Source organism: Streptococcus sp. 343_SSPC, from assembly GCF_001072385.1.
Classification (GTDB): domain Bacteria; phylum Bacillota; class Bacilli; order Lactobacillales; family Streptococcaceae; genus Streptococcus.
Genome location: NZ_JVKU01000003.1, coordinates 1 through 57,671, shown reverse-complemented (window position 1 = coordinate 57,671; position 57,671 = coordinate 1). Strand labels below are relative to the sequence as shown.

Here is a 57,671-nt window from a genome sequence, read left to right as displayed (position 1 = left end):
GAACATATCAAAAGTTCTTATCCATTAGCTTTTGAGATTGGTTCCAAGATTTATGATGTAATTTCTAGGGAGACCGGGGTTGACTTGTACAAGAGTGAACGGGTCTATCTGGTCTTACACATTCAACGCTTATTGTAACAACTTTTAAATATTAAGAAATTCAAATTGGAGGAATTGGTCATGACCAAAGAAGAAATGACATTACTAGGTTTCGAAATCGTTGCGTATGCAGGGGATGCTCGCTCTAAACTCTTGGAAGCCCTTAAGGCGGCTGAAAAGGGTGAATTCGCTCAGGCTGAAAGCTTGGTAGAAGAAGCAGGAAGCTGTATCGCAGAGGCTCACAAATCTCAAACAACTATGCTAGCGCAAGAAGCAGCAGGAGAAGACCTCCCCTACAGCATTACCATGATGCATGGGCAGGACCACTTAATGACAACAATCCTATTAAAAGATGTGATTCATCATCTCATTGAACTATACAAAAGAGGAGTAAAATAATGCATAAATTAATTGAATTGATTGAGAAAGGAAAACCTTTCTTCGAGAAGATTTCTCGTAATAAATATTTGCGTGCCATCCGTGATGGGTTTATCGCAGGGATGCCAGTCATCTTATTCTCATCTATCTTTATCTTGATTGCCTATGTTCCAAATGCGTGGGGCTTCCATTGGTCAAAAGAAATTGAGAATTTCTTGATGACACCTTATAGCTATTCGATGGGAATTCTGGCTTTCTTCGTAGGTGGAACCACAGCCAAAGCTTTGACAGATTCTGTCAACCGTGATTTACCTGCAACAAACCAGATCAACTTCTTGTCAACCATGTTGGCATCTATGGTTGGTTTCCTTCTAATGGCAGCTGAACCTGCTAAGGAAGGTGGTTTTCTGACTGCTTTCATGGGAACAAAAGGTCTTTTGACAGCCTTTATCGCAGCCTTTGTCACTGTTAATGTTTATAAGGTCTGCGTGAAAAATAATGTGACTATTCGCATGCCAGACGAAGTTCCACCAAATATCTCTCAAGTATTTAAAGACTTGATCCCATTCACTGTATCTGTTGTTCTCCTTTATGGACTTGAATTGATTGTGAAGGGAAGTCTGGGTGTAACAGTAGCTGAATCTATTGGTACTCTCCTTGCACCTCTCTTCTCAGCAGCAGATGGCTATCTTGGAATCACGCTTATTTTTGGTGCGTATGCTTTCTTCTGGTTTGTGGGAATCCACGGCCCTTCTATCGTAGAGCCTGCGATTGCAGCGATCACTTACGCAAATATCGATGCCAACTTGGCTCTGTCTCAAGCTGGTCAACATGCAGATAAGGTTATTACTTCTGGTACTCAAATGTTTATCGTTACCATGGGTGGAACTGGAGCAACCTTGATTGTTCCCTTCCTATTCATGTGGTTGTGTAAATCAGAACGGAACCGTGCAATCGGACGTGCTTCTGTTGTTCCTACATTCTTCGGTGTAAACGAACCAATCTTGTTTGGTGCACCTATCGTATTGAATCCGATCTTCTTTATTCCATTCATTTTTGCACCAATTGCCAACGTTTGGATCTTCAAATTCTTTGTTGATACCTTGGGAATGAACTCCTTCACGGCTAACCTTCCATGGGTTACTCCTGGACCTTTGGGGATTGTCCTTGGTACAAACTTCCAAGTTCTCTCCTTCATCCTTGCAGCTCTTCTAGTAGTAGTAGACGTGGTTATTTACTACCCATTTGTGAAGGTTTACGATGAGCAAATTCTTGAAGAAGAGCGCTCTGGTAAAGCAAATGATGATTTGAAAGAAAAAGTCGCTGCAAACTTTAACACTGCTAAAGCAGACGCTATTCTTGAAAAAGCAGGTGTTGAAGATGCACCAGCTGAAAATACCATTACTGAAGAAACAAACGTCCTCGTTCTTTGTGCGGGTGGAGGAACAAGTGGTCTTCTTGCCAATGCTTTGAATAAAGCCGCAGAAGAGTATAAAGTTCCAGTTAAAGCGGCAGCCGGTGGCTACGGTGCTCACCGTGAAATGTTGCCAGAATTTGACCTTGTTATCTTGGCGCCTCAGGTTGCTTCCAACTTCGAAGACATGAAGGCTGAAACAGATAAATTGGGTATCAAATTGGCGAAGACAGAAGGTGCTCAGTACATTAAATTGACACGCGATGGACAAGGTGCTCTAGCCTTTGTTCAAGCGCAGTTTGAAGAATAAGAACTAAAAAGTGAGATGGAGATGGATGGCTCACTAGCTCCTCTCCTCTCACTTTTCATTTGATCCAAATAAGAAATAGGTGAAAAAATGACAAAAACACTTCCTAAAGATTTTATATTTGGTGGTGCCACAGCTGCCTACCAGGCAGAAGGAGCTACTCATACAGACGGCAAAGGTCCTGTTGCTTGGGACAAATACTTAGCTGATAATTATTGGTATACAGCAGAACCTGCTAGTGATTTCTACCATAAGTATCCAGTAGATCTTCAATTAGCTGAAGAATACGGTGTCAATGGTATTCGGATTTCCATTGCTTGGTCACGTATTTTCCCAACTGGTTATGGTGAAGTAAATCCGAAAGGGGTAGAATTCTATCATAAGTTATTTGCAGAATGTCATGAACGCCATGTAGAACCTTTCGTTACTCTTCATCACTTTGATACTCCTGAAGCTCTTCACTCAAATGGAGACTTCTTAAATCGTGAAAATATCGAACACTTCGTAGATTATGCTGCCTTCTGTTTTGAAGAATTCCCAGAAGTCAACTATTGGACAACCTTTAATGAAATTGGCCCAATCGGTGATGGTCAATACTTAGTAGGAAAATTCCCTCCAGGGATTCAGTATGACCTTGCCAAAGTTTTCCAATCACACCACAATATGATGGTTTCGCATGCCCGAGCTGTGAAATTGTATAAAGACAAAGGGTATGAAGGTGAAATTGGAGTTGTGCACGCTCTTCCAACTAAGTATCCGTTGGATCCAGAAAATCCAGCAGACGTTCGGGCGGCTGAATTGGAAGATATCATCCATAACAAGTTTATTCTAGATGCAACCTACCTTGGACACTATTCCGATAAAACCATGGAAGGCGTAAACCACATCCTTTCAGTTAATGGTGGTGAGTTGGATCTTCGAGACGAAGACTTTGTGGCACTTGAAGCAGCTAAAGACCTGAATGACTTCCTTGGAATTAACTACTACATGAGTGATTGGATGGAAGCATTTGATGGTGAAACTGAAATCATCCATAACGGTAAAGGGGAAAAAGGAAGCTCTAAGTACCAAATTAAAGGTGTTGGTCGTCGTGTAGCTCCTGACTATGTACCTCGCACTGACTGGGACTGGATCATTTATCCTCAAGGGCTATATGATCAGATCATGCGTGTGAAGGCGGATTATCCAAACTATAAGAAAATCTACATCACCGAAAACGGGCTGGGATACAAAGATGAGTTTGTGGACAATACGGTTTATGACGATGGCCGGATTGATTATGTGAAACAACACTTGGAAGTATTGTCTGATGCGATTGCGGATGGAGCCAATGTCAAAGGTTACTTCATCTGGTCCCTCATGGATGTCTTCTCTTGGTCTAATGGTTACGAAAAACGCTATGGTCTCTTCTATGTAGACTTTGAAACGCAAGAACGCTATCCAAAGAAATCGGCTCATTGGTACAAGAAAGTAGCAGAAAGCCAAGTGATTGAATAAAGAAATAAACATGTAAGAAGGCTTATCCGTAAGGGTAGGTCTTTTTTTGTTCTCTTATTTGGAAAAGTGTTTATTGTAAACAAAACAATTTACTCATTTCTAGTAATAATTTTTAGTTTGAAGGGCCAATATAGTTTTTACATGATATAATTAAATTGTTGAGTTAATATTAGGAGATTATGATGGAAATTGATAATCGGAGTATTCGTCTAGGAGATGAATTAAAGAAAGAAATAAAGCCTGGAAGCAAGGTGAAGATTGCTGCTGCAACTTTTTCGATGTTTGCCTTTCAACAGTTAAAGGAAGAACTTGAAACGATCGAGGAGTTGAAATTTATCTTTACAAATCCAACCTTTGTGACTGATGAGACGAGAGTTGGATATCGTGAATATACGATCCCTAAAAAAGAACGAGAGCAGTCTATTTTTGGTGGACGTTATGAGCTGAAGTTAATGAATGAATTAACTCAAAAAGCGATCGCTAGAGAATGTGCTGAATGGATTAGGAAAAAGGCTCGTTTTAAATCTATCAACATTGAAACCGATGAGATGCCAAATGGTATGCGGATAGAAACGGATGATGATACTGTTGCTGTGGATCGCCTTAAAAACTTTGATCGAAAGGAATTGGGCTATGATTCTTCTTTGTTCAAAACGACACGGAATATCTACCATGCTCCATTGAGTTTATCCTATCTAGATGAATTTGAAAGTTTCTGGCAAAATGATGAGTATTTTCGGGATGTGACAGAAGAGTTCTTGGAAACTCTCAATTTAGCTCATAAAGAACATTCCCCTGAATTTCTCTACTATGTCATGCTCTATAACCTCTTTAGTGAATTTCTTGAGGATATCAATGATGATTATACCCCAAATGAACAGGTAGGCTATAAAAATACCAAGTTGTGGAATCTTCTTTACGATTTCCAACAAGATGCAGTAAAATCAATCATTTCAAAACTTGAAAAGTATAACGGCTGTATCTTAGCAGATTCGGTGGGGTTAGGAAAAACTTTTACAGCTTTAGCGGTTATGACTTACTATGCCTATCGTGGAAAACGGATTTTGGTCTTGTGTCCGAAAAAGTTAGAAAATAACTGGAACATGTACCGACATGACTATGTCAATAATCCTATCTATGATCGACATCTCATTTATGATGTTTTATATCATACAGATTTAAGTCGAGATAAAGGGACTTCGAATGGTATTGACCTTGCCTTAAATAAATGGGAGAATTATGACTTAGTGGTTATTGATGAGTCTCATAATTTCCGTAATGGTGGATCCAGTGAAAGTGATCAAGCGGAGGGACGTGAAAATCGTTACAGCCGATTAATGAATCGAATTATCAAATCGGGTGTTCCTACTAAGGTACTGATGTTATCAGCTACTCCAGTTAATAATCGATTTAATGATCTAAAAAATCAAATCGCTTTAGCCTATGAAGGGGATGTAGAGCAGATAGATGGAAAATTAGATACACAGTCGTCCATTAATGATATTTTTCGGAATGCCCAGTTAGCCTATAATAAATGGGCAGACTTACCAGCTGAAGAGCGAACGACAGATAAACTATTATCGACCTTAGACTTTGATTTCTTTAAAGTTCTGGATAGTGTGACGATTGCTCGTAGTCGTAAACACATCCGAGAATTTTATGATCGAAAAGTGATTGGAGATTTTCCAGAACGTCTGAAACCAAGAAACTTTGAACCTGATTTGACAGTGTCGGATCTAGATGTGACCTATAAAAAGTTATACCAGTTGTTAGATCAGTTACAGTTAACCATTTACCAACCTTCACTTTATATCTATCCCTCAAAGCGTGAGAAATACGAAATAACATTGGCAGGGAATAAAGCCAACCTTACTCAACTGGGTCGTGAGTCGGGGATGAAAAAGCTGATGATGATCAATCTGCTTAAACGCTTAGAAAGTTCTGTTGCAGCTTTTCGTTATACCTTGATCGATGTCGTTAAATCGTATGTAGATGAGACTTTAAAAGCTATTTCAACATATGAGGAAACTGGTTTAGATGCTTTATCTGGAGTGCCTGTCTTAAATGAAGATGATTTCGATATAGAAGATAGCAACTTGGATGTCTTTATCGGGAAGAAGAATAGAATTGCTTTGAAAGATATGGATTATCGCACTTGGAAATTAGAGTTAGAGAAAGATCAAGCAATTTTGCTGGAATTAGAAGAACTGATCGATCAAATCACTCCTGTCGAAGATAAAAAATTGCAAGCACTTTATCAGCTGATTGACGAAAAAATGACTCATCCAATCAATGAAGGCAACAAAAAACTCATTATCTTTTCTGCCTTTGCGACGACCACTAATTATCTCTATAAACATATTAGCCAATATGTACTAGATAAATACGGACTTCATACAGCACAAATTTCTGGTACAAAAGGATTTGAAACAACGCTAAAAACGAACCATCGAGACCTCAATTCACTTTTGACGTATTTTCACCACAATCAAAAGATAGGAATCTCCTATTTCCAGATGATCAAAGAGAGATTGATGTTTTGATTGCAACAGATGTCATCTCTGAAGGACAAAACCTGCAGGACGCTGACATGATGGTCAATTATGATATCCATTGGAATCCTGTTCGGATCATTCAACGCTTTGGCCGCGTGGATCGAATTGGTAGCAAAAATAAGTTTATTCAGCTTGTAAACTTTTGGCCAAATATCGAGTTAGATGAATACATCGATCTTAAATCTCGTGTTGAATCACGTATGAAAATATCTGTTCTCACATCTACAGCAGATGATAATGTTCTTTCTAGTGAAGAGATAGAAGACAATAACTACCGTAAGAAACAACTAGAGCGTCTTAGAAATGAAGTTGTCGACTTAGAAGAGATGAGTGAAGGGATTTCCATTATGGATCTAGGATTGGAAGACTATCGAATGGATCTTCTGAAGTATCTCGAAAGCCATCCTGAATTGGAAAAAGTACCAAAAGGACTGCAAGCTATCTTGTCAGTTGAGAATAAGGAAGCAGAAGGAGCAATCTTTGTTTTAAAAAATAAAGACGAACTTAGAGGTAAGAATCAGAAGAATCAACTTCATCCATATTATATTCTCTATGTAAATAGTGCAGGTGAATTAGTAGTTTCTCCGGAAGAGAGCAAAAAGATTTTGGATCTATTGGGAAGTCTATGCCGTGGCAAGACGCAACCATTGCAATCTCTAGTGAATCAGTATAACCGTCAAACAAAAGACGGGAAAGAGATGTCTGGATATTCCAAGCTACTACAACAGGCTATTGAGCAACTGATGGAACAAGAACAACTGTCTACTATGGATGCACTCTTCAATTTTGGAATGGTTAATTTGATGAATACCAGTATTGAGGGGATGGATGACTTTGAACTGATTTGTTTCTTTGCCCTGCTAAAAGGAGAGAGTTATGATACAGTTTCCTGATTATACTTGTTTGCCAACTCCTCATGTGCTCTACAGACCCCATAAGAAGGGCAATCGTGATTTCTTTGATAACCTAGCTCTGACAAAACAGGAAAAGCAAGAACTACGAGATCAGATTCAACTCATTCAAATCACCCATCAAATAGACTCGCAAACGACAAATATTCCTGAGGGAAATACCGTTAAGCAGATCATGGTCTTAGAAATTCACCTCAATCAGCAAGAGTTCACTACCAGTTTGCTAGAAAAACTAGATGAACGACTTGGTCTTTATACAGTCTTTGTTTTTAAATTTTCTTCAGAAAAGGATGAACTCTTGATTCATTACAAGGAAGCTCTGCCACAAGAAAAAGATGGAAGACATTTCAAAATTGTCCGTCGTTTCCGTACACAAGAGGATTGCCAGATCCAATTTGAAGGCAATGACTTAGACCAAGTCTATGAAATGCTGATTAAAGAAACAGGGAAAGACCAGCTTCAAAGTAAGTTGGGAGATAACTTGAAAGAGTCGGTTGAGCTGACGGAACAACTAGAAAAACTGGAGAAGCAAGCTCAACGTCTTAAGAAACAAATGTATACAGAAAAATCGATGAGAAAGCAGATGGAAGTAAAGAAAGACTACCAGGCAGTTCTTAAACAGATTCAAGAATTAAAATAGGGATTACTTGTATACCATAGACAAGTATACAGAAACCATTATAAGAAAGGTTACATATGACTACAGAACAATACAAAGGCGAACATACCGGCCTCGATCTTTTAAAAGTAGGCTCCAAAGATGTTTTCACAGATAATATTTCAAAAATTGGTCAACTCTTTCCAGAAGTCTTAACAGAAAAAAGAGATGAACACGGAAGACTTCGCCCTGCAATTGACTTTGAGAAGCTAAAACAGTTTTTATCAGAAGAAATTGTGGATGGGCGAGAGTCCTATGAATTTACCTGGGTTGGAAAGCGCGAAGCCATCGCAGAAGCTGGACGACCAACGACTAAAACCTTGCGACCAGACCTTGATGAGAGTGTTGTCTTTGATAAGAGTGAAAATATTTTCATAACTGGGGATAACCTAGAAGTCTTGAAAATCTTACAAGAGTCCTACCTAGGAAAAATCGATATGATCTATATCGATCCACCCTATAATACAGGGAAAGACTTTGTATACTCTGATAAGTTCCAAAAAACAGATGAAGAGTTGAAAGAAGAAATGGAGCTCTTGGATGAAGAAGGACGCCAGGTTGTCGGTCTCACTAAAAATGAAAAGAGTTCGGCTCGTTACCACTCAGACTGGCTCAATATGATGTATCCACGTCTCCGTCTAGCGCGCAATCTCCTCAAGGATTCGGGTGTCATCTTTATCTCTATCGACGATAATGAACAAGCGAACCTAAAAGTCATGTGTGACGAGATATTTGGGGAGGAGAACTTTTTAGCTAATATTGTTTGGGAGAAAGTGCATACTCGTAAAAACTCAGCTAAATATTTTTCAACGAGCCATGAGCATATAATAGCAATTGCTAAGCATAAGGAAAATTGGGATAGAGTATTATTACCTCGAGAGGGAGAGAGTGCATATAAAAATCCTGATAATCATCCAAAAGGTCCATGGAAACTGGATCCAATTACAGCTCATAATCAGTACAATGCTGACTATAAGATTACCAAGCCAAATGGTATCGTTTTATCAAGACCAAAAGATAGATACTGGGCTTTTAGTGAAGAAACAATAAAGGAAAAAATAGCAAATAATGAGATATACTGGGGAGATGGTGATAGTTATCCAATGATAAAGAGGTTTCTATCAGACGCACAGGATGGTTTAGTTCCAACTACAATCTTTAGCAGAAAATTTGCAGGAGATACATCATCTTCTAAGAAACAATTAGATGAGCTAATGGATAACAAGGGGATATTCGATTATTCAAAACCGGCTTTATTAATTAAACGATTGTTGCAAATTTCTACTAGAGAACATTCGTTAATTCTAGATTTCTTCGGTGGCTCTGGAACCACAGCTGACGCAGTCGTGCAACTGAATGCGGAAGATGGGGGAAATCGTAAGTTTATCTTGTGTACTTTAGATGAGGAAGTAGCTGATAAGTCTGCTGCCAAAGAAGCGGGCTATGAAACCATTGACCAAATTTCACGTGAGCGGATTCGTCGTGTTGCTGCTAAGATTCAGGAAGAACACCCAGAGTTGGTTGGCAAGCAGGACTTTGGATTTAAGGCTTACAAACTAGACTCTTCTAATTTTAAAGATGTTTCTGCTCGACCAGATCAGTTTATCCAAGGGGAGCTTTTTGATAGTGTATCCAATATCAAAGAAAATCGTACTGGACTTGATTTGCTCTTCCAAGTTATGTTGACATGGGGGATGGAATTGTCCTTAGCGATTGATTTGAAGAAAGTAGCAGGAACAGAAGTCTTTGATGTAGATCAGGGTTCCCTTATGGCCTGCTTTGAAGATGATATATCGGAAGAAGTCATCCGACACATTGCTCAAGCACAACCACTCCGTGCGGTTTTCCGTGATAGCTCATTTGCCAATTCAGCAGATAAAATAAATGTTAGTGAAATCTTCAAAGAATTATCACCTAATACGAAAGTGAAGGTAGTGTAGGATATGAGTGAACACAAAGTAAAACATTTAGAGATGATACAAGCTATCATTGAACGGATGGGTAAGAATTCTTTTGTCGTTAAAGGATGGTCGTTCACTTCCATAGGTGCCTTATTTGCATTTTGGTTTAGTAATACTAGCATGTGGTATATACTTCTTTTAATTTTGTTTGTAACTATATTGTTTTGGTTTCATGATGCTTATTACTTGCTATTAGAACGACAATATAGACGTTTATACGATGAAGTAAGATTAAGTGATAAAGAAACAGATTTTAGAATGACTCCAAAAAGAGAAGAGGGAGATCTTCTGATAACACTTTTTCGTCCAATTTTAAAGTATACCTATGGTTTAATAGTTATTTCTACATTGATTCTTATAGTTGTTGTTAGATAAGTGAGGAAATTATGAAAAGACAAGTATTTTTTAGCTTCCATTATAGCAATGATAACTGGCGAGCATCTCAAGTTAGAAATATGGGTATAGTATCAGGTGATTCTACTTTTTCTGATAATGATTGGGAAGAAGTAAAATTAAAATCTGATGCAATGATAAAATTATGGATAGATAGTCAAATGGCAAAGCGTTCATGTGTGGTTGTTTTGATTGGTGAAAAAACTGCTGGACGTAAATGGATCAACTATGAAATTGAAAAAGCGATTGAGTTGAATAAAGGAATCGTAGGAATATATATTCATAATTTAAAGGATAGATTTGGAAACCAAAGTAATCAGGGAAGAAATCCATTTGATGATTTTGCATTATCTCGAACTGGCAAATCGTTATCAAGTTATGTCCGTTGCTATAATTCTCCATTCTCTACTTCAAAGTATGTTTATGAAGATATTCAAAGTAAAATGGAAGAATTAATAGAGTACGCTATTGCACATAAACCATCTACATGGTAGCTAAGATTATTAGTAATAAACTAAATAGGAAATATCAAAGGGATATATTAATTAAGATTCATGATATTTGAAATAATTTAATTAAGTGATTGTACTTTATAATTACTGGAAAAAGATAAGAATTGAAGAAAATAAATTATGAAACTACAATTTAAAGAACAACAATTTCAATTGGATGCGGTTAGTGCTATTGCAGATTTATTTCAAGGCCAGACCAAACAAACTGGAATCAAATATATGGCTGATCCAGGTCGTCAAAAGTCAGATGAGGTGGATTTGGTATTGGATGCCTATCGAAATGCTCCGATTCAATTGGACCAGGAAGCTATTCGAAGAAATGTTCATGCCGTACAAACTCGTTTTGGATTACGACCTTCTGAAAGCCTTTCGGTCGATATGGTTGCAGGTCGTTCAGCCTACAATTTCTCTATAGAAATGGAGACAGGGACGGGGAAAACCTATACCTATATCCGTACTATTATGGAGTTAAATAAACGCTATGGCTGGCTCAAGTTTGTCATTGTTGTTCCAAGTGTCGCCATACGTGAGGGAGTTCTTAAGTCTTTAGAAATCATGAAAACTCATTTTCAGGATGAGTATGGGAAACAGCCGAGATATTTTGTTTATGATTCTTCACGTTTAGGAGATTTGGATAGTTTTGCTAACTCATCGGACCTCCAAATCATGGTCATCAACTCCCAAGCTTTTAATGCCAAAGGGAAAGATGCCAGACGGATCCATGCAGAGCAGGAAAGTTTTCGCTGGCGTCGTCCAATTGACGTATTAGCAGCCATGAACCCAATCATGATTATTGACGAGCCCCAGTCTGTTGAAGGCAAGCAGACCAAAGAACGACTAAAAGACTTTAAGCCTCTCTTTACTCTTCGCTACTCAGCTACTCATAAAGAAAAGCATGATATGGTTTATCGATTGGATGCAATGGATGCCTATAATCAAAAATTGGTTAAGAAGATTGCGGTGAAGGCTATCGAACAAGCTGGAGCTACTGGGACGCAAGGATATCTGTATTTACAAGAAATTCTTCCTCAGAAATCCGGTTCTCCAAAAGCTAAGATTGAGTTCGAGGTAAGAACTCAGTCGGGCGTGAAACGTAAAACAAGAATCGTTGAAGACCCTTTTGATCTATATGCTGAATCGGGTAATCTATCTTCTTATCAAGGCATGACGTTGAGTCAATTTAATGCAAGAGACAATAAAATCCAGGTCGGTGCGACGCAGGAATTATATGTTGGAGAGGTCATGGGTGAAGTGGATGAGTCTAGCATGCGAAGAATTCAAATTCGTGAGACCATTAAGAGTCACCTAGAGAAGGAAAGTAGACTATATAGTCGTGGAATCAAGGTGCTTTCTTTATTCTTCATTGATGAGGTTGCAAAATATAAGCAATATGATGCTCAAAATGATCCTCACAATGGGGAGTATGCTCAAATCTTTGAAGAAGAGTATGAAAGTCAAGTTAGACAGTTAATACAGAATCAAGAACCTTCTTCTTATTATCGTTATTTGGAATCTCATCTTGATGGCAATGCAGTTCATGCGGGTTACTTTTCAGTCGATAAGGTGAAGAAGTCAGATAAGACGATTTTTGTGGATTACAAATCTGCTAGTGAAAAGAAAAGCAATTCATCAAACGATAAAGATGCCTATGATTTGATCATGAAAGATAAGGAACGTTTGTTGAGTTTCGAGGAACCAGTACGCTTTCTATTCTCGCATTCAGCCTTAAAAGAAGGTTGGGATAATCCCAATGTATTTCAAATCTGTACTCTCAAGCAGTCTTCTGCAGAGACTCGGAAACGACAAGAAATTGGCCGTGGGATGCGTTTAGCAGTGGATCAAGATGGTGTACGTCAAGATTTGGAACTTTTAAAGAGTGAAGTCCATGAGATCAACAAATTGACTATCATTGCAAATGAAAGCTATGATCAATTTGCGCGTGGGCTACAAGCAGAGTTGAAAGAGTTGTTAGCTGATCGCCCTGTAAAAGTTGATGTTGCCTTATTTGAAAATAAAGTAATCGAAAACGAAGCAGGAGAAAAGATCAGGATTACTAAAGAACAAGCAGAGTCCATTCAGTATGATTTGATTAGTCAGGGTTATATTGATAAGAAAGGTCAACTGACTGCAAATTATTTTACTGCCAAGGAAAATAATCAATTGAACTTATCAGATACACTTCCGGGATATGAGAAACAAGTTGTTGAAGTCCTAGAAAGTATTTACCAACCTGGAAAATATGAGATTGAAAATGCAAACAATACAACGGTACAGTTCTCTAATGAAGTGAATAAAGAAAATATTGCTCGAAAAGAATTCTTGTCACTTTGGAATCAGATTAATCGTAAAACAGCTTATCAAGTTACTTTTGATGATACTGAGCTAATAGAGCAGTCTGTTGCTTATATTAATGAGAAGCTAGTGGTCAGTCAACCAGTGTACAATATTACCCAAGCCAGTGCAGATCAAATGACAAAAGAAGGTTTGAAACTAGATGTGGGAGAAAATGCTCGTTCTCAGGAGTATGTCGAAAATAGTCAAATTACAACTCAGTATGATTTGTTAGGAGAAGTAGCAGATCATACAGGTCTAACTCGTAAGGTAGTAGCAGAAATTTTGAGTAAGATTCAAGTTGATAAGTTTGAAAAGTTTAAACAAAACCCAGAAGAATTTATTTTAAAAATATCGAAGTTGATTAATGAGCAAAAGGCAGCTCAAATCATCAAGCATATTCAATACAATATTTTAGAAGATGAATATGGTATGGATTTATTCTATGATAATGCAGAAACTGCGAAACTTTCAGATGAACATTTACTAGAATCGAAAAAAGGTATTTATAACTTTGTAAAGGTTGATTCAGATATCGAGCGTAAGTTTAAAGAATCCTTGGAACAGTATGAAGATGTTCGTGTGTATGTGAAACTACCTGGAAAATTTCGTATTTCTACACCTCTTGGTGATTACAACCCTGACTGGGCAATAGCCTTTCGTGAAGGAAGTGTGAAACATATTTACTTTGTGGCAGAGACTAAAGGATCGATGTCTAGTCTTCAGTTGAAACAATCTGAAAAAGAAAAGATAGAGTGTGCAAAAGTGCATTTTAGAGCATTAATTGAAGCTGGACTGATTAGTGATCAATATATTTATGGCGTTGTTTCTAGTTATGAAGAATTACTAGGACTCGTTAAATGATGGATAACGTTTTAATACAGCAAGGTCCCATGTGGATCTTGTTTTTTGTTTGGGAAAGGTTGCTTCTAGGGGTTAATTTTTGTACAATATGCCTATGAAAAAATTCAAACTGTGGAGCTGGATCGTTTGTGGCTTTCTCCTGCTCTTTTTAGGTGCTACATTTGTTTTTCATCAATTCAGTTTACGAAATGAAAGTAAGCTTCTCACACCCATTGGTAAACAAGTTACAGTCAATGGACATCGAATGAATGTCTCGATTACTGGAGAAGGGCCTGAAACAATCGTGTTACTTTCAGGTGCTGGCATCGCTTCCCCTATCCTAGACTTTAAGAATCTATCAGATCTTCTATCCAAAAAATACAAAGTAGTCGTCGTAGAGCGAGCGGGATATGGTTTTAGTGAAGATAGTGATCGTTCAAGAGATGTGATGGAGGTCCTTTCTGAGACCCGTCAAGCTTTGGCGCAAGCCCATGTTTCAGGTCCTTATGTGATTATTTCGCATTCTATGGCTAGTTTAGAGAGTCTTGCTTGGCAAGAGAAATATCCGAATGAAGTGAAGGCTTTGATTGGTCTGGATTGGGCCTTGCCAGCGAGTTATGAAGATTTAAAAGAACACCCAACTCTCATAACCTTAGCCTATTGGACGAGTAAGATTGGCCTGCTCCGTTATTTCCCAGAGTCCTTTTATATAAAAAATCCAACTCTGACTGAAACTGAACGACAACAATATAAATTACTAGCATATAAGCAGTTGATGTCACAAGCCATGCTTCATGAATCCCGTTTGGCAAAGGAAAATGCCAAGAAAGTTCCATCTAGCATTAATCCGAAAATTCCAGCCTTACTCCTGGTTTCTAACAGTGAAGGCACGACCTTTAGCCAATCAGAGTGGCAACGTTATGCAGAGAGATTTGCAAGCGACCAGTCTAATGTTCAAGTCGACTATATAGATGCGCCTCACGACCTCTATCATTATCAAAGCGATGCTATTGTTTCTCGTATTAAAGAATTTTTAGAGAATAATTGAGGGCTTAAAAATCCATTGAGACTGATGATAATAATTAAATGCTGAAGGATTAACAGTAGAATCGTTAATTTTCTCGATTAAAAAAATTCTTTTTCTTAACAATAAGCCTGCCCCTAAGGGCAGGTTTTTTGGTGTCTTAAGGAAACTATTTAACAGAATTTTTGATTAAAAGTTTCATTTTAAGAGAGAAATCTCTAATTTCATAATCTATAAGCAAACGCTTGCATTCCTTTTTTTATTGGATTATAATAGGTTGGTATAAAGCCTTCTGTAATAATATTGAGTAAGTGTAGAAAGTAAGGATTTAGAATATTTGTAGTCAAAAATACAATGTTGCTTCTTACGATAGGGAGATAGATATGGCAATGATAGAAGTGCAACATCTTCAGAAAAATTTTGTGAAGACAGTTAAGGAGCCGGGGTTAAAGGGAGCCTTGCGCTCCTTTATTCATCCTGAAAAGCAGACATTTGAAGCGGTCAAGGATTTAACTTTTGAAGTTCCAAAAGGGCAGATTTTAGGATTTATCGGGGCAAATGGTGCTGGGAAGTCAACCACCATCAAAATGCTGACAGGAATTTTGAAGCCCACATCTGGCTTTTGTCGGATTAACGGCAAGATTCCCCAGGATAATCGCCAAGATTATGTCAAGGATATTGGAGTCGTTTTCGGACAACGCACCCAGCTATGGTGGGATTTGGCTCTGCAAGAGACCTACACGGTCTTGAAAGAGATCTATGATGTACCGGACTCGCTTTTCCATAAGCGCATGGACTTTTTGAATGAAGTTTTGGATTTGAAGGAATTTATCAAGGATCCTGTGCGGACTCTTTCACTAGGTCAACGGATGCGGGCGGATATTGCGGCTTCCTTGCTTCACAATCCCAAAGTTCTCTTTTTAGATGAGCCGACTATTGGTTTGGATGTGTCGGTCAAGGACAACATTCGTCGGGCCATTACTCAGATTAATCAGGAGGAAGAGACAACTATTCTCTTGACTACTCATGATTTGAGTGATATTGAGCAACTCTGTGATCGGATTTTTATGATTGATAAGGGGCAAGAGATTTTTGATGGAACGGTTAGCCAGCTCAAGGAGACCTTTGGAAAGATGAAGACTCTCTCCTTTGACCTGACGCCAGGTCAAAATCATCTAGTCTCTCATTATGAGGGCTTGCCTGATATGTCCATTGATAGACAAGGAAATACTCTCAATATTGAATTCGATAGTTCCCACTACCAGTCGGCTAATATTATCAAGCAAACCTTATCTGATTTTGAAGTTCGTGATTTGAAGATGGTAGATACAGATATTGAAGATATTATCCGTCGCTTCTATCGAAAGGAGCTCTAAGATGGTCAAATTGTGGAGACGTTATAAACCCTTTATCAATGCAGGGATTCAGGAGTTGATTAGCTATCGAGTCAACTTTATTCTTTATCGGATTGGTGATGTCATGGGGGCTTTTGTCGCTTTCTATCTCTGGAAGGCTGTCTTTGACTCCTCCCAGGAGCCTTTGATTCAGGGCTTCAGTATGGCGGATATCACCCTCTACATCATCATGAGTTTTGTGACCAATCTTTTGACCAGGTCTGATAGCTCCTTTACGATTGGTGATGAGGTAAAAGATGGCTCTATTATCATGCGCTTGCTGAGACCAGTCCATTTTTCGACCTCTTATCTTTTCACCGAGCTTGGTTCCAAGTGGTTGATTTTTATCTCTGTTGGACTGCCATTTTTAAGTGTCATTGTTTTGATGAAAATCTTATCTGGTCAAGGGATTGTAGAAGTGCTGGGATTAACTGTCCTTTATCTCTTTAGCTTGACTCTGGCTTATCTGATTAACTTTTTCTTTAATATCTGTTTTGGTTTTTCAGCCTTTGTGTTTAAAAATTTATGGGGTTCCAATCTACTCAAGACTTCAATAGTGGCCTTTATGTCTGGCAGTTTGATTCCCTTGACGTTTTTTCCAAAGGTGGTTTCAGATATTCTCTCCTTCTTGCCATTTTCATACTTGATTTACACTCCGGTTATGATCATTGTTGGGAAATACGATGCCAGTCAGATTCTTCAAGCACTTTTGCTTCAGCTTTTCTGGCTTATAGTGATGGTGGGCTTGTCTCAGTTGATTTGGAAACGAGTCCAGTCATTTATCACCATTCAGGGAGGTTAGTATGAAAAAATATCAACGCATGCATCTGATTTTTATTAGACAATACATCAAGCAAATCATGGAATACAAAGTTGATTTTGTGGTTGGTGTGTTGGGAGTCTTTCTGACTCAAGGCCTAAACCTCTTGTTTCTCAATGTACTCTTTCAACACATCCCCTCGCTAGAAGGTTGGACCTTTCAAGAGATTGCCTTTATCTATGGATTTTCCTTAATTCCAAAGGGATTAGATCACCTCTTTTTTGACAATCTCTGGGCACTAGGTCAACGCTTAGTTCGAAAAGGGGAGTTTGACAAGTATCTGACTCGTCCTATCAATCCTCTCTTTCACATCCTCGTTGAGACCTTTCAGATTGATGCCTTGGGTGAGCTATTGGTAGGTGGCATTCTATTGGGAACAACAGTGACTAGCATTGCTTGGACTCTTCCCAAATTCCTGCTTTTCCTAGTTTGTATTCCTTTTGCGACCTTGATTTATACTTCCTTGAAAATTGCTACAGCTAGCATCGCTTTTTGGACCAAGCAGTCAGGTGCCATGATTTACATTTTCTATATGTTTAATGATTTTGCCAAGTACCCGATTTCCATTTACAATTCGCTCCTTCGTTGGTTAATTAGCTTTATTGTACCTTTCGCCTTTACGGCCTACTATCCTGCCAGCTATTTCTTGCAGGGCAAGGATGGACTCTTTAATATTGGTGGTTTGCTTCTGATTTCTATTATCTTCTTTTGCATCTCTCTGAAACTCTGGGATAGGGGATTAGATGCATACGAAAGTGCAGGTTCGTAAGAGCTAAAGTAAGACTAAAATCAAGAAAGGAACTTATGATGCTTGTTATTAAAGAAGTTAAGGATGAAAAGCAAAAAATGGCAGTTGTCGCTGAGGTTTTAAAGGATTTGCCAGAATGGTTTGGAATACCAGAAAGCACGCAAGCCTACATTGAAGGAGCTAAGGATTTACGAGTTTGGGCTGCTTATCAAGAAAGTGATGTAGTAGGGTTTATAAGCTTATCATATTCGAGTGAAGATTGTGCAGAGATTGATTGTCTAGGCGTGAAAAAATCATTCCAAGGTCAAGGAATTGGAAGGGAATTAATTACGACTATAGAAAGAGAAGCAGTCAAACAAGTGGACTACCTACAGGTCAAAACAGTCGCAGAAGGTTCAAATAAAGATTATGACCGAACAAATGTCTTTTATCGCAGTCTTGGTTTTAAAAAATTAGAGATTTTTCCTCAACTATGGGATCTTAAAAATCCTTGTCAGATTTTGATTAAAAAGATCAACTAAAATCCCTTGACATCCGTTCTTAGAGTGCTATACTATAGGGGTAATCGCCGAATTAGCTCAGTTGGTAGAGCAACGCACTCGTAACGCGTAGGTCACAGGTTCGATCCCTGCATTCGGCATCAAATGATACAAGAAAAAGCCTATTGTGACGGGCTTTTTTTGATGTCGAATCACTTTTTGTACCAAAATTTGTACCAAATGATTATAAAAATTTTCAAACTCATCTTTGGTTTTCTCGATTGACATAGACTTTAATTGTTTTATGAAGGAGAGGGCCTATCCCCTAAATATGAATAGTTCATCTGGCTCATTCATGTTCATATGACCAGATAGTCCGATAATTTGACCACTTATCCAGATTTCCTTGTCACACTTGCCTCTATTTGTTATAGTAGGTTTATCAAAAGAAGCCAGTCTTCTGATAACATTACAAAAAGAGGTAGTATCATGAAAAAATTAATTGGGTTTGGATTTATCCTTGCAGCTATTGCCGTCATCACCTTTAGTATGATTGGATATCCGAAAATAGATGCCAATCTTTGGCCCTTGGTTCCAGTTGTCTTGTTTGCTTTCTTTACTCTTGAAAATGCACTTAAGAAAGACTACAAGTCCAGCTTGATTTGTGCCATCATTGGTTTCATCATTGCCAATGCCATCTATGACCTTCTTCCGATTTCAAATGGGGTCGTGATTACTGCGGGTGTCTTGGCTTGTCTTGGTCTCGGTTTTCTCTTTCCAGACGCACCAAAAGAAAAATAATGCTTCCAATTTTATTAGTTCCAGGGGCTTGGTATGAAGAGATTTCTTTAGACCAAGTCCTTTTTAGCTGTCTGAAAGAACCACTTAGGGGCTGAAAAGAACCACTTACCGAAAAGGTCTTGTAAGATTTCGAACACCTGTTATAATGTTACTAACAAAGGTTAAGAAAGGAGTCCTATGAAAGTTCGTATCGAATTAGATCCGCAGATGGATGAGCCAGAAATGATCATTCGGGCTCCTCGATTGACGGAAGATGTCGCCCGCTTGCAACAGTTGATCTTGGAGCAAAAAATGACGCCCTTGACCTTTTACAAGGATCGAAGCGAGTACTTTGTAGATGTCTCAGAAATTCTCTTCTTTGAGACAGATGGTGAAAAGATCTATGGACATACAAAAGAAGAGGCTTATGAGGTCCGTCAAAAACTCTACGAATTGGAAGAGCTCTTGCCGATTGCTTTCTGTCGCATCTCCAAGTCGACCATCGTCAATACCAAGCAGATTTATTCCATCGAAAAATCTTTTTCGGGAACCAGTACAGTAAACTTTTATCAAACCCATAAGCAGGTACACGTGTCCCGACACTATTATCAACTCTTAAAAGAACGGTTAAAGGAAATGAGGTAACAAAATGAAAAATAAACTAATTGGGATTTTCTTAATCCTCCTAGCAGCTTTGGTGCTCTTACAAGGCTATTTTGTAAAATGGGAGATCAGTATCTGGACGCTGGCTTGGGTTGTCTTGCTCGCAGTCCTTTCCCTCTCTAGTTTCTTGAAGCGCCACTTTGGTTGGGGCTTCCTATATGGGATTTTGGGCCTTTTCTCCCTTAACGGCCAATACCATTTTCTTCCAGTATCCAATTCAGTGGTCATCTTTTCTTCTATTTTAGCGGTGATCGGTCTCAATATTCTCTTCAAGCCTTCCAAAAAAGCAAAAGCGACTTGGAACTCCTACTCAGCAGGAACATCTTCTCAAACTGCTGGCAATGACATCGATGTTTCCTTCTCTACAGTGACCAAGTATTTGAATGACCAGAATTTTACGGGTGGGAGTGCGGATGTGAGTTTGGGAGAAGCTTCTATCTATTTTGACAATTGCCGGATCGAAGGGCCGTCAGCCCAGTTTGCGGTGGATGTCTCCCTTGGAAGTTTGAGTCTCTATGTCCCGAGTGACTGGCGGGTTCATGTCAATGTAGAAAGTTCTCTGTCAGCTATCCAACACCAGGAAAATCCTAGCAATTTAACCAGCAAAGACTTTTACATTGTCGGAGAGGTCTCACTGGGGAACCTAGAAATCATCTATGTAGGTGAGAATTCCTTTTCATAAGCCGATCTAAGAAAAACTTATTCAAAGGTCTTGCCAAGAGAAAGTTTTTTTGGTAATATAGTACGGTATGTGGTGCTAGCACATCCGTAATATTAGATCTAATAGGAGGCAAAACAGAATGGCTAAAGTATGTTATTTTACTGGTCGTAAGACTGTATCAGGAAACAACCGTTCACACGCGATGAACCAAACCAAACGTGCCGTAAAACCAAACCTTCAAAAAGTAACTGTCCTTATCGATGGTAAACCTAAAAAAGTTTGGGCTTCAGCTCGTGCATTGAAATCTGGTAAAGTAGAACGCGTTTAATAAAGAAAGAAGGCTGGGCATAAAGTGTCCAGCCTTCGCTTTTTGATAGGAATAGTAGTATGACGCAGTGGTTGATTGGAACTACTCATGTTTGAAACATTCGTACTTCCTAATCAACTGCGCGGGGGTGGGAAAATTGAAAAGGTTTGGGGAACCTTTTCAACTTTTTTTATTTTACAGAGTTCTTTCCCACTCCCTTTTCTTTTTCTTCATTTTTCCTCTTTTTGGACATTTGTATCAACCGATAGGAGAAAGGTGTATCCCTTTTACACGCGCCCTCTTTTATGGTAAAATAGAATATAAAATACTTTTGAGGTAGAAATTATGACAGTAAAAATCAATACAAAAGATGGTCAAATTGAATTGACCGATGATGTCATCGCAACTGTTGTAGGCGGTGCAGCCACTGAAATTTTTGGAGTGGTTGGGATGGCCAGCAAAAACGCGATTAAAGATAATTTCCAAGCTCTCTTAGGTAAGGAAAACTACTCTAAGGGTGTCGTTGTGAAAACAGCGGAAGCAGGAAGTATTGCGGTTGATGTTTACACTGTTTTGAGCTATGGTACAAAGATTAGCGAAGTCTCAAAAAATATTCAAGAGCGTGTCAAATTCAGTTTAGAAAATCAACTTGGAATCACAACGGATACAGTCAACGTCTATATCCAAAACATTAAAATTGTGGGAGAATAATCGTGTCTAAAATTACAACTAGTTTATTTCAAGAAATGGTCCAAGCAGGGGCTACTCGCTTAAATAAACAAGCCGAGTATGTCAATTCATTGAACGTTTTTCCTGTACCAGATGGTGATACTGGAACCAACATGGGGATGACCATTGAAAATGGTGCAAAAGAAGTAGCCGATCGCTCTGCTTCAACTGTTGGTGAAGCAGCAAATATCTTTGCGAAGGGGCTTTTGATGGGAGCGCGTGGAAACTCAGGAGTTATTACTTCTCAGTTGTTCCGCGGATTTTCTCAAAGCGTCAAAGACAAGGATGAATTGGATGGGGCAGCTCTTGCGGCAGCCTTCCAAGCAGGGGTTGAAGTAGCCTATAAAGCGGTTATGAAGCCTGTTGAAGGGACCATTTTGACCGTTTCTCGCGGTGCTGCCATCGGTGCCAAGAAAAAAGTAGAATCAACCAATGATGCAGTAGAAGTCATGCGTGCAGCCCTTGAAGGAGCTAAAACAGCCCTTGCCAAAACACCAGATATGCTTCCAGTATTGAAGGAAGTCGGTGTGGTGGACTCTGGTGGTCAAGGTTTAGTCTTCATCTATGAAGGGTTCCTATCAGCTTTGACAGGAGAATTCATCGCTTCTGAAGAATTTGTTGCGACTCCAGCAACCATGTCAGAAATGATCAACGCAGAGCACCACAAGTCCGTAGCGGGCCATGTGGCAACTGAAGATATCACCTTTGGTTACTGTACAGAAATCATGGTCGCTTTGAAGCAAGGTCCAACCTATGTCAAAGACTTTGACTACGACGAATTCCGTAACTATTTGAACAATCTTGGGGATTCTCTATTAGTCGTCAACGATGATGAAATCGTCAAAGTCCATGTCCATACTGAAGATCCAGGTCTTGTTATGCAAGAAGGATTGAAATATGGTAGCTTGGTCAAAGTAAAAGTTGACAACATGCGCAACCAGCACGAAGCACAAGTTGAAAAAGAAGAACGTCAAGCGAAACCAGCTGAAGCAAAAGAATATGCGATTATTGCAGTCGTTGCGGGTGACGGTTTAGCGGATATCTTCAAAGCGCAAGGAGTGGATTACATCATCTCTGGTGGTCAAACTATGAACCCTTCAACAGAAGACTTTGTCAAAGCTGTTGAAGGGTTGAATGCGCGCAACATCATTATCTTGCCAAACAACAAGAACATCTTGATGGCGGCTCAATCTGCAGCAGAAGTCATTGAGCAACCAGCAGCAGTCGTAGAGACGAAGACCATCCCTCAAGGATTGACCAGTCTTCTTGCCTTTGATGAGAGCAAGTCGATCGAAGAAAACTACGAACGCATGAGCGCTTCATTGGAAGATGTTGTTTCAGGTAGTGTGACGACAGCCGTTCGTGATACCACTATTGATGGTCTTGAAATCCATGAAAACGACAATCTTGGAATGGTTGATGGTAAGATCGTCGTTTCCAATCCAGATATGATGGAAACCTTGACAGCAACCTTTGACAAGATGTTGGACGAAGATAGTGAAATTGTCACGATTTATATCGGTGAAGATGGTAAAGAAGAAGTAGCCAATGACTTGGCTCAAAACTTGATGGCTAAATATGAGGACGTCGAAGTCGAAATTCATCAAGGAAATCAACCAGTTTACCCATATTTGTTTAGCGTTGAATAATCAAAAAATTTCAAAAATAGCAGGAAAAAGAGCCAAAAAATGATTTTTTGGCCCTTTTTTTGATAAAAAAAGCTTTATGAAAGCGATTAGATAGGTGTTTTTAGACAATTTTTATTTGATATGTTATACTTTAGAAAAATAGAAATAGGAGAAAAAAGCAAATGAAAAAGGTAATCTGCTTTTTAGGAGCTTTGCTTTTGGTGATGACAGGGTGTACTACTAAGTCCCAGTCCACAGAAACATCAAAAAGCTCAACCACTACTTCGATAGAAAAAAGTGAAACTGTTACCAGTGAGGCAAAGGAAGAAACCAAGGTTCTCACTGCAGAAATCAATGGCAATCAACATCGCTACACCATCACGACAAAAGGTGATAAGGTTCAGAAATTAAAGTTAGATGTTTTATCGGCCCTACCAGAAAAAATTGCCACTAACTCAGCTAATCTAAGTCCTGAAGAAATGACAAAAATTATCAATGAAGGTTTGCAGTCAGATTCAGAATACAAGGCTCTGAAAGACACAGCTGGCTTCAGTATCGAATATAAGGTCACTCCAGAGAAAAAATTAGCCTCAACAGTCTCTGTTGATATGGAAACCATTGATTGGGACAAGGTTAAAGATTTATCTTACTTTAAAGATCTTGGTATCGGTGACCTGAAAGACATCAAGGCATCGACCGTTTTCACAGGATTAAAACTCCATGGTTTCAAAGAAGAAACCCCAGCACCATAGGCTCGGACTCTTGTCCGGCCTTTTTTTATTTTCCATGACATTTGTCATGTGAGCCAGTGACAAAATCATCTAGTGGGCAGTTATTCCTTTTGCTATAATATAGTCAGAAAGTAAGAGGTAAGGAAAAATGAAACAATGGTTCTATAAAGTGTTTACGTTAACAGTGGTTGGGATGGTCGTCTATTTGATCTTTTCAAAGGATGATAGTCTCTATTACCATTTCCCTTGGGAATTATTTGCTGGGATTGGCATCATGAGCTGGGCGGTCCAAGAAGGATTGAAGATGATCAAGGCTGTTAAAAAGGAGATGGAGCAATGAAAAAGAAACTTGAAATTGGATTGGTAGCTGTTTTGTGTTTGCTCCTTTGGGTAACTGAGATGATGACGGGCTGGTTTTCTGCCCATTTTCCTAGCTGGTTTTTCCAAACGGTTTGGGGAGTGACCTTGGTCGTCTATGTCATCATTCCAGCTGGCCAGATTTGGTTGAAAGGAGAGTCCCATGAGTGTCATTAGAGTTGAGAACTTGAACAAAAGTATCAAAGGAAAGGGGATTCTAGAAGATCTTTCTTTCACAGTCGAGAGAGGGGATTGCTTGGCCTTGATTGGGCCAAACGGGGCAGGGAAGACAACCTTGATGGATTGCCTCCTAGGAGATAGGAAGGCGACTTCTGGAACTATTGAAGTAGAGGGAAAAGCTCCTGGTCATCCTCAGTTAAAGGCTAGTGTCTCTTATCTCCCTCAAGAGAATGCCATCGTGCAAAAGCTAACCGTGCAGGAACTGATCAGTTTCTTTCGCTCCATTTATCTCAACCCTTTAACGGTCAATGCCATCGATGATTTATTGCGTTTTACTCCAGAACAAAAGAAGCAATTAGCCAGTAAGCTGTCTGGTGGGCAAAAGCGTCTCTTATCCTTTGTGTTGACCTTGATTGGTCGTCCCAGTCTCCTGTTTTTGGATGAGCCAACGGCTGCCATGGATACCTCCACTCGCCAACGCTTTTGGGAGATCGTCGGGCATTTAAAGGACCAAGGTGTGACTATTGTCTATTCTTCCCATTACATCGAGGAAGTAGAACATACAGCTGATCGGATTTTGGTCTTGCATCAGGGACATTTGCTTCGGGATACGACACCTCTCGCTATGAGAAGCGAAGAGGTAGAAAAACATTTCACCCTGCCCTTGCGTTACAAAGCTCTAGTGGCCGAGATGGAAGGGATTGGTCAAGTGACGGTCAAACCCGATGCCCTTCAGGTTGTGACAGGTGATGCCAATCGTTTGTGGAGGCGATTGCAGGAAGAAGGATGTTCAATCCAAGAGATCGAGGTGACCAATCGAAGTTTATTGGATTCTATTTTTGAAAATACAAAGGAAGTAGGTAGAGAAGATGAAACGCATGAAAGCTCTCGGCGTGGTTGAGTGGCATTTGACTCGACGCCAAGCCATTTATTACTTGTTATCAATTGGGATGCCCACGGCCTTTTATCTCTTCTTTTCAGGGATGTACCAGGACACACCAGGGGCACCCGCTCACTTTATGAGGGATTATCTCCTCTCCATGACGGCTTTTTCCATGATGTCTACGGCTATCTTTTCTTTTCCAACAGTTCTTGAAACCGATCGACTCAACAATTGGCAAAAAGTCTTGCGCCATACCCCGGTATCTATGGTAGAATATTATCTAATAAAGGTTGCGGGTCTCTTTGTCGATTTTCTCCTATCGATTGGAGTTGTCTTTACCGTGGGCCATGTGGTGCGCCATGTGAATATGTCCCTACAAGATTGGATTTTGTCGGCCTTTATTCTCATCCTAGGAAGCCTAGCGTTTGTGGCTTTGGGTCTGGTATTGACCCTGCTTCCTTCTAGTCAATTGATGTCTGTTGTGGGTAATCTCCTTTACATGGGGCTCGCTGTCATGGGTGGCCTTTGGATGCCCATTAGCCTCTTTCCAGAATGGATGCAAGCCATCGGCAAATGCCTACCAACCTATCAATTGATGGAGCTGATCAAGACCTTTTTAAACAAGGGGCAGATCAATGTTCTCGCTAGTGTCTATTTAACCTTGTTTACCCTGGTCTTGTTTACCCTTGTCATTGTTTATCGTCGTCATTCTGAGGTTCGTTCATGATTGAAAAACTCAAGCGTATCCATTATATGTTTTACGCTAGCCTAGTCTTTATGGGCTTTCCCTTTATCTCTATTTTATTAGGGGAGGTCCCCTACTGGCACTTCTTTTTAGCCCTCTTGTTTATTGCTTCCTATCTAGGAGTCTTGATTACTGAAAACAAAAAGCTGACCTGGATTTGTTGGCTATACCTCCTAGCCTATGTAGCAGGAAATACTCTTTTTATTAACGCCAACTATTTTTGGTTTTATTTCTTCATCAGCAACCTATTGGTCTATCACTTTGAGATTCGCAATTTTCGCTCTCCCTATCTTTGGACAGTTTTTCTATCGCAATTCCTGCTTTTTGGGGCCATCTTTTTCAAACAGAGTGCGATGGAGTATGAATGGGTATTTTTAATCATTATTTTCTTTTTTACCCATGCCATGACCTACGGCATGATTCGGATTCGGATGGTGGAAGAGTTGAAAGCTGACCATGCCAAGCAAAATGCCCAGATCAATCTCTTGTTGGCAGAAAACGAGCGCCATCGGATTGGCCGCGATCTGCATGACAGTCTAGGACACACCTTTGCCATGCTCAGTGTCAAGGCGGACCTAGCTGATCAATTCTTAGCATTGGGTCAGGTTGAGAAGGCGCAGGAGCAGGTGCAAGAGATTCAAGCTATCAGTCAAGAGTCCATGCACCAAGTCCGAGAGATTGTGGAGAACTTGAAGCAACGAACCCTGACAAGAGAGCTAGAAACTGTCCAGCAAATGCTAGAAGTGGCGCAAGTCAAAGTGGAGATTCAGAATGAGCTCGATACAGCTAGCATCTCGCCGATCCTAGAGTCTGCTCTGGCCATGGTGTCTCTGGAATTAGCCACTAATATGATCAAACATGCCAAAGCGACGCAGGCCTTTCTCTCTTATTGCTCCACCGAGACAGGTGTAGAAATGGTTGCAGAAGACAATGGCATCGGCTTTAGTAAAGTTTCCGATAAGGATCTGCACTCGATCCGCGAACGGATTGCCTTATTGGGAGGAGAGTTAGAGATCAGTCGTCGTCACAAGCCAACCCGCATAGAAATACGGATCCCCTATCAAGAAAGGAAATAAGATGCGCTTATTAGTTGCTGAAGACCAAAGTATGTTACGCGATGCCCTCTGTCAGCTCTTGCTTTTGCAAGAGGATGTAGAAGAAGTCTTGCAGGCTGGAGATGGGCAAGAAGCTATTCGCTTACTCGAAACACATCCAGTTGATATTGCTATCTTAGATATTGAGATGCCCATCAAAACAGGGCTAGAAGTGTTGGAATGGGCCAAAAATCAACAACCCCAGCTCAAGGTTGTCATCGTTACCACCTTTAAGAGACCTGGTTACTTTGAGCGGGCCCTGAAGGCTGGAGTCGATGCCTATGTTCTAAAAGAGCGACGCATCACGGACTTGATGGGGACCCTGCATACAGTTTTGGCAGGGCAAAAAGAATATTCTCCTGAATTAATGGAGGGAATCCTGACCCATCCCAATCCTCTAAGTTCTCAGGAGCAGGCGGTTCTAAAAGAAGTTGCAAAGGGAGCTTCTAATCAAGAAATTGCTGATCGTTTATTTCTCTCTAACGGGACTATCCGCAATTACATGTCGGCTATTCTGACCAAGTTGAATGCAGAAAATCGGACGGAAGCAGCAAAGATCGCCCAAGAAAGGGGCTGGCTATAAGCAAGCAAAGTTTCTAGGATTCCTAGAGACTTTTTTGATTAGATTGTTCTTTTTTCAGGAGAAATCTCATTATTCGGATTTGGATAGAAAATTCAGAAAATTTGTGATTTTTCCTTGAAATATTTTCCAAAAATGGTATGATAGTAGCATGCTCATTTGATAATCAAAGAAACAGAAAGGAGAGACATGGAGAAAATTACCTTAGAAACTGCAAAGACAGGTTCAGAGCTTGTGCTAGAAACGCTTCGGGATCTTGGAATTGATACCATTTTTGGGTACCCGGGTGGAGCCGTTTTGCCCCTTTACGATGCTATTTATAGTTTTAAAGGGATCAAACACATTCTTGGCCGACATGAACAAGGTTGCTTGCATGAAGCTGAAGGCTACGCCAAATCAACTGGAAAGTTGGGTGTCGCAGTCGTCACTAGTGGACCTGGGGCAACCAATGCCATTACAGGTATTGCTGATGCCATGAGTGATAGTGTCCCTCTTCTTGTGTTTACTGGTCAGGTCAACCGTTCTGGGATCGGGAAGGATGCCTTCCAAGAGGCAGATATTGTTGGGATTACCATGCCGATTACCAAGTACAACTACCAAGTACGAGAGACAGCAGATATTCCACGGATTATTACTGAAGCGGTCCATATTGCGACAACTGGTCGTCCAGGTCCTGTCGTCATTGACCTTCCAAAAGATGTCTCTGCCTTAGAAACAGATTATATATTCAACCCAGCAGTCAACATTCCAAGTTACCAGCCGACCATTGAGCCAAATGAATTGCAGATTAAGAAAATCTTGAAGCAATTGGGCAAGGCTAAGAAACCAGTCCTTTTGGCTGGGGGTGGCGTTAGCTATGCGGAAGCGGCAGAAGAATTGGTAGCCCTAGCAGAACGCTACCAGATCCCTGTAGTGACTAGCCTTTTAGGTCAGGGAACGATTGCGACAAACCATTCTCTCTTCCTTGGAATGGGTGGGATGCACGGTTCCTTTGCGGCCAACATTGCCATGACCGAAGCGGATTTCATGATCAGTATTGGCTGTCGTTTCGATGACCGTCTGACAGGAAATCCAAAGACCTTTGCGAAGAATGCCAAAGTCGCTCATATTGATATTGACCCAGCAGAAATTGGTAAAATCATTGCAGTCGATATTCCCGTTGTTGGCGATGCGAAGAAAGCTCTACAACAGTTGTTGGCAGAGCCAGTCGTTCACAACAATACGGAGAAATGGATCGAGAAGGTCACAAAAGATAAGAACCGGGTTCGTTCTTACGATAAGAAAGAACGCGTGGTCCAACCCCAAGCAGTTATTGAACGCGTGGGTGAGTTGACCAAGGGGGATGCCATCGTCGTGACAGACGTTGGCCAACACCAAATGTGGGCAGCTCAGTACTACCCATATCAAAACGAACGGCAATTAGTGACTTCTGGTGGTTTAGGGACTATGGGATTCGGTGTACCAGCTGCAATTGGTGCTAAGATTGCCAATCCAGACAAAGAAGTCGTGCTCTTTGTCGGAGATGGTGGCTTCCAGATGACCAACCAAGAATTGGCAATCTTGAATGTTTACAAGATTCCGATCAAGGTCATCATGCTCAATAACCATTCACTTGGGATGGTTCGGCAGTGGCAAGAAGCCTTCTATGATGGACGAACATCAGAGTCCGTCTTTGAAACCTTGCCAGACTTCCAATTGATGGCGCAAGCCTATGGGATTAAGAATTACAAATTTGATAATCCCGAAACCCTTGAGAAGGATTTGGAAGTCATTACCGAAGATGTACCAATGTTCATCGAGATTGACATTTCTCGGAAAGAACACGTTTTACCAATGGTACCAGCTGGTAAGAGCAATCATGAGATGTTGGGGGTGAAGTTTAATGCGTAGAATGTTAACAGCCAAACTTCAAAACCGGTCCGGGGTTCTCAATCGCTTTACCGGTGTCTTGTCTAGACGACAAGTCAACATTGAGAGCATCTCAGTAGGAGCAACAGAAAATCCGAATGTATCACGGATTACCATCATCATCGATGTTGCCTCTCATGATGAAGTCGAACAAATCATCAAGCAACTCAATCGCCAGGTCGATGTGATTCGCGTCCGAGACATTACAGATAAACCTCACCTAGAGCGTGAAGTGATTCTGATCAAGGTCTCTGCACCAGCAGAGAAACGGGCAGAATTGCTGGCTATTATCCAGCCCTTCCGCGCGACTGTGGTAGACGTAGCTCCAAGCTCCATCACCGTGCAGATGACAGGAAATGCAGAGAAGAACGAAGCTCTCTTGCGTGTCATTCGTCCTTATGGGATTAAAAATGTCGCACGGACGGGTGCAACTGGCTTTACCCGCGATTAAAATCCAACCTAAATTTGTTAAAACAGCCTAAGAGGCAATAAAAATAGAAAAGAGAGAAAAAACTATGGCAGTTCAAATGGAATACGAAAAAGATGTAAAAGTAGCAGCACTTGACGGTAAAAAAATCGCCGTGATCGGTTATGGCTCACAAGGTCATGCCCACGCACAAAACTTGCGTGACTCAGGTCATGATGTGATCATCGGTGTACGTCCAGGTAAATCTTTTGACAAAGCAAAAGAAGATGGCTTTGATACTTACACAGTAGCAGAAGCAACTAAATTGGCTGACGTTATCATGATCTTGGCTCCAGACGAAATCCAACAAGAATTGTACGAAGCAGAAATTGCTCCAAACTTGGAAGCTGGTAATGCTGTTGGATTTGCACATGGTTTCAACATCCACTTCGAATTCATCAAAGTTCCTGCAGATGTAGATGTCTTCATGTGTGCGCCTAAAGGACCTGGTCACTTGGTACGTCGTACGTATGAAGAAGGATTTGGTGTTCCTGCACTTTACGCTGTCTACCAAGATGCTACAGGAAATGCTAAAGATATCGCCATGGACTGGTGTAAAGGTGTTGGTTCAGCCCGCGTTGGTCTTTTGGAAACAACATACAAAGAAGAAACTGAAGAAGATTTGTTTGGTGAACAAGCCGTTCTCTGTGGTGGTTTGACTGCCCTTATCGAAGCAGGTTTTGAAGTCTTGACGGAAGCTGGATACGCTCCAGAATTGGCTTACTTTGAAGTACTTCACGAAATGAAACTTATCGTTGACTTGATCTACGAAGGTGGATTCAAGAAAATGCGTCAATCAATCTCTAACACTGCTGAATACGGTGACTACGTGTCAGGTCCACGTGTCATCACTGAGCAAGTGAAAGAAAACATGAAAGCCGTTCTTGCGGATATCCAAAATGGTAAATTCGCCAACGACTTTGTGAACGACTACAAAGCTGGTCGTCCAAAATTGACTGCTTACCGTGAACAAGCGGCTAACCTTGAAATCGAAAAAGTTGGTGCTGAATTGCGTAAAGCAATGCCATTCGTTGGAAAAAATGACGACGACGCCTTTAAAATCTATAACTAATGAGGTGATGGTGAAGTTGGGAGAAATCCCAACTTCTTTTTCATCAATAGCAGAGATGGATTAGAAGGTATTTTCAACCATTTAGCAGAATCTGTATGAAGAGACGTGCCATATCGAACATTTTGGGTGATTTTTCTGAAAATTTGGAAAACGCGCTGAAATTTTTGCAGTCTTTTGATATAATTAGATGAAATAAGGAGAAGAAGAGGAAGACTATGATAACATCGAAAGATATCATAAAAGCCCACAAGGTCTTAAAGGGCGTGGTTGTTGAGACTCCCTTAGATTATGATCATTATTTATCCGAAAAGTATAGAGCGAAAATCTACTTAAAGAAGGAAAATGCGCAGCGGGTTCGTTCCTTTAAGATTCGTGGAGCCTACTACGCGATTTCTCAGTTGAATGAGAAAGAGAGAGAGCGAGGAGTAGTCTGTGCCTCAGCAGGGAACCACGCTCAAGGAGTTGCCTACACCTGCCGGGAGATGAAAATCCCAGCGACCATCTTTATGCCGATTACAACACCTCAGCAAAAAATTAGCCAGGTTCGTTTCTTCGGTGGAGAATATGTGACCATTAAATTAGTAGGAGATACTTTTGATGCTTCTTCTAAGGCGGCGCAGGAATATACCGAGCTTAAAAACTGTACCTTCATTGATCCATTTGATGATGCCAATGTCCAAGCAGGTCAAGGAACTGTAGCCTACGAAATTCTAGAGGAAGCTAAGAAAGAATCCATTGCCTTCGATGCGGTGTTAGTACCAGTTGGTGGGGGAGGCCTCATCGCCGGAGTATCCACCTATATCAAGGAACAAGCGCCGGAAATCGAGGTTATTGGGATCGAAGCAGATGGGGCTCGGTCGATGAAGGCAGCCTTTGAAGCTGGAGGCCCGGTAAAACTCAAACAGATTGATAAATTTGCGGATGGGATTGCTGTTCAAAAGGTAGGCCAGTTGACTTATGAGGCAACGAAAAAAAATGTTGAGACCTTGATTGGCGTCAACGAAGGCTTGATCTCTGAGACCTTGATTGATCTTTATTCTAAGCAAGGCTTGGTTGCAGAACCAGCTGGAGCTGCCAGTGTAGCGGCTTTAGAAGTGTTGAGAGAGTATATCAAAGGGAAGACCATTTGCTGTGTGATTTCTGGGGGGAACAATGATATTAACCGGATGCCAGAGATGGAAGAGCGAGCTTTGATCTATGATGGTATTAAACACTACTTCATCGTCAACTTCCCGCAACGTCCAGGAGCTCTTCGAGAATTTGTAAATGATATCTTAGGACCAAATGACGATATCACGCGGTTTGAGTACATCAAACGAGCAAGTAAGGGGACTGGCCCAGTCTTGATTGGGGTTGCTTTGGCAGATAAGCATGACTATGCAGGTCTGATCAATCGGATTGAACAATTTGACCCTTCTTTCATTAACCTAAATGGAAATGAAACCCTCTATAACATGTTGGTATGATGGCTTCTTTAACAAAGAGTCACTTAAAAAAGTAATAAAATATAAAGGAGAATCAGGAAATGATTTGGATTTTTCTATTGGCTATTCTAGTAGTTGGAGCTACTGTATTCATTAGCTCACTCTATGTGGTGAAACAACAATCTGTTGCAATTATTGAGCGTTTTGGACGCTATCAAAAGATCAGCAATAGTGGGATTCATGTCCGTGCACCATTTGGTATCGATAAAATTGCTGCGCGTGTGCAATTGCGTCTCTTACAAAGCGAGATTGTAGTCGAAACTAAGACACAAGATAACGTATTCGTTACCATGAATGTCGCAACACAATACCGTGTAAATGAAAACAATGTAACGGATGCTTACTACAAATTGATGCGCCCAGAAGCTCAGATCAAATCTTACATCGAAGATGCTCTGCGCTCATCTGTTCCAAAGTTGACCTTGGATGAATTGTTTGAGAAAAAGGATGAAATCGCCCTTGAGGTTCAAAAACAAGTAGCTGAAGAAATGTCAACCTACGGGTATATCATTGTAAAAACCTTGATTACCAAGGTTGAACCAGATGCTGAAGTCAAGCAGTCAATGAATGAGATCAACGCTGCTCAACGGAAACGTGTGGCTGCCCAAGAATTGGCTGAAGCGGATAAGATTAAAATTGTTACTGCAGCCGAAGCGGAAGCTGAAAAAGATCGCCTTCACGGGGTCGGGATTGCAGAACAACGGAAGGCTATTGTAGATGGTTTGGCAGATTCTATCAAGGAATTGAAAGACACCAATGTGAATTTGACAGAAGAACAGATTATGTCGATTCTTTTGACCAACCAATATTTGGATACTTTGAATAACTTTGCAGAAAAACAAGGCACCAATACCCTCTTCTTACCAGCAAATCCGGATGGTGTAGAGAATATTCGTACCCAAATCCTCTCAGCTTTAAAAGCTAAATAACAAAATATCTGACTTTTTTAAAATTGTTCGTATTTTCAGCTATTATGGTTGACAAAATATGCAAAAAATTTTATATTAGTATTGGAAATAATAATATAGGAGAAGAATCATGGCTAAATCGAACTTCGAAAAAGTGGAATCAGTTGTTGGTTGGGTACGTGATAAAAAGATCACTGGCTATCGTATCAGTAAAGAAACGAACGCCCGTGAAATGTCTATCATTGCACTTGCGCAAGGTCGTGCAAAAGTGAAAAACATTTCGTTTGAAACTGCGCTTGGCTTGATCGATTTTTATGATAAGAATCATCAAAAATTCGAAAATTAAACTTAGATATAAAAAAGAAGGGAAAAAGCTTCCCTTCTTTTTATATAGTATAAATCAGGATATCGTAGGAAAGTATCACTAGCTTTCTTCATATCTATCAAAGGATTTTAACAAGTTTATGTGTGGAATCATACTTTCAATTGATGGTATTTAAAAACTCCCTCATCGGAAGGACTTCCAGTGAGGGAGTTTGTTTTAGTTTAAGAAACGTTGTAAGAATTCTTTGGTCCGTTCTTCTTTTGGATTGGTAAAGATTTCTTTTGGATCACCTTGTTCAGCGATGACCCCCTTGTCCATAAAGATAACACGACTTGAGACGTCTCGTGCAAATTCCATTTCGTGGGTGACCACGATCATGGTTAAGCCTTCTTTGGCTAGGTCTTGCATAATTTTAAGAACTTCTCCGACCATTTCAGGGTCCAGAGCAGAGGTTGGCTCATCGAAGAGAATAGCATCCGGATCCATAGAGAGAGCACGAGCGATAGCGACCCGTTGTTTTTGCCCTCCTGAAAGTTGTTTTGGACGAGCAGCCCAATAAGGTTCTCCCATACCAACTTTCTCTAAATTCGCTTTAGCAATTTTCTCTGCCGTTTCTCGGTCCCGTTTTAGGACAGTTGTCTGAGCGACAATGGTGTTCTCTAAGACATTCAGGTTTTCAAAGAGATTGAAGCTTTGGAACACCATGCCCAATTTTTCCCGATAGTGGGTGAGATCGTAATCAGGATCGAGAACGTTTTGCCCCCGGTAGAGGATTTCTCCATCAGTCGGTGTCTCTAAGAGATTGATGGAGCGAAGGAAGGTAGATTTCCCACTACCAGAGCTCCCAATGATGGAGATCACTTCGCCCTTCTCAACAGAAAGAGAGATGTCCTTCAAGACTTCGTTTTGACCGTAGGATTTTTTTAAGTGTTTGATTTCAAGTATTTTTTCTGCCATTATTTCACCTCTTTGACTTGCATTTGATTGGCACCTGTAGTATAGGTATCAGAATCTAAGCGACGTTCGATGTAACGAAGGATACGGGTGATAGTGAAAGTCAGGATAAAGTAAATAACCGCAATAATAGTAAAGGTTGGGAAGTATTGGTAGTTTTGAGTTGCGACCGTATTTCCTGTAAAGTAAAGTTCGACCACGGAGATAACATTCAAGACAGATGTATCCTTGATGTTAATGACAAATTCATTCCCTGTCGCTGGCAAGATATTGCGAATAACTTGAGGAAGGACGACCTTGCGCATGGTTTGTCCATGGGTCATTCCTAGAGCAGTCGCTGCTTCAAACTGACCAGTATCCACTGCCAAGATTCCTCCACGAACAATCTCGCTCATATAAGCCCCTGTATTGATCGAAACAATAAAGATGGCGGCCCAGGTACGATCCAAGGAAATGTTGAAGGCTTGGGCTGAACCGTAGAAAATAACCATGGATTGAACGATCATCGGAGTTCCGCGGAAGATTTCAATGTAGACATTGAGGAACCAACCAAAGAATGTTTGCAAGGCAGCGAGAGCCTTGTTTTTAGACATAGGCGCAGTCCGGAAGACACCGATCAACAAACCGATAATCAAACCAGCAATGGTCCCTGTCATGGAGATGAGGAGGGTCATACCAGTTCCACGTAAGAACTGTGGGCCATTATCTTTCAAAATCTTCATCATTTGGCTGAAGAAAGTCTGCTCATCATCGCTAGCATCGCTGGAAGCTGGTTGCTTCTTGATCATATCATCCATGAGTTTGACTTGGTCTTCAGATGAAATTTTCGCTAGTGCCGCATTGACTTGGTCAAGTCTAGCGTCACCCTTCTTCATCCCGATAGCGATGGTCGCATCTTCTTCCCCAACTTCAAAACCTTTTTTGAATTGGATCATCTTAAATTTTGAATTAGCGGACTCAGCTGTCAAGGCTTCTGGACGCTCAGAAACATAGGCATCGATAACACCAGATTCTAAAGCTTGACGCATCTGGGCGAAATCACCCATTGCAGTTTCTTGTTTTGCACCCTTGAGTTGGGAGATGAGCGAGTAGAGGTAGACCCCTTGTTGAGAGGTGACCTTGGCATCCTTAAAGTCATCTAAACTAGTGGCATTCGCATAGTTTCCATCTTTGCGGACCAGCATGACTGGCTCACTAGTATAGTAGCTATTAGAAAAGGCAACCTCTTTTTTGCGCTCAGCAGTAGGACTCATCCCGGCGATGATCATATCGATTTTCCCAGAAGTGAGGGCTGGAATTAGTCCGTTCCAAGATGTTTTTACGATCAGAGGTTTTTTACCTAGTCCCTCAGCAACTTTTTTGGCGATTTGAACATCGTACCCGTTGGCATATTGGTTGGTGCCATCAATCTTTACGGCTCCATTTGAATCATCTTCTTGAGTCCAGTTGAAAGGAGCATACGCAGCCTCCATTCCAATCCGGAGATACTCATCTGCTTTGACAATATGGCTCATTCCCAGACACAAAAGTAGTCCGATAAAGAGAGCATAAATTGTTTTTTTCATGTAGTCTCCTCTTCCTTTATAAATAGTATCATCTTATTGTACAGGAAATTGGTCTACTTTTCAAACCTGATAACCTTTTCATGAAAAAATGCTATAATAAACCAAAGGAGTATAGGGGAAATGAAAAAAATTCTGTATGTTCTATTGGCAGTGATGGCCTGTCTATTTATAACAGGTTTTGTAAAAGCGGATGGTCCTTCCTATGAGGTTCAGTCTTATCGGGGGACTCTTACCTTGGAAACTTGGGATGATGCTACCTATGAGGAAGAATTGGTCTATCATTTTACAACTTCCTATAATGGTCAATATGTCAGCTTGGGAAGTGCGGGTAAAATGCCTCAAGGTTTTGAAATAGTAATTCCTCCTTTGGTGGAAGTGGAAGGTAGAACCCTGTCGCAAGAACCAGAAGTTCAAAATTTAGGCGATGGTTATCAGGTAAAGATTTATAACGGCGGAAGTGCAGGGGATACTGTCAAGATAAAGGTTACCTGGCGCTTAAAAAACCTGCTCTATGTTCACCAAGATATCCTATTATTGAACTGGAAACCAATCAGTGATGGGGATCAAGAGGTCAAAAAAGTAGAGTTACAGGTTATCCCGAAATTTGCCACAGCTGCCTCAAAATCGGAACTGAATATCCATACGGCTTATATGGGGGCTGAGGCAACTGTTCAGAAAGAAGAAGCAAACTATAAGGCTACTCTAGAGAATCTGAAACGAAAAGAAGGTGTTGAGATTTATGCTTACTGGCGGAAATCGGATATAGCTTCCTTTGGGGAATCCTATCGCGATACAGGTTTGATGGAGGAGTCCAACTATCATCGGACGGAAGCAGGAATTGTTCAAAAACGGACCTGGATTCGCCTATTTATGAAGGTCCTACTCCCAATCCTTATTCTGTTCTTCCTTCTTCTTGCTATTTATTATCGTCATCGATTCATACAATCTGTGACTTCTACCAGAGTTTTCCCCAAAAATAGCCGCTTGTATGAGATTCCAAATGACGTTGCGCCTCTACTAATGGCCTCGATTGTATACTCTACAGAGCTAGATGAGATTTCTCCAACCAAAAAACACGCTCGGGGCGTCTTTAAATTTGATCAGTTGGTGCAAGCAACCTTACTTGATTTGATTGATCGAAAAAATATCATCTGTGAGCAATACGACACTCATACAGTTTTAACCATTCAAAATGAAGATACATTGGATGAATTTGAGCGCGAGTTTCTTAGACTAGCATTCGGTTCTCAAAAATATTGTAGAACAGATGATTTGTTTTCAGATTATGAAATTTCGGATTCTCTCTATAAATATGCCTCTGAAAAAGATCAAGATGCTATTCGCAAGCGTGGAAAACAAGCGCAAGATCGGATTGATGCAGCGATTTCTCGTGTCGCTCAGGCAGTTCAACAAAAGATCCAAACCTTTGCCCTTTCTCCTTACTACCGTCCTTTAGAGGCAGGGGAGGAACGTGCAGGCCGTATGTGCCTCTTCTTTGGATGGGCAGCATGGAGCATTGCTTTGGTAGCCGGTCTAATTGCTTATTTCATCTTGAATTGGCTCTCTATCTTTTGTGTGATCTATGTGTTGGTGATGTGGATTCTTCCAGCATCCTTCCAAGGGAAGTTCACCCTCTATCGACGGGATGGAGTCCCAACGGACCTCGGTGCAGAACAGCGCTATTACTGGGATAGCTTCCGTAATATGTTGCGGGATATCGCTCATTTGGAAGAAGCAGAAGTTCAATCGCTGGTTTTATGGAATCGCTTATTAGTCTATGCTACTCTATTTGGTTTTGCAGATCAAGTAAGTAAAGTGATGAAGCTTCGTCAAATCCACTTGGATAACCCAAGTATGGATGCCTATGTCTACACTCCATTTCGTAGTAATCTGATCCATTCCAGCCATCTCTTATCTACTTATGGAACGACCGCGACAACTGCTAGTCATTTTACAGTATCTTCAAGCGGTAGTTCTGGTGGTGGCTTCTCTGGTGGCGGTGGTGGCGGTGGCTTCGGTGCTTTTTAGAGTCGCACAAGTGCTAGCTAGCCACAGTTGTAGTTACAATTTTAGAGAAGTGAGGTAGGATCTACCTCACTTTTTTAGTCTATGCATCCTTGCAAGCGCATCTGGTTCTATGGCTAGAAATGTGTTATAATATAGCAAATGTAAGTTTAGGAGAAGAAGATGTTTATCATTGAAGTGATAAAAGCGATTCTTTTTGGAATCGTTGAAGGAGTCACCGAGTGGCTTCCAATCTCAAGTACAGGTCATTTGATTTTGATCCAAGACTTTATTCAGTTTAAGGATCAAAACCCTGCCTTTATGGAGATGTTTAATGTCGTTATTCAGCTTGGTGCTATTATGGCCGTCGTCGTGATTTACTTCGACAAGCTTTATCCCTTTAAGCCTGGAAAATCGAAAAAAGAGGTGAGACGGACTTGGCAATTGTGGGCCAAGGTTGCTGTGGCGACCCTGCCTTTGCTCTTTGTCTTTAAATTAGATGATTGGTTTGAAGCTCATTTTCATAACTCTTTTTCTGTAGCCATCATGCTGATCACCTATGGGTGGGCCTTTATTTACCTTGAAAAACGAGAGCAAGTAGAACCAGAAGTGACGGAATTACACAAGTTGCCTTATAAGACTGCTCTCTATATTGGTTTGTTCCAAGTCTTGTCACTTTTCCCAGGGACCAGTCGGTCAGGTGCAACGATTGTAGGTGGTTTGGTCAATGGAGTTAGCCGTTCTGTTGTGACAGAATTTACCTTCTATCTGGGGATTCCTGCCATGTTTGGAGCTAGCCTATTAAAGGTCGCTAAGTTTGTCTTGGGAGGAAATGCTTTAAGTTTCAGCCAAGGGACGATCCTTTTGGTCGCTATGGCAGTTGCCTTCGGAGTCAGTATGGTAGCAATTCGCTTCTTGACAGATTATGTTAAAACTCATGACTTCACGGTTTTTGGAAAATATCGGATTGTTTTGGGAGCGATTTTGCTGGTCTATGCAGTAATTAAAATCTTTATCTAATCATGAGATAGGAGTGCTTCTTCTTTCACTTCAAATGGCTATGTTTGAGGGGGGAGGAAGTGCTCTTTTGTTTAAGGTTTTTTCATATCTGAGGTGGGGGTCATGTTTTGAAAAATATGTCCCTTTTTAGTATAATAGAAAGACTAACAGTATGAGGTGCAGTCATGAAGATGAAGCAAATCAGTGATTCAACCATTAAAATCACGATTCAATTAGAGGATTTAGAGGAACGAGGCATGGAAATGGCCGATTTTTTGGTGCCTCAAGAAAAAACAGAAGAATTTTTCTATACCATCTTAGATGAATTGGAAATGCCAGAAAGCTTCTTAGACAGTGGCATGTTGAGTTTCCGAGTGACTCCTAAGCCGGATAAGCTCGATGTTTTTGTGACCAAATCAAAAATTGACCAGCATCTAAATTTTGAAGATTTTTCCGACTTGCCTGATATGGAAGAATTGTCGCAAATGTCTCCGGACGAATTTATCAAGACCTTGGAAAAAACCATCTCTGAAAAGAGTAAGGGAGACGGCGATGCTATCCGTCATTTAGAAGCTGAGGAATTGGCTGATGAGAATCAGCTTTCAGAAGAAGATACACCGAATCATCCAGTAGATACACGGTATATTTATTATATCCTCCAGTTTTCTCAGTTAGAAGAAGTGATTCGGTTTACAAAAACAGTTCATTATGCGGTCGAGACTTCGGAACTTTATAAAATGGACGGGGTTTACTATTTAACCGTCTTGATTGATTTGGAAGGGTGCCCGCAAGATTATCCAGGTTGGCTCTTGGCAACCATGCGTGAATATGCGGAAGATACAGATACTACTAGAGCTGTCCTCCAGGAACATGGCCATCTCTTGCTCGTCTCAGATGCTATTCACGAACTTCAAAAGGTTAATTTGGTATGATTACTTTTCCATTACAATTTATCCTGGTCCTGATTGCAACTTTTTTGATCAGTTTGATTCTAACTCCCTTTGTGAGGTTACTGGCCTTTAAAATAGATGCCGTAGACTATCCAAATGCGCGTCGGATCAATAAAAAACCAATGCCCAGCGCTGGTGGTTTAGCCATTCTTCTTGCTTTCACCATTGCAACCGTGGTATTGCTACCGATGATTACCAAAGGCTATGTAGCTAAGACATCATATCTGACCTATACTTTACCAGTTGTTGTTGGAGGATGGATTATAGGTCTGACTGGTTTAATCGATGATATAAAAGAATTATCGCCGCGGTTAAAGATGCTGGGGATTTTCCTAGGGGCTAGTGTGATCTGGTTCTTTACAGATTTTCGCTTAAATGATTTCAAGATCCCTTTTGGAGGGCCATTTCTTCATTTTGACCCCTGGTTGTCCTATATTTTAACAGTCGTTTGGATCATTTCGATTACCAATGCAGTCAATTTGATTGATGGTTTGGATGGCCTAGTTAGCGGGGTTTCGATTATTTCCTTGGTGACGATGGGGATTGTCTCTCATTTCTTTCTCCCAGTGCCCAATCTTTTTCTGACTATGACGATTTTTGTATTAGTCATGGCCATTGCTGGTTTCTTCCCCTTTAATTATCATCCAGCGATTCTTTATTTAGGGGATACAGGAGCCCTCTTCATTGGTTTTATGATCGCTGTTTTGTCCTTGCAAGGTCTTAAGAATGCGACGGCAGTCGCGGTTGTTACGCCGATGATTATCTTGGGAGTTCCCATTACGGATACCTTTTTAGCGATTGTTCGTCGGACTCTCTCTGGTCAGAAGTTCTATGCCCCAGACCGGAATCACTTGCACCATCGCCTACTTTCTTTGGGCTTAACACATCGTGGAACTGTCTTGGTCATCTATGGGATTTCGATGATTTTTGCCATGATTTCTCTTCTGTTAAATATCTCGACTCGTATTGGTGGCGTTCTGCTTGTCATCGGTTTGGTATTAGGAGTTGAATTATTAGCAGAATTGATTGGAGTCCTTGGTCCTAACCATAGTCCGCTCCTCAATTGCTTACGCTACATCGGAAATTCTGCTTATCGAGAGGAAGTTCGACAAAATAGAAAAAACAAGACTAAATAAGAACGATTCTAAACACCAGAAAAGCCTTTTAGGCTTTTTTTTGTTATACTAGATAAGACAAAACTCTATAGCAGAAAGGAATACAAATGTCAGTATTAGAGATTAAAGATCTTCACGTAGAAATTGAAGGCAAGGAAATTTTAAAAGGTGTGAACTTGACCCTTAAAACGGGAGAAATCGCAGCCATCATGGGACCTAACGGGACAGGGAAATCAACCCTATCTGCAGCGATCATGGGAAATCCAAACTATGAAGTGACTAAGGGTGAAATTCTATTTGATGGAGTGAATATCCTTGAATTGGAAGTGGATGAACGTGCTCGCATGGGCCTTTTCTTGGCTATGCAATACCCATCAGAAATTCCAGGAATTACCAATGCTGAATTCCTTCGTGCAGCCATGAATGCTGGCAAAGAAGAGGATGAAAAAATTTCTGTTCGTGATTTTATCACAAAATTGGACCAGAAAATGGAACTCCTCAATATGAAGGAAGAAATGGCAGAACGCTATTTGAACGAAGGATTCTCAGGTGGTGAGAAGAAACGCAATGAAATTCTGCAATTGTTGATGTTGGAACCGAAGTTTGCCCTCCTTGATGAGATTGACTCTGGTTTGGATATCGATGCCCTTAAAGTGGTTTCAAAAGGGGTCAATGAAATGCGTGGCGAAGATTTTGGTGCCATGATCATTACCCACTACCAACGTCTTTTAAACTACATTACTCCTGATGTGGTTCACGTGATGATGGAAGGTCGTGTCGTCCTTTCAGGTGGTCCTGAGCTTGCTGTGCGTTTGGAGCGTGAAGGATACGCGAAATTAGCAGAAGAGTTAGGTTACGACTACAAAGAAGAACTCTAATCTTGTGTCCAAAACTGAACAGGATCTTTGAGGAGGAGTAAATGACCAAAGAAAATATCAAACTTTTTTCAGAAATGCATGCAGAGCCCCAATGGTTGCAGGACTTGCGTCAGAAGGCTTTTGATAAAATTGATGATTTAGAACTACCCGTGATTGAACGCGTGAAATTTCATCGTTGGAATCTTGGCGATGGAACAATCACAGAAAGTGAGCCACTCACTGCTGTGCCAGACTTCACTGCGATTGACAATCAATTAAAATTGGTTCAGCATGGAACTCACACAGTATTTGAACAGATTCCAGTTGACTTGGCCAACCAGGGAGTCATCTTTACAGACTTCCACTCAGCCTTGGAAGTAATTCCAGAGGTCGTAGAGGAATTTTTCATGTCATCCGTTAAATATGATGATGACAAGTTGGCAGCCTACCACACAGCTTATTTCAATAGTGGAGCTGTTCTCTATATTCCAGATCATGTAGAAATCGCGGAGCCAATCGAGGGTGTCTTCTACCAGGATAGTGATAGCGATGTGCCATTTAACAAGCACATCTTGATTATAGCTGGTAAGAACAGTAAGATTAGTTACCTTGAACGGTTAGAGTCACGTGGAGAAGGTAGTGCCAAGGCAACTGCTAATATCACAGTAGAAGTGATTGCCCGTTCAGGTGCGCAAGTGAAGTTTGCTGCGATTGATCGTCTTGGTGAGAATGTCACTGCCTATATTAGCCGCCGTGGGAAACTAGGCAAGGATGCTAGCATTGATTGGGCAATCGGTGTCATGAACGAAGGAAATGTCGTTGCTGACTTTGATAGTGACTTGATAGGAAACGGCAGCCATGCAGACCTTAAGGTCGTAGCCCTATCTAGTGGTCGTCAGGTACAAGGGATTGATACCCGCGTAACCAACTATGGTTGCAATTCGGTAGGGAACATTCTCCAACATGGTGTCATTCTTGAAAAGGCAACCTTGACCTTCAACGGGATTGGCCACATTATCAAGGGAGCAAAAGGGGCAGATGCCCAACAAGAAAGCCGTGTGTTAATGCTTTCTGACCAAGCTCGTTCCGATGCTAACCCAATTCTTTTGATCGATGAAAATGATGTGACTGCAGGCCATGCAGCTTCTATCGGTCAAGTGGATCCAGAAGACATGTACTACCTCATGAGCCGTGGCTTGGATCAGGCAACTGCAGAACGCTTAGTGGTTCGTGGTTTCCTTGGATCAGTGATCGTGGAGATTCCAGTCAAAGAAGTTCGTGAAGAAATGATCCAAACCATTGAAGATAAATTATTGAAGAGATAAACATGATAGATGTCGAAAAGATTCGGAAAGATTTCCCGATTTTAGATCAAATAGTGAATGATGAGCCACTTGTCTATTTAGATAATGCAGCGACGACACAAAAACCAAAAGCTGTCCTAGAAGCGGTGAATCGCTATTACCAAGAGGATAATGCCAATGTTCACCGCGGGGTTCATACCTTGGCGGAACGGGCGACCGCGTCCTATGAGGCGGCAAGAGAAACGGTCCGTCGTTTTATAAACGCTTCCTCGACCAAAGAGGTCTTGTTTACGAGAGGGACTACGACAGGTTTGAACTGGATTGGGCGGTTTGCAGAGGAAATCCTCGAAGAGGGGGATGAGGTCCTCATCTCTATTATGGAACACCATTCCAACATCCTTCCTTGGCAGGAAGCTTGTCGGAAGACAGGGGCGAAGTTGGTCTATGCCTACTTGAAAGACGGTGGTCTGGATCTAGAGGATTTCCGAGAAAAATTGACAGATCGAACCAAATTTGTTTCCATTACCCATGCTTCTAACGTACTCGGGGTGATTAATCCTATCCAGGAACTCGCTCAATTGGCCCATGAAAAAGGTGCTATTATGGTAGTGGATGGGGCCCAATCAGTCCCCCATATGAAAATTGATGTTCAAAAGCTAGATGCAGACTTCTTTGTCTTTTCCGGTCATAAAATGGCTGGACCGACAGGGATTGGAGTCTTGTATGGAAAAGAGCACTATCTCAACCAAATGTCACCTGTTGAATTTGGTGGGGAAATGATTGACTTTGTCTATGAACAATCCGCAACCTGGAAGGAACTCCCTTGGAAATTCGAAGCAGGGACTCCAAATATGGCTGGTGCTATTGGTTTAGCTGCGGCGATTGATTATTTGGAGGCTATTGGCATGGATGCCATTGAGCATCACGAGCAAGAGTTGATTGCCTACGTCTTTCCCAAACTTCAAGCAATTGAAGGCTTGAAAATCTATGGCTCCCAAGATTTAGCGAAACGCTCTGGGGTGATTTCCTTCAACTTAGGGAATCTGCATCCTCATGATCTTGCGACTGCCTTGGATTATGAAGGGGTTGCCGTTCGGGCAGGCCACCATTGTGCTCAACCTTTAATCCAGTATTTGGAGGTTCCAGCGACTGCTCGAGCTAGCTTTTATCTCTACAATACAAAGGAAGACTGTGATAAGCTTGTAGAAGCGCTGATAAAAACAAAGGAGTTTTTCAATGGCACTTTCTAAATTAGATAGCCTCTATATGGCTGTAGTAGCTGACCATTCAAAAAATCCCCACCACCATGGAAAGATTGAAGGGGTTGAACAAATCAACTTAAACAATCCAACTTGTGGCGATGTGATTAGTTTGTCTGTTCAGTTTGATGATGAAGGAGTAATCAAGGACATTGCCTTTGTCAACTCAGGTTGTACGATTTCGACGGCTTCTGCTAGTATGATGACGGACGTTGTCCTAGGAAAATCCAAAGAAGAAGTGCTAGAGTTGGCGACTATTTTTTCAGAAATGGTCCAAGGCAAAGAAGATGCCCGTCAAGACCAGTTGGGAGATGCAGCCTTTTTAGCTGGGGTTGCTAAATTTCCACAACGGATCAAGTGCTCGACCCTGGCTTGGAATGCTCTCAAAAAAGCAATCGATGCTCAAGCCTAATGATGAATAAAAGTGATGAAAATTCAAGTCTGTTTTTTAACCGAGCTTCTGGTGAGAAATGATATCAACATTCGGGTGCTGATGGTCCAGACTAGAAAAAAGTAATCACATGTAAAGAGCGCTAAAAAGAAAATGAAAGGAAAGATATGACAGAAGAAAGAGTAGAACCAAAACCAATTGATCTTGGTGAATATAAATTTGGCTTTCACGATGATGTAGACCCAATCTTATCAACAGGAAAAGGGTTGAATGAATCGGTTATTCGCGAGTTGTCTGCTGCGAAAAATGAGCCAGAATGGATGCTGGAGTTCCGTTTGAAGTCTTATGAAGCATTTAAAAAAATGCCGATGCAAACTTGGGGAGCGGACTTGTCAGATATTGATTTTGATGATTTGATTTATTATCAAAAACCATCTGATAAACCTGCACGTAGCTGGGATGAAGTGCCTGAAAAAATTAAGGAAACATTTGAACGGATTGGTATTCCAGAAGCAGAGCGTGCTTACCTGGCCGGAGCAGCTGCTCAGTATGAGTCTGAAGTAGTTTACCATAACATGAAGGAAGAATTCCAAAAGCTCGGAATCATTTTTACCGATACAGATTCGGCTTTGAAGGAATACCCAGACTTGTTTAAGCAATACTTTGCTAAGTTGGTACCTCCAACGGATAATAAGTTGGCAGCCCTCAACTCAGCTGTTTGGTCAGGTGGGACCTTTATCTATGTACCGAAGGGTGTAAAGGTCGATGTTCCTTTGCAGACCTACTTCCGGATTAATAATGAAAATACAGGTCAGTTTGAGCGGACTTTGATTATTGTTGATGAAGGCGCTAGCGTCCATTATGTAGAAGGATGTACAGCACCGACTTATTCAAGCAATAGCCTGCACGCAGCCATTGTCGAAATTTTTGCCTTGGATGGCGCTTACATGCGTTATACGACTATCCAAAACTGGTCTGATAACGTCTATAACTTGGTAACCAAACGGGCCAAAGCAACCAAAGATGCGACAGTTGAATGGATCGATGGAAACCTCGGAGCTAAAACGACCATGAAATACCCGTCTGTTTATCTGGATGGAGAAGGTGCGCGTGGGACTATGCTTTCTATTGCCTTTGCTAATGCAGGGCAACACCAGGATACTGGTGCCAAGATGATCCACAATGCTCCACATACCAGCTCTTCAATCGTCTCAAAATCCATCGCGAAAGGTGGAGGAAAGGTTGACTACCGTGGACAAGTGACATTCAATAAAGATTCAGCGAAATCTGTCAGTCACATTGAGTGTGATACCATTATCATGGATGACTTGTCTGCATCTGACACCATCCCATTTAATGAAATTCATAATTCACAAGTTGCTTTGGAACATGAAGCCAAAGTATCTAAGATTTCAGAAGAACAACTCTATTACCTCATGAGTCGTGGTTTATCAGAATCAGAAGCGACTGAGATGATCGTCATGGGATTTGTAGAGCCCTTCACTAAAGAACTTCCAATGGAATATGCAGTTGAGCTCAACCGCTTGATTAGCTATGAAATGGAAGGATCTGTCGGTTAAGGGGATAAAAGGAGAAGCAAATGGGATTCTTAAAAAAATTATTTGGTAATGTTGAAAAAGCGAATAAGGGCGAAATTCCTGTTGAGGAAATTGTTCCACCCTTTACAATTGATCTAGCAGAAGAAGCAGATGATTATTGGAGACAGATGGAACAAAATCTCTTGATCAATGCTGTGAAGGCTGTTGGCGGTCCTGATAAAGCGAATCGTGCCTTTATGCTAGTGAATTTTAAGCCGGGTCAAGAAACATTTGATTTGTATTATCAAATCGATGGGAAATTAATTTCTTGGCAAGAATTGGATCCAGAACTTGTAGAAAAAATCCGCCTTCAACTCTTGCCTCAAGCACCAGCAGTGGCCCGTGCAGTCAATGAAAATTACGAAGCTGCCAATGTTCCTGTGATTAGTTATGCCATGCTTCAATTAGAAACGGCGACCATGGCTTGGTTTGGTCGGAAGCTAACAACAGCTACACCTGAAGCTAGCTTATCTTTTGAAGAATTGGTAGCAGGTTGGCGTGCGGTGATTGAACAAGAAATCCCGACTCATCCAATAGACAGCGATACTGCTTTTCCTTATTTCGAAGTTCGATAGAAGTTCTGTTGACAGGAATAAAATAAACAAAAAAAGAGGGTGACCTCTTTTTTTGTTTATGAGCATTTATAGTTTTTCGTTGACGTAACGAACAAATTGATTCCACCACACCTTTAAGAAGAAACTTTTTTGGATATTTTCTCCGCTCACCATTTCCATACTAGGGGCTTTACCTTCGATATACCCTCGACCGATGGGTTCTGGATCAGTGTAGGTAAGGGTTCCGAGAGAAGTACCTTTCTTTATAGGAGCGCTAAATGAAGATTGGCTACTTTTAAAGGTGATTTTAGCTTCTGCTTGGCTTCCTTGTCGTTCGATCACGATGAAGTCATCCTTGGCAACAGCAGTGGCGTTTGTTTTCTTGCCATCGTGAACCGTTGATTTACTGTTGTTGTAAGCTTCGCCTTTGCTGACAATGAGGCTTGGAACGAAGTTTTGGCTCACATAATTCATCAGGTTGGCTGTTGCAACAAATCGTGCGTAAGGGTCACCGTCGATTGCCTCAACACCAATGACAACGGTAATCATTCGAATCCCATTTTGATTAGTAGAAGCGACAAATGAGATCCCTCCTTTTTCGGAATTTCCAGTTTTTAGACCATCCACCCCAGCTCGATAGTTGGGCATGTTTTCCAGCATATAGTTGCTACTCTCCAATTGAATTCCAGCAAATTCTGCATGGGAGAGGGAGGTGATTTTTGTAACTTCAGGAAAGTCTTCTAGAAGATGTTTTGCGATGACTGCCACATCATAAGCGCTCAGCTTATTTTCGGTATTTTTCTTTTTATTTTCCTCATCCCCATCAATGATAGATTGGTTCAATCCACTAGTATTCACAATCGTCGCATCTGTAATTCCCCAATCTTTGAGCTTTGCTTTCATGAGGAGGACGAATTTTTCTTCGCTACCAGCTACTTTTTCAGCTAAGGCGATGGCGGCACTATTGGCGTTTGATACGAGGAGAGCAGTGAGCAAGTCCTTAACCTTGTATTTACGGGCTTCCAAGGGAACGTTGCTGATTCCTTCAACAGCTGTCAGTTGATAGGCTTTATCAGAAATATCCACATCATCAGTTAAAGAGATTTTTCCTTGCTGAATGGCTTCGTAAACGAGATAAGTGGTCAAAAGGTTGCTGATTCCGCCAACCTCTTTTTTCTCATCACTATTTTTTTCGTAGAGTATTTTACCTGTTGTCCCATCAATCGCAATAGCATGCTGGGCTCCAAGGTCTAGGTCCTCCGCTTTTACAGGAGACGTACTGAGAAGCGCAAGCATTAGACAAAGAAGTAAGGTGATTATTTTTTTCACGTTTGAGTCCTCGATTGTTTTTTGTCTCTACTATTGTATCATAAAAGAAGGCAACTGCTCTAATCCTATTTTGCTCTCCTAGGACTCAAAGGTCATAGGCAAATTTGAAAGATAGTTGGTAAAATGGAAGAAATAGTGTATAATGGTAGAAAACCTAACATAAGGAGATAGTGATGAAAGTAAATAAACGGTTCGTACTGGCCGGTGTTTCTCTAGCCAGCGCTCTTCTATTGACAGCCTGCGGTGGTGGAAGCAGCAATCAATCTACTTATTCTTATATTTATTCAACAGATCCAAATACATTGGACTACATTGCATCGACTCGTACCACGACGTCTGATATTACAAGTAACCTTGTTGATGGTTTGTTAGAAAATGATAAATATGGAAATTTAATCCCAAGTTTGGCAGAAGACTGGACAGTTTCAGAAGATGGCTTGGTCTATACCTATAAACTTCGAAAAGATGCTAAATGGTACACCAGTGAAGGGGAAGAGTATGGTGCTGTAACAGCTCACGATTTTGTGACAGGAATCAAACATGCTGTGGAATCAAAATCTGAAGGTCTCTTCTTAATCCAAAACTCCATTAAAGGTTTGGATGCCTATGCCAAGGGTGAAACAACAGATTTCAAGACAGTTGGCGTGAAAGCCCTAGATGATTACACCGTTCAATATACCTTGGAACGCCCAGAAAGCTTTTGGAATTCTAAGACGACATCAGGCGTCCTTTTCCCAGTTAACGCAGCTTTCTTAGAATCTCAAGGAAAAGACTTTGGTTCTTTAAAACCAAGTAGTATTCTCTATAACGGTCCCTATTATTTGAAGAATTTAACTTCAAAATCTCAAATTGAACTTGTAAAAAATAAAGAATACTATGATGAAAAGAATGTTCATATTGATAATGTGAAGTTGACTTACAATGACGGATCAGATCCAGAATCAGTCATCAAGAAATTTGAGAATGGACAATATTCATTTGCGACGGTAATGCCAAATAGCTCCACTTATAAGAGTGTGAAAAAGAAATTTGGTGATAATATTGTTTATGGTGTTCAATATGGTACATCTTACTATCTAGGCTTCAACATCGATCGTCAGAAGTATAATCATACAGCCAAAACGACAGATGCTCAAAAATCGTCTACAAAACAAGCGATTTTAAACAAGGATTTCCGTCAAGCCGTCAACTTTGCCTTTGACCGTGAAGCCTATGCAGCACAAACATCTGGTGCGGATGCGGCGACCAAGATTCTTCGAAACACCTTGGTTCCACCGACTTTTGTTCAAGTAAATGGTGAAGAGTTCGGTAAGGTTGTTGAGAAACAATTGGTGACCTATGGGGATGAGTGGAAAGACGTAAATCTAGATGATGCCCAAACCACTCTCTACAATCAAGAAAAAGCCAAGGCTGAATTTGCAAAAGCAAAAGAACAACTGCAAAAAGAAGGGGTACAATTCCCAATTCATTTGGATTACGTTGTTAGTCAGACAGATAACAGTCAGGTACAACAAGCTAGCTCCTTCAAACAATCCGTAGAAGCTGTTCTTGGTGCAGACAATGTTGTCGTAGATATTCAGAAATTAACTGATGATGACTTTAACAATATTACCTACTTTACAGACACTGCTGCTGAGAAAGATTATGACCTTGCAGGCGGAGGATGGGTTCCAGACTACCAAGATCCATCTACTTATTTAGAGAGTTTAAGCCCTGTTAACGGTTCTGTTTTCTACTATCTAGGTGTGGATGCAGGTTCAAACAGCCCTGCTATTACAGCAGTTGACTTTGGGAAGTATGCAGAGCTCTTAAAAGATGCCAATGCAGAAGTGAGTGACCAAGCTGTACGGTATGAGAAATACGCAGCCGCTCAAGCATGGCTAACCGATAGTTCGTTAATCTTACCAACTGTTTCAAATGGTGGAACGCCAATGTTGCAACGGACTGTCCCATATAGTCGTGCTGCTTCATGGGTTGGAACAAAAGGTACAGGAACCAACTATAAATATCTTGAACTTTCAGAAGAAGTCATCAAGACAAAGGATTACGATGCAAGTAAAGAAAAATGGTTGAAAGAAAAGGCTGAATCCAATAAAAAAGCCCAAGAAGAATTAAAGAACCACATCGAATCGAAATAGCTGGGATAGTAAGAACGCATAAGTTTAAGTAGGGGAAGGAGCCACTAAAAAGGATTGATTTTTTAGACAGTCCTCCGCTTAGTGGCTCCCTTCACTTGCCAAATATTCAGAAAATTTAGTTTACTTTTTGTCTCACTTATGCTATAATTCTATCTAAATTCAATAAAATGGAGATTCAAAATGAAAAAAAGTAAAGTTTTTGCATTTGCCGGAGTAACATTGCTCGCAGCAACTTTCCTTGCAGCATGTTCTGGCTCAAAAGATAGCAAGTCTGAATCAAAAAAAGATACAACATATGGCTATGTTTATAACGATGATCCAACAACTTTGGATTACACTGTATCTTCAAAAGCGTCTGTGCACGATATTACAACAAACGGTGTAGATGGTTTGTTGGAGAACGACAAGTACGGAAACCTTGTACCATCTATTGCTGAAGATTGGTCTGTTTCAAAAGACGGTTTGACCTATACTTACAAAATCCGTAAGGGTGTTAAATGGTATGATGCTGATGGTGAAGAGCATGGAGAGGTAACAGCTCATGACTTTGTTACTGGATTGAAGCATGCGGCGGATAAAAAATCAGAAACTCTTCCGTTGGTTCAAGGTTCAGTAAAAGGATTGAAAGACTATGTAGATGGAAAAATTACTGATTTTTCTCAAGTTGGGGTAAAAGCAGTAGATGACTACACACTTGAGTACACATTGAATCAACCAGAAACCTTCTGGAATTCTAAAACAACTAATGGTGTGCTCATGCCAATCAATGGTGAATTCTTGGAAAGCAAGGGTGACGATTTTGGTCAGCCAGGTGATGTAAAATCTATCCTTTATAACGGACCATTCCTTTTGAAATCAATCACTTCTAAATCAGAAATCACCTTTGAAAAGAACGAAGAGTATTGGGACAAAGACAACGTTCACATCAACAAGATTAAATTCTCTTACTTTGATGGGTCTGACCAGGATTCTTTAGCGCGTGCATTTAGCGATGGTTCATATACCCAAGCACGTCTATTCCCTGCTAGCTCTAACTTTGCATCTGTTGAAGAAAAATACAAAGATAACATCTACAACACACAGCCTGGAGCTGGTGTAGCAGTCTTTGGTTTCAATATTGACCGTCAAGCCTACAACCACACATCTAAAACTTCAGATGAGCAGAAATCTTCTACGAAGAAAGCTATCTTGAACAAGAATTTCCGTCAAGCCATCACCTTTGCCTTGAACCGCGAAAATTATTCAGCGCAAGTCAATGGTAAAGAATACGCAAAGGCTGCTATTCGGAATATGTATACTGCACCTGCCTTTGTTCAAGTTAATGGAAAAGACTTCGGAGATGTTGTGGCTGATAAGTTGCAGACATACGGAGATCAATGGAGTGGTGTAAATCTTGCAGATAGCCAAGATGGTCTTTACAACAAAGATAAAGCAAAAGCTCAGTTCGAAAAAGCTAAAGCGGAACTCCAAAAAGAAGGCGTTCAATTCCCAATCCATTTGGATGTTCCCGTTGTTCAAAGTTCAACAAGCTTTGTAGCACGGATGCAATCCTTCAAACAATCTGTTGAAGATACACTTGGAACGGAAAATGTTGTGGTTGACCTTCAAATGATGGACCAAGATGCAATCTTGAATATCACAATTAACGTACCGTCTGCAGCGGATGCTGACTGGGATCTTCAAGGACTTGTGGGCTGGAATCCAGACTACGATGACCCATCTACTTACCTTGATACTTTGCAACCATCTTCTCCTGACCAAACCAAAACTTACCTTGGATTTGCTGGTGGTGTCGACAATGCCTCTGCTAAAGCAGTCGGTTTAGATGAATATGCGAAATTACTTGATGATGCAGAAAATGAATCACAAGACGTGGTTGCACGTTATGAAAAATACGCAGCGGCGCAAGCTTGGTTAACGGATAGTTCGTTAGTCATTCCAACTATGACAAGCTCTGGAGCAGCTACAGTAGTTTCAAAAGTGGTACCATTCTCTGGTCCTTCATCACAAACAGGTAACAAAGGATCAACTTATTTCAAATATGTTGAAATTCAGGATGAGCCTGTCACTAAAAAACAATATGATCAAGCACGTGAAAAATGGTTGAAAGAAAAAGCTGATTCAAATAAAAAAGCTCAGCAAGAACTAGAAAAACACGTTAAATAATCACCTTCATCAGAACTTTCTCTAATAGGGGAGAAAGTTCTTTTGAACATTAAAGGAACGGAATATGAAAAAATATATATTTATGCGTATTTTACGTTCGTTAGTGTCGATCTTTTTGGTTACGACATTGACGTATACAATTATTTATACGCTAACCCCAAGAAATTTAATTTTCAAAAACGACCCTAACTATAATAAGATTGCAAAGACTAAGGATTCTAAAATCAATTATGAAAACACAGTCTATGATCGTATGGGGTATATAGAATATCTTGATTCAAAAGCTTTGAAAGAAAAAGCAAGCAAGGAAGACTCATCAGTAACTGTAGAGCCTACTAAAGAAAACGAAAAGATCTACAAAAAGTACATTTCTAATCTTGGAAATGGCTGGGTATTGAAACGTTTCCCTGAAAACAAAGGCTTTTACGCAACTCGTGAAGTCCCTGTCTTTGAACGTGTTATTGGATTCTACGGCAATCTGATTCAGATTGATCATCCAAATGTCATCAAAGATGCTTCCAATCCAAAACTTGAACGCTATATTCGCATTGAAAATGATCCAGCTATTGGTTGGTCAGTAGTTGGTTCGGGGACTAAACATAAATATCTTTTGTATTTCAATGGTCAATTCCCGTTCATTCATCAAAATTTTGTATCGTTAAACTTGGGTGAATCTTACCCAACTTATTCAAATACGCCGGTTCTTCAGGTTATTACACAAGGACAAGGTACTACTAAAAAGAGTGAAGTGAACTTCCCAACAGGGAAAAAAGAATCTTCTATCGATATCTACTCACGTACTTACAAATCACCAAGCAAGGCAGATGCTCAAGATATTGCCCGCTTTGGTGAAGGAGATGCTTATACAGCAACTTTGAGTAACTATGAAAATCCATCCATGATTGTGAGCTCTTCTATTATCGGCTTGATCGGGATTGCAATTGCTTACTTGATCGCAATTCCATTGGGATCATACATGGCCTTGTTGAAGAACACATGGTTTGATAGTGCCTCAACAGCTGTCTTGACATTGATGATGGCTCTTCCAACGATTGCCTTAGTCTACATCGTCCGCTTGGTTGGTTCAACAATCGGTCTTCCAGACTCTTTCCCAGTCTTAGGAGCTCAGGACTGGAGATCGTACGTTCTTCCTTCTGTCATCCTGGGACTATTGACCGCTCCAGGTTTGGCTGTTTGGATTCGTCGTTATATGATTGACTTGCACTCACAAGACTTTGTCCGTTTTGCACGTGCTAAAGGACTTTCTGAAAAAGAAATTTCACGCAAGCATATTTTCAAGAATGCAATGGTTCCAATCGTTACAGGTATTCCTGTTCAATTGGTCTTGGTTATTTCAGGAGCTACCTTGACAGAAACCGTCTTTGCCTTCCCTGGTATGGGTAAAATGTTGATTGATTCCATCAAGGCATCGAACAATACCATGGTGGTGGGTCTTGTCTTCATCTTTACTGTTCTTGCTGTATTTGGAGCAATGGCCGGTGATATTCTCATGGTTATGGTAGACCCTCGTATCAAATTGACAACTAAGAAAGGAGGCAAATAATGTCTACAATCGATAAAAAGAAATTCCAATTTGTTGAACGTGACGACTTTGCCTCTGAAACAATTGATGCGCCGTCGTACTCCTATTGGAAATCTGTATTTCGCCAATTTTTCAAAAAGAAATCAACCATTTTCATGTTAGCAGTCTTGGTGGGAATTCTCTTGATGAGTTTTGTTTATCCAATGTTTTCAAACTTTGATTACAATGATGTAAGTAAAGTAAATGATTTCACTGCTCGTTTGAATCCTCCAAGTGCCAAAGCTTTCTTTGGTACAGATAACAATGGTAAATCGTTGTTTGATGGAGTTTGGTTTGGTGCCCGCAATTCGATTATCATCTCTTTTATTGCTACCTTGATCAATGTTGTAATTGGTGTAGTGATTGGTGGGATTTGGGGTGTGTCAAAATCAATCGACCGCTTCATGATGGAAGTTTATAACGTTATTTCAAACGTTCCATTCATGTTGATTGTTATTGTCTTGACTTACTCAATCGGTGCTGGTTTCTGGAACTTGATTTTGGCGATGACGGTAACAGGATGGATTGGGATTGCTTATTCTATCCGTGTCCAAATTATGCGTTACCGTGATTTAGAGTACAACTTGGCCAGCCGTACTTTGGGGACTCCAACTCTAAAAATCGTGACAAAAAACATTTTGCCACAGTTGGTATCTGTTATTGTGACGACAACAACTCAATTGTTACCAGCCTTTATTTCAACTGAAGCCTTCCTTTCCTTCTTTGGATTGGGATTGCCAATTACAGTTCCAAGTTTAGGTCGTCTGATTTCAGACTACTCACAAAACGTAACAACCAATGCGTATCTTTTCTGGATTCCATTGACAGTTTTAGTCTTGGTATCCTTGTCATTCTATATCGTTGGACAAAACCTTGCAGATGCCAGCGATCCACGTACACATAGATAGGAGGAGTAGGTATGACAAATGATAAAAATGTAATCTTATCTGCTCGCGATATCGTAGTAGAATTTGATGTTCGGGATCGTGTCTTAACAGCTATTCGCAATGTGTCCTTAGACCTTGTTGAAGGTGAAGTCATGGCACTTGTTGGTGAATCAGGTTCTGGTAAATCTGTTCTCACAAAAACCTTCACAGGAATGTTAGAAGACAACGGACGAATTGCCAATGGTAGCATTAATTATCGCGGGCAAGAATTAACAGAACTCAAGTCAAACAAAGACTGGGAAGATATCCGCGGTGCAAAAATTGCAACCATCTTCCAAGATCCAATGACCAGTTTGGATCCGATTAATACAATCGGATCACAAATTACGGAAGTTATTATTAAACACCAAGGCAAGAGTGCCAAAGAAGCCAGAGAAATGGCCATTGATTATATGGAAAAGGTGGGAATCCCAGAAGCGGAACGTCGCTTTGATGAATATCCTTTCCAATATTCAGGCGGGATGCGCCAACGGATCGTTATTGCTATTGCGCTTGCTTGTCGCCCAGATATCTTGATCTGTGACGAGCCAACAACGGCCCTTGACGTAACCATCCAAGCCCAGATCATTGACTTGTTGAAATCATTGCAAAAAGAATATAACTTTACAACAATCTTTATCACTCACGACTTAGGTGTGGTCGCAAGTATTGCAGATAAGGTTGCCGTAATGTATGCTGGTGAAATTATAGAATTTGGTAAAGTAGAAGAAATCTTCTATGATCCAAGACATCCTTATACATGGAGTCTCCTTTCAAGTTTGCCACAATTGTCTACCTCTAAAGGTGATTTATATTCTATCCCAGGGACTCCTCCATCATTGTATTCACCAGTAAAAGGGGATGCCTTTGCTTTGCGTTCAGACTATGCGATGCAAATTGATTTCGAGGAACATCCACCAGTCTTCAATGTTTCAGATACACATTGGGCTAAAACATGGCTCTTACATGAAGATGCACCAAAAGTCAATAAACCAGAAATTATTGATAATCTTCATGAAAAGATTAGTGCGAAAATGGGATTCACTACAATCAAGGACTAGGAGAAGGAAATGACAGAAAAATTAATAGAAGTTAAAGATCTAGAAATTTCCTTCGGTGAAGGAAGTAAAAAATTTGTAGCTGTAAAGAATGCAAATTTCTTCATCAACAAAGGGGAAACATTTTCTCTTGTTGGTGAGTCTGGTAGTGGGAAGACGACAATTGGTCGTGCAATCATTGGTTTGAATGACACTAGTGCAGGTGATATCCTGTATGATGGCAAAAAGATCAATGGGAAGCAATCGCGCAAGGATGAAAATGAATTAATCCGTAAAATTCAAATGATCTTCCAAGACCCAGCGGCAAGTTTGAACGAGCGTGCAACAGTCGACTACATTATTTCAGAAGGTTTGTACAATTATCACCTATTCGAAAATGAAGAAGACCGAGTACGTAAAGTAAAAGAGATTATGCATGAAGTGGGGCTTCTAGCAGAGCATTTAACTCGTTATCCTCATGAATTCTCTGGTGGACAACGCCAGCGGATTGGGATTGCTCGTGCCTTGGTAATGGAGCCAGAATTTGTTATCGCAGACGAGCCTATTTCAGCCCTTGACGTATCCGTACGTGCGCAAGTTTTAAATCTCCTTAAGAAATTCCAAAAAGAGTTGGGCTTGACCTATCTCTTTATCGCGCACGATCTTTCAGTCGTTCGATTTATCTCTGATCGTATTGCGGTTATTTACAAAGGAGTTATTGTAGAAGTAGCTGAAACGGAAGAATTGTTTAATAATCCAATTCATCCATACACACAATCTCTACTATCAGCTGTACCGATTCCAGATCCAATTCTAGAACGCAAAAAAGTTTTGAAAGTTTATGATCCTGATCAGCATGATTATTCAACAGACAAACCAGAAATGGTTGAAATCAAGCCAGGACATTACGTTTGGGCAAATAAAGCAGAACAGAAAAAATATAAAGAACTTGTATAATCATAAGAAAACGAGAAGAATACGCTTCTCGTTTTCTATTTTTTGAAAAAAGAAAAACTTTTTTTAAAAAAATAGAAAAAAGATATTGACAAGGTCATATGGTCGTGATATACTAATATAGTTGTCGCGCGAGAGCGACAAAGACCTTTGAAAACTGAACA

The 57,671-nt window shown here is 40.6% G+C and carries 54 protein-coding genes and 1 tRNA gene (1 of these 55 running past the window's edge); 52 read left to right on the top strand and 3 right to left on the bottom strand.

Annotated features, from left to right (window positions below; all coding sequences use genetic code 11):
* The 36 genes from ADH27_RS00280 to ADH27_RS00110 all read left to right on the top strand — a co-directional run.
* A protein-coding gene (locus ADH27_RS00280; protein WP_048714814.1) for a PRD domain-containing protein crosses the window boundary here: on the top strand, window positions 1-138 show its 3' portion. The gene continues 696 nt to the left of window position 1, outside the view; 138 of the gene's 834 nt are visible here — the last part of the coding sequence; its start codon lies beyond the left edge, outside the window; its stop codon occupies window positions 136-138.
* 42 nt (window positions 139-180) lie between these two features.
* On the top strand, window positions 181-498 hold the full coding sequence (locus tag ADH27_RS00275; protein WP_048714813.1) for a PTS lactose/cellobiose transporter subunit IIA: 318 nt from the start codon (window positions 181-183) through the stop codon (window positions 496-498).
* Entirely contained in the window at window positions 498-2,201 is a 1,704-nt protein-coding gene (locus ADH27_RS00270) for a lactose-specific PTS transporter subunit EIIC (protein ID WP_048714811.1), read from the top strand. The genes ADH27_RS00275 and ADH27_RS00270 overlap by 1 nt, the downstream gene beginning before the upstream one ends.
* 87 nt (window positions 2,202-2,288) lie before the next feature.
* Window positions 2,289-3,695, top strand: a complete 1,407-nt coding sequence (gene lacG / locus ADH27_RS00265) for a 6-phospho-beta-galactosidase (protein ID WP_048714810.1) — start codon at window positions 2,289-2,291, stop codon at window positions 3,693-3,695.
* 182 nt (window positions 3,696-3,877) lie between these two features.
* Window positions 3,878-6,238: an SNF2-related protein gene (locus ADH27_RS00260; RefSeq protein ID WP_239681760.1), complete on the top strand. Its 2,361-nt coding sequence runs from the start codon at window positions 3,878-3,880 to the stop codon at window positions 6,236-6,238.
* On the top strand, window positions 6,235-7,143 hold the full coding sequence (locus tag ADH27_RS10390; protein ID WP_239681759.1) for a helicase-related protein: 909 nt from the start codon (window positions 6,235-6,237) through the stop codon (window positions 7,141-7,143). The genes ADH27_RS00260 and ADH27_RS10390 overlap by 4 nt, the downstream gene beginning before the upstream one ends.
* The gene (locus ADH27_RS00255) at window positions 7,127-7,801 is read left to right on the top strand and encodes a DUF4391 domain-containing protein (protein WP_048714809.1); all 675 of its coding nucleotides are present in this window, start codon (window positions 7,127-7,129) and stop codon (window positions 7,799-7,801) included. The genes ADH27_RS10390 and ADH27_RS00255 overlap by 17 nt, the downstream gene beginning before the upstream one ends.
* Before the next feature lie 254 nt (window positions 7,802-8,055).
* The gene (locus tag ADH27_RS00250; RefSeq protein ID WP_048714818.1) at window positions 8,056-9,759 is read left to right on the top strand and encodes a site-specific DNA-methyltransferase; all 1,704 of its coding nucleotides are present in this window, start codon (window positions 8,056-8,058) and stop codon (window positions 9,757-9,759) included.
* A 3-nt stretch (window positions 9,760-9,762) separates the two neighbouring features.
* On the top strand, window positions 9,763-10,155 hold the full coding sequence (locus ADH27_RS00245) for a hypothetical protein (protein ID WP_048714806.1): 393 nt from the start codon (window positions 9,763-9,765) through the stop codon (window positions 10,153-10,155).
* A gap of 8 nt (window positions 10,156-10,163) precedes the next feature.
* The gene (locus ADH27_RS00240) at window positions 10,164-10,667 is read left to right on the top strand and encodes a TIR domain-containing protein (RefSeq protein ID WP_048714804.1); all 504 of its coding nucleotides are present in this window, start codon (window positions 10,164-10,166) and stop codon (window positions 10,665-10,667) included.
* Window positions 10,668-10,805: 138 nt separating this feature from the next.
* On the top strand, window positions 10,806-13,880 hold the full coding sequence (locus ADH27_RS00235) for a type III restriction-modification system endonuclease (RefSeq protein WP_048714802.1): 3,075 nt from the start codon (window positions 10,806-10,808) through the stop codon (window positions 13,878-13,880).
* A gap of 88 nt (window positions 13,881-13,968) precedes the next feature.
* Window positions 13,969-14,907, top strand: coding sequence for an alpha/beta fold hydrolase (locus tag ADH27_RS00230; protein ID WP_048714801.1), 939 nt, complete (start codon window positions 13,969-13,971; stop codon window positions 14,905-14,907).
* A gap of 359 nt (window positions 14,908-15,266) precedes the next feature.
* Window positions 15,267-16,259, top strand: a complete 993-nt coding sequence (locus ADH27_RS00225) for an ABC transporter ATP-binding protein (RefSeq protein ID WP_048714799.1) — start codon at window positions 15,267-15,269, stop codon at window positions 16,257-16,259.
* A gap of 1 nt (window position 16,260) precedes the next feature.
* Entirely contained in the window at window positions 16,261-17,079 is an 819-nt protein-coding gene (locus ADH27_RS00220; RefSeq protein WP_048714797.1) for an ABC transporter permease, read from the top strand.
* 1 nt (window position 17,080) lies between these two features.
* A complete protein-coding gene (locus ADH27_RS00215; protein WP_048714795.1) occupies window positions 17,081-17,866 on the top strand; it encodes an ABC transporter permease in 786 nt (261 codons plus the stop codon).
* Between the two features lie 38 nt (window positions 17,867-17,904).
* Window positions 17,905-18,366 carry a GNAT family N-acetyltransferase gene (locus ADH27_RS00210; protein WP_048714794.1) on the top strand — a complete coding sequence of 154 codons (462 nt, stop codon included), beginning with the start codon at window positions 17,905-17,907 and terminating at the stop codon, window positions 18,364-18,366.
* Between the two features lie 46 nt (window positions 18,367-18,412).
* A tRNA-Thr gene (locus tag ADH27_RS00205) sits at window positions 18,413-18,485 on the top strand.
* Window positions 18,486-18,813: 328 nt separating this feature from the next.
* A complete protein-coding gene (locus ADH27_RS00200; protein ID WP_048714792.1) occupies window positions 18,814-19,125 on the top strand; it encodes a hypothetical protein in 312 nt (103 codons plus the stop codon).
* 177 nt (window positions 19,126-19,302) lie between these two features.
* The gene (locus ADH27_RS00195) at window positions 19,303-19,749 is read left to right on the top strand and encodes a LytTR family DNA-binding domain-containing protein (RefSeq protein WP_048714790.1); all 447 of its coding nucleotides are present in this window, start codon (window positions 19,303-19,305) and stop codon (window positions 19,747-19,749) included.
* Between the two features lie 4 nt (window positions 19,750-19,753).
* The gene (locus ADH27_RS00190) at window positions 19,754-20,449 is read left to right on the top strand and encodes a LiaF transmembrane domain-containing protein (RefSeq protein ID WP_048714788.1); all 696 of its coding nucleotides are present in this window, start codon (window positions 19,754-19,756) and stop codon (window positions 20,447-20,449) included.
* A 118-nt stretch (window positions 20,450-20,567) separates the two neighbouring features.
* Entirely contained in the window at window positions 20,568-20,756 is a 189-nt protein-coding gene (rpmB, locus tag ADH27_RS00185) for a 50S ribosomal protein L28 (protein ID WP_001140948.1), read from the top strand.
* A 324-nt stretch (window positions 20,757-21,080) separates the two neighbouring features.
* A complete protein-coding gene (locus ADH27_RS00180; RefSeq protein ID WP_006594986.1) occupies window positions 21,081-21,446 on the top strand; it encodes an Asp23/Gls24 family envelope stress response protein in 366 nt (121 codons plus the stop codon).
* A gap of 2 nt (window positions 21,447-21,448) precedes the next feature.
* Window positions 21,449-23,113, top strand: a complete 1,665-nt coding sequence (locus ADH27_RS00175; RefSeq protein ID WP_048714785.1) for a DAK2 domain-containing protein — start codon at window positions 21,449-21,451, stop codon at window positions 23,111-23,113.
* Window positions 23,114-23,274: 161 nt separating this feature from the next.
* Window positions 23,275-23,844, top strand: a complete 570-nt coding sequence (locus ADH27_RS00170; protein ID WP_048714783.1) for an SP0191 family lipoprotein — start codon at window positions 23,275-23,277, stop codon at window positions 23,842-23,844.
* Between the two features lie 127 nt (window positions 23,845-23,971).
* Window positions 23,972-24,163, top strand: coding sequence for a hypothetical protein (locus ADH27_RS00165; protein WP_014712940.1), 192 nt, complete (start codon window positions 23,972-23,974; stop codon window positions 24,161-24,163).
* Window positions 24,160-24,357 carry a hypothetical protein gene (locus ADH27_RS00160; protein ID WP_048714779.1) on the top strand — a complete coding sequence of 66 codons (198 nt, stop codon included), beginning with the start codon at window positions 24,160-24,162 and terminating at the stop codon, window positions 24,355-24,357. Before ADH27_RS00165 ends, ADH27_RS00160 begins: the two co-directional genes overlap by 4 nt.
* Entirely contained in the window at window positions 24,344-25,261 is a 918-nt protein-coding gene (locus tag ADH27_RS00155) for an ABC transporter ATP-binding protein (protein ID WP_048714778.1), read from the top strand. The genes ADH27_RS00160 and ADH27_RS00155 overlap by 14 nt, the downstream gene beginning before the upstream one ends.
* Window positions 25,230-25,970, top strand: coding sequence for an ABC transporter permease (locus tag ADH27_RS00150; protein WP_048691472.1), 741 nt, complete (start codon window positions 25,230-25,232; stop codon window positions 25,968-25,970). The genes ADH27_RS00155 and ADH27_RS00150 overlap by 32 nt, the downstream gene beginning before the upstream one ends.
* Entirely contained in the window at window positions 25,967-27,064 is a 1,098-nt protein-coding gene (locus tag ADH27_RS00145) for a sensor histidine kinase (RefSeq protein ID WP_048714776.1), read from the top strand. The genes ADH27_RS00150 and ADH27_RS00145 overlap by 4 nt, the downstream gene beginning before the upstream one ends.
* Window position 27,065: 1 nt before the next feature.
* Entirely contained in the window at window positions 27,066-27,665 is a 600-nt protein-coding gene (locus ADH27_RS00140; protein WP_048714774.1) for a response regulator transcription factor, read from the top strand.
* Window positions 27,666-27,851: 186 nt separating this feature from the next.
* The gene (locus tag ADH27_RS00135) at window positions 27,852-29,552 is read left to right on the top strand and encodes an acetolactate synthase large subunit (RefSeq protein WP_048714772.1); all 1,701 of its coding nucleotides are present in this window, start codon (window positions 27,852-27,854) and stop codon (window positions 29,550-29,552) included.
* Entirely contained in the window at window positions 29,545-30,021 is a 477-nt protein-coding gene (ilvN, locus tag ADH27_RS00130) for an acetolactate synthase small subunit (RefSeq protein ID WP_006594976.1), read from the top strand. The genes ADH27_RS00135 and ilvN overlap by 8 nt, the downstream gene beginning before the upstream one ends.
* Before the next feature lie 64 nt (window positions 30,022-30,085).
* Window positions 30,086-31,108 (top strand): ketol-acid reductoisomerase, encoded by a 1,023-nt coding sequence (gene ilvC, locus ADH27_RS00125; protein WP_023027688.1) that lies wholly within the window; start codon window positions 30,086-30,088, stop codon window positions 31,106-31,108.
* A gap of 215 nt (window positions 31,109-31,323) precedes the next feature.
* Window positions 31,324-32,574, top strand: coding sequence for a threonine ammonia-lyase IlvA (gene ilvA, locus ADH27_RS00120; RefSeq protein WP_048714769.1), 1,251 nt, complete (start codon window positions 31,324-31,326; stop codon window positions 32,572-32,574).
* A gap of 59 nt (window positions 32,575-32,633) precedes the next feature.
* The gene (locus ADH27_RS00115) at window positions 32,634-33,521 is read left to right on the top strand and encodes an SPFH domain-containing protein (protein WP_023022202.1); all 888 of its coding nucleotides are present in this window, start codon (window positions 32,634-32,636) and stop codon (window positions 33,519-33,521) included.
* A gap of 109 nt (window positions 33,522-33,630) precedes the next feature.
* Window positions 33,631-33,846: a hypothetical protein gene (locus tag ADH27_RS00110; protein ID WP_006594972.1), complete on the top strand. Its 216-nt coding sequence runs from the start codon at window positions 33,631-33,633 to the stop codon at window positions 33,844-33,846.
* Window positions 33,847-34,041: 195 nt separating this feature from the next.
* Here the strand turns inward: ADH27_RS00110 and ADH27_RS00105 are convergent, their stop codons facing one another.
* Window positions 34,042-34,782: an amino acid ABC transporter ATP-binding protein gene (locus ADH27_RS00105; protein WP_009732258.1), complete on the bottom strand. Its 741-nt coding sequence runs from the start codon at window positions 34,780-34,782 to the stop codon at window positions 34,042-34,044.
* A complete protein-coding gene (locus tag ADH27_RS00100) occupies window positions 34,782-36,344 on the bottom strand; it encodes an ABC transporter substrate-binding protein/permease (RefSeq protein ID WP_048714768.1) in 1,563 nt (520 codons plus the stop codon). The genes ADH27_RS00105 and ADH27_RS00100 overlap by 1 nt, the downstream gene beginning before the upstream one ends.
* A gap of 120 nt (window positions 36,345-36,464) precedes the next feature.
* Between ADH27_RS00100 and ADH27_RS00095 the strand changes: the two genes are divergently transcribed.
* The 10 genes from ADH27_RS00095 (at window position 36,465) to ADH27_RS00050 (ending at window position 47,396) form a co-directional block, all read left to right on the top strand.
* Window positions 36,465-38,372, top strand: a complete 1,908-nt coding sequence (locus tag ADH27_RS00095) for a DUF2207 domain-containing protein (RefSeq protein WP_048714766.1) — start codon at window positions 36,465-36,467, stop codon at window positions 38,370-38,372.
* Window positions 38,373-38,531: 159 nt separating this feature from the next.
* Window positions 38,532-39,368, top strand: coding sequence for an undecaprenyl-diphosphate phosphatase (locus tag ADH27_RS00090; RefSeq protein WP_048692043.1), 837 nt, complete (start codon window positions 38,532-38,534; stop codon window positions 39,366-39,368).
* Window positions 39,369-39,532: 164 nt separating this feature from the next.
* On the top strand, window positions 39,533-40,279 hold the full coding sequence (mecA, locus tag ADH27_RS00085) for an adaptor protein MecA (RefSeq protein ID WP_006594967.1): 747 nt from the start codon (window positions 39,533-39,535) through the stop codon (window positions 40,277-40,279).
* The gene (locus tag ADH27_RS00080; protein ID WP_048714763.1) at window positions 40,276-41,433 is read left to right on the top strand and encodes a glycosyltransferase family 4 protein; all 1,158 of its coding nucleotides are present in this window, start codon (window positions 40,276-40,278) and stop codon (window positions 41,431-41,433) included. The genes mecA and ADH27_RS00080 overlap by 4 nt, the downstream gene beginning before the upstream one ends.
* 86 nt (window positions 41,434-41,519) lie before the next feature.
* A complete protein-coding gene (gene sufC, locus ADH27_RS00075) occupies window positions 41,520-42,290 on the top strand; it encodes a Fe-S cluster assembly ATPase SufC (RefSeq protein WP_006594965.1) in 771 nt (256 codons plus the stop codon).
* Between the two features lie 41 nt (window positions 42,291-42,331).
* Window positions 42,332-43,594 carry a Fe-S cluster assembly protein SufD gene (gene sufD / locus ADH27_RS00070; RefSeq protein WP_006594964.1) on the top strand — a complete coding sequence of 421 codons (1,263 nt, stop codon included), beginning with the start codon at window positions 42,332-42,334 and terminating at the stop codon, window positions 43,592-43,594.
* A gap of 2 nt (window positions 43,595-43,596) precedes the next feature.
* Entirely contained in the window at window positions 43,597-44,823 is a 1,227-nt protein-coding gene (locus ADH27_RS00065) for a cysteine desulfurase (protein WP_048714760.1), read from the top strand.
* Window positions 44,810-45,244 carry a Fe-S cluster assembly sulfur transfer protein SufU gene (gene sufU / locus ADH27_RS00060; protein ID WP_048714758.1) on the top strand — a complete coding sequence of 145 codons (435 nt, stop codon included), beginning with the start codon at window positions 44,810-44,812 and terminating at the stop codon, window positions 45,242-45,244. Before ADH27_RS00065 ends, sufU begins: the two co-directional genes overlap by 14 nt.
* A gap of 146 nt (window positions 45,245-45,390) precedes the next feature.
* On the top strand, window positions 45,391-46,803 hold the full coding sequence (gene sufB, locus ADH27_RS00055) for a Fe-S cluster assembly protein SufB (RefSeq protein WP_006594961.1): 1,413 nt from the start codon (window positions 45,391-45,393) through the stop codon (window positions 46,801-46,803).
* Between the two features lie 20 nt (window positions 46,804-46,823).
* A complete protein-coding gene (locus tag ADH27_RS00050) occupies window positions 46,824-47,396 on the top strand; it encodes a hypothetical protein (protein WP_048714756.1) in 573 nt (190 codons plus the stop codon).
* Between the two features lie 66 nt (window positions 47,397-47,462).
* Here the strand turns inward: ADH27_RS00050 and pbp3 are convergent, their stop codons facing one another.
* Window positions 47,463-48,704, bottom strand: coding sequence for a D-alanyl-D-alanine carboxypeptidase PBP3 (gene pbp3, locus ADH27_RS00045; RefSeq protein ID WP_048714755.1), 1,242 nt, complete (start codon window positions 48,702-48,704; stop codon window positions 47,463-47,465).
* Between the two features lie 173 nt (window positions 48,705-48,877).
* Between pbp3 and ADH27_RS00040 the strand changes: the two genes are divergently transcribed.
* From ADH27_RS00040 to ADH27_RS00015, 6 genes are all read left to right on the top strand, one after another.
* Window positions 48,878-50,842 (top strand): peptide ABC transporter substrate-binding protein, encoded by a 1,965-nt coding sequence (locus ADH27_RS00040; protein WP_048714752.1) that lies wholly within the window; start codon window positions 48,878-48,880, stop codon window positions 50,840-50,842.
* A gap of 180 nt (window positions 50,843-51,022) precedes the next feature.
* A complete protein-coding gene (locus ADH27_RS00035; RefSeq protein WP_048714750.1) occupies window positions 51,023-53,008 on the top strand; it encodes a peptide ABC transporter substrate-binding protein in 1,986 nt (661 codons plus the stop codon).
* Window positions 53,009-53,072: 64 nt separating this feature from the next.
* A complete protein-coding gene (locus ADH27_RS00030; RefSeq protein ID WP_048692006.1) occupies window positions 53,073-54,572 on the top strand; it encodes an ABC transporter permease in 1,500 nt (499 codons plus the stop codon).
* Window positions 54,572-55,498 carry an oligopeptide ABC transporter permease OppC gene (oppC, locus tag ADH27_RS00025; protein WP_048692005.1) on the top strand — a complete coding sequence of 309 codons (927 nt, stop codon included), beginning with the start codon at window positions 54,572-54,574 and terminating at the stop codon, window positions 55,496-55,498. Before ADH27_RS00030 ends, oppC begins: the two co-directional genes overlap by 1 nt.
* 11 nt (window positions 55,499-55,509) lie before the next feature.
* Window positions 55,510-56,577 carry an ABC transporter ATP-binding protein gene (locus ADH27_RS00020; protein ID WP_048714747.1) on the top strand — a complete coding sequence of 356 codons (1,068 nt, stop codon included), beginning with the start codon at window positions 55,510-55,512 and terminating at the stop codon, window positions 56,575-56,577.
* A 9-nt stretch (window positions 56,578-56,586) separates the two neighbouring features.
* On the top strand, window positions 56,587-57,510 hold the full coding sequence (locus tag ADH27_RS00015; RefSeq protein WP_048714745.1) for an ATP-binding cassette domain-containing protein: 924 nt from the start codon (window positions 56,587-56,589) through the stop codon (window positions 57,508-57,510).
* Window positions 57,511-57,671 lie beyond the last annotated feature (161 nt).

Excerpts from the sequence above, each read along its gene's own strand:
- ADH27_RS00080 (WP_048714763.1), top strand. The coding sequence starts at position 40,276 with ATGATTACTTTTCCATTACAATTTATCCTGGTCCTGATTGCAACTTTT.
- rpmB (WP_001140948.1), top strand. The coding sequence starts at position 20,568 with ATGGCTAAAGTATGTTATTTTACTGGTCGTAAGACTGTATCAGGAAAC.
- ADH27_RS00105 (WP_009732258.1), bottom strand. The coding sequence starts at position 34,782 with ATGGCAGAAAAAATACTTGAAATCAAACACTTAAAAAAATCCTACGGT.
- ADH27_RS00245 (WP_048714806.1), top strand. The coding sequence starts at position 9,763 with ATGAGTGAACACAAAGTAAAACATTTAGAGATGATACAAGCTATCATT.
- ADH27_RS00220 (WP_048714797.1), top strand. The coding sequence starts at position 16,261 with ATGGTCAAATTGTGGAGACGTTATAAACCCTTTATCAATGCAGGGATT.
- sufB (WP_006594961.1), top strand. The coding sequence starts at position 45,391 with ATGACAGAAGAAAGAGTAGAACCAAAACCAATTGATCTTGGTGAATAT.
- ADH27_RS00150 (WP_048691472.1), top strand. The coding sequence starts at position 25,230 with ATGAAACGCATGAAAGCTCTCGGCGTGGTTGAGTGGCATTTGACTCGA.
- ADH27_RS00015 (WP_048714745.1), top strand. The coding sequence starts at position 56,587 with ATGACAGAAAAATTAATAGAAGTTAAAGATCTAGAAATTTCCTTCGGT.
- ADH27_RS00170 (WP_048714783.1), top strand. The coding sequence starts at position 23,275 with ATGAAAAAGGTAATCTGCTTTTTAGGAGCTTTGCTTTTGGTGATGACA.
- ADH27_RS00225 (WP_048714799.1), top strand. The coding sequence starts at position 15,267 with ATGGCAATGATAGAAGTGCAACATCTTCAGAAAAATTTTGTGAAGACA.
- ADH27_RS00095 (WP_048714766.1), top strand. The coding sequence starts at position 36,465 with ATGAAAAAAATTCTGTATGTTCTATTGGCAGTGATGGCCTGTCTATTT.
- ADH27_RS00090 (WP_048692043.1), top strand. The coding sequence starts at position 38,532 with ATGTTTATCATTGAAGTGATAAAAGCGATTCTTTTTGGAATCGTTGAA.
- ADH27_RS00235 (WP_048714802.1), top strand. The coding sequence starts at position 10,806 with ATGAAACTACAATTTAAAGAACAACAATTTCAATTGGATGCGGTTAGT.
- ADH27_RS00275 (WP_048714813.1), top strand. The coding sequence starts at position 181 with ATGACCAAAGAAGAAATGACATTACTAGGTTTCGAAATCGTTGCGTAT.
- ADH27_RS00195 (WP_048714790.1), top strand. The coding sequence starts at position 19,303 with ATGAAAGTTCGTATCGAATTAGATCCGCAGATGGATGAGCCAGAAATG.
- lacG (WP_048714810.1), top strand. The coding sequence starts at position 2,289 with ATGACAAAAACACTTCCTAAAGATTTTATATTTGGTGGTGCCACAGCT.
- ADH27_RS00100 (WP_048714768.1), bottom strand. The coding sequence starts at position 36,344 with ATGAAAAAAACAATTTATGCTCTCTTTATCGGACTACTTTTGTGTCTG.
- ADH27_RS00140 (WP_048714774.1), top strand. The coding sequence starts at position 27,066 with ATGCGCTTATTAGTTGCTGAAGACCAAAGTATGTTACGCGATGCCCTC.
- ilvC (WP_023027688.1), top strand. The coding sequence starts at position 30,086 with ATGGCAGTTCAAATGGAATACGAAAAAGATGTAAAAGTAGCAGCACTT.
- ADH27_RS00270 (WP_048714811.1), top strand. The coding sequence starts at position 498 with ATGCATAAATTAATTGAATTGATTGAGAAAGGAAAACCTTTCTTCGAG.
- ilvA (WP_048714769.1), top strand. The coding sequence starts at position 31,324 with ATGATAACATCGAAAGATATCATAAAAGCCCACAAGGTCTTAAAGGGC.
- ADH27_RS00020 (WP_048714747.1), top strand. The coding sequence starts at position 55,510 with ATGACAAATGATAAAAATGTAATCTTATCTGCTCGCGATATCGTAGTA.
- ADH27_RS00210 (WP_048714794.1), top strand. The coding sequence starts at position 17,905 with ATGCTTGTTATTAAAGAAGTTAAGGATGAAAAGCAAAAAATGGCAGTT.
- ADH27_RS00145 (WP_048714776.1), top strand. The coding sequence starts at position 25,967 with ATGATTGAAAAACTCAAGCGTATCCATTATATGTTTTACGCTAGCCTA.
- ADH27_RS00160 (WP_048714779.1), top strand. The coding sequence starts at position 24,160 with ATGAAAAAGAAACTTGAAATTGGATTGGTAGCTGTTTTGTGTTTGCTC.
- sufC (WP_006594965.1), top strand. The coding sequence starts at position 41,520 with ATGTCAGTATTAGAGATTAAAGATCTTCACGTAGAAATTGAAGGCAAG.
- oppC (WP_048692005.1), top strand. The coding sequence starts at position 54,572 with ATGTCTACAATCGATAAAAAGAAATTCCAATTTGTTGAACGTGACGAC.
- ADH27_RS00215 (WP_048714795.1), top strand. The coding sequence starts at position 17,081 with ATGAAAAAATATCAACGCATGCATCTGATTTTTATTAGACAATACATC.
- sufD (WP_006594964.1), top strand. The coding sequence starts at position 42,332 with ATGACCAAAGAAAATATCAAACTTTTTTCAGAAATGCATGCAGAGCCC.
- ADH27_RS00065 (WP_048714760.1), top strand. The coding sequence starts at position 43,597 with ATGATAGATGTCGAAAAGATTCGGAAAGATTTCCCGATTTTAGATCAA.
- sufU (WP_048714758.1), top strand. The coding sequence starts at position 44,810 with ATGGCACTTTCTAAATTAGATAGCCTCTATATGGCTGTAGTAGCTGAC.
- mecA (WP_006594967.1), top strand. The coding sequence starts at position 39,533 with ATGAAGATGAAGCAAATCAGTGATTCAACCATTAAAATCACGATTCAA.
- ADH27_RS00035 (WP_048714750.1), top strand. The coding sequence starts at position 51,023 with ATGAAAAAAAGTAAAGTTTTTGCATTTGCCGGAGTAACATTGCTCGCA.
- ADH27_RS00180 (WP_006594986.1), top strand. The coding sequence starts at position 21,081 with ATGACAGTAAAAATCAATACAAAAGATGGTCAAATTGAATTGACCGAT.
- ADH27_RS00200 (WP_048714792.1), top strand. The coding sequence starts at position 18,814 with ATGAAAAAATTAATTGGGTTTGGATTTATCCTTGCAGCTATTGCCGTC.
- ADH27_RS00135 (WP_048714772.1), top strand. The coding sequence starts at position 27,852 with ATGGAGAAAATTACCTTAGAAACTGCAAAGACAGGTTCAGAGCTTGTG.
- ADH27_RS00165 (WP_014712940.1), top strand. The coding sequence starts at position 23,972 with ATGAAACAATGGTTCTATAAAGTGTTTACGTTAACAGTGGTTGGGATG.
- ADH27_RS00115 (WP_023022202.1), top strand. The coding sequence starts at position 32,634 with ATGATTTGGATTTTTCTATTGGCTATTCTAGTAGTTGGAGCTACTGTA.
- ADH27_RS00110 (WP_006594972.1), top strand. The coding sequence starts at position 33,631 with ATGGCTAAATCGAACTTCGAAAAAGTGGAATCAGTTGTTGGTTGGGTA.
- ADH27_RS00190 (WP_048714788.1), top strand. The coding sequence starts at position 19,754 with ATGAAAAATAAACTAATTGGGATTTTCTTAATCCTCCTAGCAGCTTTG.
- ADH27_RS00230 (WP_048714801.1), top strand. The coding sequence starts at position 13,969 with ATGCCTATGAAAAAATTCAAACTGTGGAGCTGGATCGTTTGTGGCTTT.
- ilvN (WP_006594976.1), top strand. The coding sequence starts at position 29,545 with ATGCGTAGAATGTTAACAGCCAAACTTCAAAACCGGTCCGGGGTTCTC.
- ADH27_RS00050 (WP_048714756.1), top strand. The coding sequence starts at position 46,824 with ATGGGATTCTTAAAAAAATTATTTGGTAATGTTGAAAAAGCGAATAAG.
- ADH27_RS00260 (WP_239681760.1), top strand. The coding sequence starts at position 3,878 with ATGGAAATTGATAATCGGAGTATTCGTCTAGGAGATGAATTAAAGAAA.
- ADH27_RS00255 (WP_048714809.1), top strand. The coding sequence starts at position 7,127 with ATGATACAGTTTCCTGATTATACTTGTTTGCCAACTCCTCATGTGCTC.
- ADH27_RS00030 (WP_048692006.1), top strand. The coding sequence starts at position 53,073 with ATGAAAAAATATATATTTATGCGTATTTTACGTTCGTTAGTGTCGATC.
- ADH27_RS00040 (WP_048714752.1), top strand. The coding sequence starts at position 48,878 with ATGAAAGTAAATAAACGGTTCGTACTGGCCGGTGTTTCTCTAGCCAGC.
- ADH27_RS00155 (WP_048714778.1), top strand. The coding sequence starts at position 24,344 with ATGAGTGTCATTAGAGTTGAGAACTTGAACAAAAGTATCAAAGGAAAG.